Source organism: Mesorhizobium sp. LCM 4576 (genome assembly GCF_001854815.1).
GTDB lineage: Bacteria > Pseudomonadota > Alphaproteobacteria > Rhizobiales > Rhizobiaceae > Mesorhizobium > Mesorhizobium plurifarium.
The window spans coordinates 403,700-461,370 of sequence record NZ_MDDT01000024.1 but is presented as its reverse complement, the minus strand read 5'-3'; the positions used below and the strand labels follow the sequence as shown (position 1 = coordinate 461,370).

The following is a 57,671-nucleotide window of genomic DNA, read 5'->3' as shown; positions in this document are numbered from 1 at the left end:
GCGCTGCTGCTGGCCGCCGGAAAGCTGGTAGGGATAGCGGTCGGCCATCTGTGGCAGCTTGATCATGTCGAGCATCTCGGCGACGCGCCTGTCCGCGTCCGGCTTCGACATGCCGGCCACCTTGAGGCCGAAGGCGATGTTCTGCGCCACCGTCAGGTTCGGGAACAGCGCATAGGCCTGGAAAACCATGCCGACATTGCGCTGGTTCGGCTTCAGCCTGGTGATATCCTTGCCGGCTACGACGATCTTGCCTGCCGACGGCTCCTCGAAACCGGCCACCATGCGCAGCACCGTCGTCTTGCCGCAGCCCGACGGCCCGAGGAAGGAGACGAATTCGCCCGGTTCGACATCGAGATTGAAGTCCTGGACCACGGTTGTGGCGCCGAAGGATTTTCGAACGTGCTGGATTGAGAGGAATGGCTCAGCCATGGCTTTCTCTTTCGCTCAATTAGGGCGGTTCGCCGATTTCGGCGCGAAGCGGGACAGGACCTGGATCAGCGACATACAGCCCCAGGTAATGGCGAAGGCGATGATGGCAAGTGCCGCTGGCTCGTAAGCACGGTTGGCGCCCATGTTCTGCAGATACGGGCCGAAGGCCGGCCGGTTGAGCAGGYTGGCCACGGTGAACTCRCCGATGACGATGGCAAAGGTCAGGAAGGCGCCGGACAGAACCGCGATCAGCACGTTGGGCAGGATCACGCGTCCGATGATCGTCGTCCAGCCGGCGCCGAGGATCTGCGCCGCTTCGGTGAGCGTCCTGACGTCGATGGTGCGAAGGCCGGTATCGACGGCGCGGTACATGTAAGGCAGCGCCAGCGTCGCATAGCCGATGACGAGCAATGCGTTGGTGCCTAAGCCGCTGGCGAGGAACGGCAGCGGCGAGCTAGAGCCGTACATGCGGATATAGCCGAACACGATGACGATGGCGGGAATGACCAGCGGCAACAGCGTGACGAATTCGACRATCGGCCTGAGCTGGGGCAGGCGCAGCCGGATCCAGTAGGCGGTGGGCACCACCAGAAGCACGCCGAGGATGATGGTGAAGATCGCGGCCACCACCGAGAAGGTGAAGGATTCCTGGAAGCGTGCATCGCCGAGCACGACGCGGTATGCCTCGAAGGAATATTCGCCGCGCTTCATGCGCATTGAGAATTCCAGCGTCGCGATCAGCGGAATGAAGAAATAGGCGGCGCCGAGGACGAACGTCAGCCAGGCCCAGAACTTACCCGACTTCATTTGAGCCACCTCTCCGAGCGGGTCCGGAACCAGATGTAGAAGACATTGGCGAGCCCGGTGATGAAGATCATGCCGAAGGCGATCGCATAGCCGAGATTGGCGTTGTGCAGCACGTCGCCGCGGATCTGCGCATAGAGCACGATCGGCACGATGTTGAGCGACGAGCCGGTCAACGCATAAGCGGTGGCGATGGCGCCGAAGGCGTTGGCGAAAAGCAGGATGAAGGTRCCGAGGAAGCTCGGCCACAGGACAGGAATGACGACCATGCGCCAGTACTGCCACTGGGTGGCGCCGAGCGTCGCGGCGGCCTCGCCCCATTCCTTTTTCAGGCCGTCGATCGCCGGCACGATGATGACGACCATCAGCGGGATCTGGAAATAGAGATAGGTCAGCGTCAGRCCCCAGAAGGACAGCACGTTGAAGCCGTGCTGATAGAGGTCGAAGCCGATCGAGCRCAAAAGCACAGTGAGCAGGCCGAGGCGGCCGAGCGTCGCCAGGAAGGCGAAGGCCAGCGGAACGCCGGCAAACTGCGAGGCGACGCCCGAGAAGGTGAGCGCCGCCGAACGCGTCCAGTTGGGCAGGCCGCYGCGCACGATGGCGATGGCGATGGCGAGGCCGATGAAGGCRCCAAGYAGCGACGAGGCGACGGAAACCTTGATCGAGATCCAGTAGGCGGCAACGATGGTCGGCTGCGCGAGATCTGCGATGTTCTGCAGCGTGAAGCCGCCGTCGGCGTTCTGGAACGCGCCGATGATGAGATAGAGCGTCGGCAGGATCAGGAACATCAACGCGAAGATGATGAAAGGCGCGACGCCCAGCCATTGCGTGGGCAGACGCATCGCGCGCGCGCCGGGCGGAATGGTCTTACCGGCGGCGGACGGTCCTGAAAGGCTGATATCGGTCATGCCTGACTGCCTTCAATAAGGGAATCCGGGCGGCGCAAGGCCGCCCGGAAGAGCATCGACTTACTTGACGTTGGCGCCGACGACCGAGTCCCAGCCCTTGGTGATCTCTTCCTTGGCAGCGCCCTGCTCGTCGAGCGACGGGAACACGGCCTTGGCATAGGCGTCTGCCGGCGGCAGCTTGTCGAGCAGCTCCTGCGGAACCTTGCCGTTCTTGGCGAGGTCGTTGAAGCGGATCGGGTGGCAATAACCCTTCAGCCAGCCGATCTGGCCTTCGTCGGAATAGAGGTATTCCATCCACAGCTTCGCGGCGTTCGGATGYGGCGCGTAGGCGCTGATCGCCTGCACGTACACGCCGGCGACGACGCCGGTCTTCGGGATGACGATATCGGTCGGCGGGTTGCCGTTCAGCGTGTCGCGGCCCGACAGGTTGTTGTAGTCCCAGTTGATCAGGATCGGCGTCTGACCCTGCGCGAGCGTGGCCGGCTTGCCGATGACCGGAACGAAGTTGCCGCCGGCGTTGAGCTTCTTGAAGAAGTCGAGGCCGGCTTCGCCGGCGGCCTTGCCGGCAGCGGCGCCGGTGGACAGACCGGAAGCGTGGACGGCCTGGATCGCCTGGTTCGACGCGCGCGGATCACCGGCGAGCGCAACCGAGTTGGCGTATTCCGGCTTCAGAAGGTCGGCCCAGTCGGCCGGAACGTTCTTGACCAGATCCTTGTTCACCATGAACGACAGAACGCCGTAATAGTCGCCGTACCAGGCGCCGTCGGCATCCTTGGCGCTGTCCGGGATCGAATCCCAGGTCGAGACCTTGTAAGGCATCAACAGGCCGTCTTTCTTGGCCGAGGGGCCGAAAGCCAGGCCGACGTCGATGACGTCGGGGGCCTGCGGACCCTTGTTATCCTTGTTGGCCTTGATCGCCTCGACCTCGTCGCCCGAGCCGGCGTCGGGATTGAGTTCGTTGATGGTAATTCCTGGATACTTAGCCTTGAAAGCGTCGATCACTGCCCCATAGCCGCACCAGTCATGCGGAAGCGCGATGACAGTGAGCTGGCCTTCCGCCGTCGCGGCCTTGGCGAGATCGTCCAGCGAATCCGCGGACGAAATCATCGTCGACGCAAAGAGCGTCGCGGCCGAGAGGGAAAGCACTTTCCCCGTGAACTTGAACATGTGTTCTCTCCGTTGAACTGGCGCCGTTGGGCGCCTGCGATGYGGGTATCGTTTTCGTGTGACAGCCAGATGAAGGCTTTTTGAAACCGGAGCCCCGCGGCGAAAAAAGTTAACTCTTTTTAACGGACTGTAGCAATTAGCCCGCGCTTAATTTTCCGGCTAATGGTTAGCCGCCTTGTTTTTTGCCCCGCTCCTCCTCCAGCTGCTCGCCCTTTCTTCAACTCTTCGGCATTGAAAGCCGGCTCTCAGACGGAGCCGGCGATCGCGTTTTCGAGCAGCGCCAGCGCCGCTTTCTTGGTGAGCTTGACCGGATTGCCGCCGGCCGTCGGGTCGACCACCGCCATATCGGCGATCAGCGCCTTGCGCTTCTTGTCCATGTCGAGCCCCTTGATCAGGCCGGGCAGCGCGTGCGGCACCTTGAGCTCCTTGCGCAGCTTGATGACTGCCTTGGCGAAGCCGTCGAAGCCGCCCTTTATGCCGCAATAGGCGGCGAGCCTGGCGATACGGTCCTCGATCGCCTCTCGATTGAAGGCGAGCACATAGGGCATGAACACGGCATTGGTCATGCCGTGATGGGTGTCGTAGAGCGCGCCGATCGGATGCGACAGCGAATGGATGGCGCCCAGCCCCTTCTGGAAGGCGGCGGCGCCCATGGCGGCGGCGCTCATCATGTGGGCGCGGGCGACGAGATCCTTGCCGTTGGCGAAAGCCTTCGGCAGGTTCTCGAACACCAGCCGGATGCCTTCCACCGCGATGCCGTCGGCCATCGGGTGATAGCCGGGCGCGCAATAAGCCTCGAGGCAGTGCGCAAGCGCGTCCATGCCGGTGCCGGCGGTGATGAAGGCAGGCATGCCGACCGACAGCTCCGGATCGGCAATGACGATCGCCGGCAGAAGCTTCGGATGGAAGATGACCTTTTTGGTATGGGTCTCCTCATTGGTGATGACGCCGGCGCGACCGACCTCGGAGCCGGTGCCGGCCGTGGTCGGCACGGCGATGATCGGCGCGATCGCATCCGAATTGGCCCTGGTCCACCAGTCGCCTATATCCTCGAAATCCCACACCGGACGCGTCTGTCCGGACTGGAAGGCGATCAGCTTGCCGAGATCGAGGGCCGAGCCGCCGCCGAAGGCGATGACGCCGTCATGCTTGCCCTTCTTGAACACGGCGATGCCGGCGGTGAGGTTGGACTCGACCGGGTTCGGCTTCACCTCCGAAAACACGCCATAGGGGACCTTGGCGTCGTCGAGGATCTTCAGCGTCGAGGCGACGACCGGCAGTTTCGCCAGGCCGGGATCGGTGACGAAGAGCGGACGCTTGATGCCGGCGGCCGCCAGCGCATCCGGCAGTTCCTTGATGCGGCCGGCGCCGAAACGGACGGTGGTGGGGTAGTTCCATTTGGAGATGAGCTTGGACATTTTTTGTCTTTCGAAAGGTCAGATCGCTTCACGCAGGTGATAGGATTTCGGGCGGGTCAGATTGTCGTAGCCGATGGCCGARAGCGCCGCGCCCTTGCCGGTGTCCTTGACGCCGGTCCAGACCAGCGCCGGATCGAGATAGTCGCAACGGTTCATGAACACGGTGCCGGTCTCGACGCGGTCGCCGATGGCGATCGCATGCTCCGTGTCGCGCGTCCAGATCGAGGCCGTCAGCCCATAGGGGCTGTCGTTCATCAGCGCGATCGCCTCCTCGTCGTTGCGCACCTTCATGATGCCGACGATCGGCCCGAAGCTTTCCTCGCGCATCACGCTCATCTGGTGGTCGACCTCAGTCAGCACCTCCGGCGCCAGATAGGGCGAGCCCGGCTTGTCGTTCTCGACCTTCATGTTGATGTGCGCGATCGCGCCCTTGCGCAGCGCTTCTGCCTTCTGCTCGCGGATCAGGTCGGCGAAACGCGCCTGCGCCATCGGGCCCATGGTGGTCGCCTGCTCCAGCGGATTGCCGACGATATAATTCTTCGTCTCGGCGATGAAGCCCTCGACGAACTCGTCATAGACCTTCTCATGCACATAGACGCGCTCGATGCCGCAGCAGCACTGGCCGGAATTGTAGAAGGCGCCATCGACCAGGTTGGCGACCGCATGGTCCAGCTTGGCGTCGGGCAGCACATAGGCCGGGTCCTTGCCGCCGAGCTCGAGGCCGAGCGTCATGAAGGTGCCCGCCGCGGCCTTCTCGATGGCGCGGCCGCCAGCGACGGAGCCAGTGAAGTTGACATGGTCGATCTTGCCCGAGCCGAGCAGCTTCTCGGTCTGGGCATGGTTCATGATGAGGTTCTGGAACAGGCCCTTGGGCAGGCCGGCCTTGTCGAAAGCCTGCTGGAAGCGTTCGCCGACGAGCAGTGTCTGCGCCGCRTGCTTGAGGATGACGGCGCTTCCGGCCATCAGCGCCGGCACGATGGTGTTGACCGCGGTGAGATAGGGATAGTTCCACGGCGCGATCACCAGCACGACGCCGAGCGGCACCTTCTTCACATAGCGGCGGAAGCCGTCCTTCGGATTGGAGGCCATGACCGGCTTCAGCGCAGCTTCAGCGATCTCGACCATATAGCTGGTGCGTTCCTTGACGCCGCCGAACTCGCCGCCATAGCGCACCGGCCGGCCCATCTGCCAGGCGATCTCGGGCACGATCTCGTCGGTCATGGCGACCAGCGCTTCCAGCATCGCCAGCATATACTTGCCGCGCTCGACGACCGGCGTCTCGGCCCACTTCTCCTGCGCCGCCCTGGCGCGCTCGACCRCCGCACTGATCGCCTGGTCGCTCGCGACCGGCCGTTCGGCGTAGATCGAGCCGTCGATGGGGGATTTGAGTTTGACCGTTTCGGTCATGTGTTCCTCGCAGTTTTATAACACTCGCAATGATGTGGCTGGCGCTTCCTTCATGCGCCGGCCGGCAGGRCCTGCGCCGAGGCTCAAAGGCGCTGCCCGCCTTCTCCTTCGCTGAAGGCCGGGACAGCGCCGACGCTAACGCGGCACCTTAATACCGCTCGAAGCCCCGATGCAGTTCCCAATCCGTAATACGGCGGTCGTATTCGAACTGCTCCCAGCGGGCGGTGTGCACATAATGCTCGATCACCTCGTCGCCGAAGGCCTGCTTCAGCATCTTCGACTTGGCTAGCGTCTCGGTGGCGTCGCGCAGCGTCTTCGGGATCTCGGGCAGGCGCGAGGCCTGATAGGCGTCGCCGACGAAAGGCTTCTGCAATTCCAGCTTCTCGTCGATGCCGGCGAGGCCCGACGCGATCAGCGCCGCGAAGGCGAGATAGGGATTGAGGTCGGCGCCGCCGATGCGGCACTCCATGCGGATGCCTTTGGTGCCCTCGCCGCAGAGCCGGAAGCCGGCGGTGCGGTTGTCCTCACTCCACATGATCTTGGTCGGCGCGAAGGTGCCGGCCTGGAAGCGCTTGTAGGAATTGATGTAAGGCGCCAGGAACCAGGTGAACTCCTTGGCGTATTTGAGCTGGCCGGCCGCCCATTGCTGGCCGAGACTGGACAGCGTCCAATCGGCTTGTCTGTCGAAAAACAGCGGCGTCTTGCCATCGGCGCTCCACAGCGAATTGTGGATGTGGCTCGAATTGCCGGCGAGTCCATAATTGTATTTGGCCATGAAGGAGATGGCCTTGCCTTCGGAATCGGCGATCTCCTTGGCGCCGTTCTTCAGGATGACGTGGCGGTCGGCCATCTCGAGCGCCTCGGCATAGCGCACATTGATCTCTTCCTGGCCCGGTCCCCACTCGCCCTTGGAGTTTTCGATCGGAATGCCAGCGGCCTCCATCTCGTTGCGAAGCCGGCGCATGACGCCTTCTTCCTTGGTGGTGATGCCGATCTGGTAGTCGCCGATATAGGGCGAGGCGCTATCCAGCCCCTGCCAATGCTTTTTGCGGGCGGACTCGTAGGTTTCGCTGAACAGGTAGAATTCGAGCTCGGAGGCGAAATAGCCGATATAGCCGCGCTCCTGCAGCCGCTTGACCTGCTTCTTCAGGATCGCGCGTGGCGAGTGCGCGAGGTCGTCATGCGTGTGATGGTCGAGCACGTCGCAGATGACCAGCGCCGTCTTCTCCAGCCACGGAATGCGCCGCAGCGTCGACAGGTCCGGCTTCATGACGAAATCGCCATAGCCCTTCGACCAACTCRCCGCCCTGTAGCCCGGCACCGGCTCCATATCGATGTCGCAGGCCAGGAGATAGTTGCAGCCATGCGTCTCGCCATGCGCTGAATCAACGAAATACTGGGCCAGGAAACGCTTTCCCGCGAGCCGGCCCTGCATGTCGACGATGCAGGCCAGCACCGTGTCGATCTCGCCGTTCGAGACCGCTTTCTTCAACTGATCGAACGAGAAATTCCCGGCCATTCCTTTGGCGCTCCAGTGCTTGTCGATTTGAGGGGAGAAACGAGAACCATGGCCGGCGTACGCCGGCCATGGCCGTGAAGCGAAGGTTCAGTGGCCGGTCTCGCCGACCGCCTGTTCGGCCGCCTTGATCGCCGCCTGGCGCGCCGCGATGATGTCGCCCAGCGGCGGACCCTGGAAGCGGTTGCGCTCGAAAGCAAACCAGACGATCGCCGTCAGGATGAAGAAGCCGACGGTGATGTAGAGCGCCCAGTCGTTCGGCGGCTGGATGCCGATGACGAAGATCAGGATCATCGACACGATCGACAGGAAGGCGAACAGCATGAAGATGCCGCGCCCCATGTTCCACGGGCCCATCTTGTCCCACTTCGGCGTTCCCCAGGCCATCATGCCAAGCACGATCGGCACGGTGAAGGAGAGGAACAGGAAGATGACGGTGCAGGACACCACGATCGTATAGGCCGAGGTGCCGGCGACCGAGACCACCGACGAGCCCCATACGAAAAGCACCGACAGGATCGAGGCAGTCCAGATCGCCGCCACCGGCGTGCGGTAGGTCGGGCTGACCTTGGCAAGCGCCGCCGAGCCGGGCAGTCCGCCGTCGCGCGAGAAGGCGAAGATCATGCGCGAGGCGGAGGTGACGGTGGCGAGGCCGCACAGGAGCTGCGCCAGGAACACGACCAGGTAGACGAACTCCTTGAGGCCGGACGGGACGCGCTGGTCGAAAGCCCAGAAGAACACGTTCCAGCCCTGCTTGGCCGCGTCGTCCATGTTCGGGATCATCAGCACGAAGGCCGCCAGGAACAGGTAGCCGAACAGCGCCGACCAGATGACCGACATCACCATCGCGCGCGGCACGGAAGACGCCGCCTTGATGGTTTCCTCAGAAGTGTGCGCGGAAGCGTCATAGCCCGTGATCGTGTAGATCGGCAGCAGCAGGCCGAGTGCGAAGACCCAGGCGTTCGATACTTGCGGCCACACGCCGCCGCCGGCATCACCGGAGTAGTTGTGGAAGGTGAAGAGGCGGCTGAAGTCCCAGGTTTGGRCAAACAGCAGGCAAACCACCGCGATAAGGATCGAGCCGAAGAAGATCAGATAGCCGGAGAAATCGGTCAGCTTCGCCGTCAGCTTGATGCCGAGATGGTTGATCAGCGCCTGGGCGCCGGTGATGATCACCAGGAAGATCATCTGGTTGGTCAACGTGCCCTCGATGCCGAGCGCCGGACCGAAGGCGCCGACGAAGAAGGTCCAGGTGCCGACATTAATAGCGCCGAGCACGGTGATAAGACCGAGCAGGTTGAGCCAGGCCGTCACCCAGCCGGTGCCGCGATTGCCGAGGATCGAACCCCAGTGATAGARGCCGCCGGCCGTCGGATAGGCCGAGCTGATCTGCRACATGGCGACGGCGAAAGTGAGCGACACGAAGCAGCCAACCAGCCAGCCGATGCCGACGCCGATGCCGCCGGCGCCCGAGGTCGCCTGCGCCAGCGAGTTGATGCCGCCGGACAGGATGCAGATGATCGAGAAGGAAACCGCGAAATTCGAAAAGCGGCTGAGCCGCCGCTCCAGTTCCTGGGCATAGCCCATGCTGTGAAGGACCTGAATATCCTTCGCCTTATCGACTTCGGTATAGTCGTCTGCTGCCATTTGGAAGTCCCCTGTTGGTTCTTAGCTGGCCGATTGTACTGACTTACCCATTGCGCTTTGTCGGGAGCCCTTGGCCTCCTCGGGCTCCAGATTCGAAAATATGCCTGTGAGCAGATCCGCCCATTTCCGCTGCCCGGTCTCGCCGGCGATTTCGTCGTTGCGGATTTCGATCATCGCGCAGGGCAGCCCGCGCGACCGCGCATGCCGTTCCAGCGTGAAATAGACGCGGTCGGCCGGCGAATAGGGTTCGTTGACGCCRACGGTGACGCCGGCAAGCCGCCGCAGCGCCGCGACCAGGGGCGTTGCCAGGCGGCGGTCGTCATCATGGATGATGCCGATATGCCATGGCCGGCTCTTGCCCTTGTAGACCGGTGTGAAGGAGTGCACCGACACCAGCCGCGTTTCCTGACCCCGCGCCAGCCGCCGCTCGATGATCTGGGCGATCGTGTCGTGGAAGGGGCGCCAGGMAAGGTCGATGCGCGCGGCGCGCTGCTTGTCGGACAGGCCCGAATTTCCGGGAATGGCGGTGGTCTCGCTGACCGGCGGCACGAGGTCCGGCGCGTCGAGCGGYCGGTTGCAGTCGATGACGAGCCGCGACACGCGGGTCTCGATCAACGTCGCGTCGAGCGCCTCGGCCATGCGGAGGGCGACAGGAAGCGCGCCCGGATCCCACGCGATATGACGGGAAAGGTCCGCGGCCGGCAGGCCGAGCGTTCCGAATTCGGCGGGCAGGAAGTTGGAAGCGTGATCGCAGGTGAAGACGAAGGGGCTGGATCCGTCGGGATTGGTCACCCTGACGGTCTCAGACGGGGCAAGGCTAGCGGGCCGAGCTTTCTCCATATCGTCCCCTGCGGAACGCTGTATCTTATGTTACGTATTTTGTCTCATTGCGTCCCTGTGAATGATTTCATACAGTTTGACCGGCTTTGTCAAACGCGAATTCGGGAAACCGGCGGCGGCGGGTCAACGGGCGGGGGAAAACATGATTTCCAGCATTGCCGAACTGATCTCTGACCGCATCGGCGCTATGCCGGCCGGCGAGCGCCGCGCCGCCCAGACGCTGATTGCCAACTATCCTTTGACCGGGCTGAAGACGGTCGCCGAATTTTCGGCCGCGGCCGGCGTGTCCTCGCCGACGATCCTGCGCTTCGTCGCCAGGCTCGGCTTCCAGAACTACCCCGAATTCCAATCGGCGCTGCAGGATGAGCTGGCGGCGCAATTGCAGTCGCCCGCTTCGCGCACGCTCAATCCGGGCTCGGCCGGCGGCGCCGTCTCGCCGATGCTCGAGGCGACGCTCGACAACATGCGCGAGACGTTCCGCCACCTTACCGACAAACAGCTCGCCGACATCGCCGCGCGGCTTGCCGAGYGGCGCGGCAAGACCTTCCTCATCGGCGGCCGCTTCACCGATCCGCTGGCGCGCTACATGGCTGCCCATCTCGCCATCATCCAACCGGACGTCTATCACCTCGCCGGCCAGGAGAGCATTTGGCGCGACCGCCTGATCGACATGGGCAAGCGCGACGTGCTGGTGATCTTCGATATCCGCCGCTACCAGGAAAGTCTGGTCCGCTTCGCCGAGAAGGCGCATCACCGCGGCGTGCAGATCATTCTCTTCACCGACCAGTGGCTGTCGCCGATCGCCCGCTTTGCCCGCCATGTGATCGCCGGACGCACCGCCGTGCCGTCGGCCTGGGATTCGTCGGCCGCTCTGTTCGTGGTCGCCGAAACGCTGATCGGCGCCGTGACCAGGCAATTGGAAGCCGCCGGCGCCAAGCGCATCCGCGACCTGGAGAGCTTGCGCTAGCCGGGCGAAAGCCGGTGGCCGCCGGCCAAACGCGGCAAAACGCAAGGGTCCCAACCGCGCCCCGCGTTCACGTTACCTAGATTTAATGTGCACGTTTGCGTGATAATTGCCATAAACCGCTGATATCAGGGTGTGGAGTGGCCGGTTTTCGCCCCCACCCCGTGTCGTCGATGTGCTTGCTTCCTTCTGGAATCCGGCAGACGAGTCCTGCCGCTGGAGTGTCGATGTCGAGCTGGAAGCAGATTGTTGCAGCGCTTGTGATTCTGGTTGCCGCCGTGGCCGCCTGGGCGCGCTTTTATCCCGGCGCGCCACAGATACTGTCGCATTGGKGGCTGGACTGGGCCATCACCGCGACGCCTCCGGCTACGGAGAGCGCCGGCCCCGGTCAGTCCGGACGCAGCCGCGCAGGTCAGGTCGTCACCATCGTCGCTTCGCCCGCCGGCACCGCCACCATCAACGACAGGCTGCAAGCGATCGGCACCGGCCGCGCCAACGCGACGGTCACCGTCAACCCATATTCGTCCGGTCGCCTCACCGAGTTGCTGGTCCAGTCCGGCACGCATGTCGAAAAGGGCGATGTCATCGCCAAGCTCGATTCCGATGTGGAAGTGATCGCGCGCGACCGCGCGCAGGTGGCGATCGAGGATGCGCAGTCCAAGCTCGACCGGGTGAAATCGCTCAGGGCTTCCAACGCGGCCACGCCGGTGGCCGTCGCCGATGCCCAGGTGACGCTCGCCAATGCCAAGCTGGCGTTGCGCGACGCCGAGCTCGCGCTGGAGCGCCGCTCGATCGTGGCGCCGATCGAAGGCACCGTCGGCATCCTGCCGATCGCCGCCGGCAACTACGTCACCAGCCAATCGGCGATCGCCACGCTTGACGACCGGTCCTCGATCCTGGTCGACTTCTGGGTGCCGGAACGTTTCGCCGCCGCGGTCAAGGTCGGCGCCCAGCTGTCGGCCACGCCCTTGGCCAACCCTAACCAGGTCTATACCGGCACCGTCTCGGCCATCGACAACCACATCGACGAGAACAGCCGCACGCTGCTCGTCAAGGCAACGATCGCCAACCCCGCCGATTCGCTGCGCGCCGGCATGTCCTTCCGGATCGGCATGCGGTTCTCCGGCGATACCTATCCGGCCGTCAACCCCCTTGCCATCCAGTGGGGAACCGACGGCGCCTATGTCTGGGCCGTCGCCGACGGCAAGGCCAAGCGCGTTCCGGTGCGTATTATCCAGCGCAACACCGAGACGGTGCTGATCGATGCGCCGGTCGCGAGCGGCGACATGGTGGTGACCGAAGGCACGCAGAGCGTCAGCGAAGGCGGCGATGTCCGCATCGCCGGCCAGGGTAGCGCCACCGAGGCCGAAGGCTCATGATGAGCATCGGCGACGCCGCTCGGGGATCGGGCCTCACCGCGCTTTTCATCCGCAGGCCGGTCATGGCCTTCGTGCTCAACACGCTGATCGCTGTTGCCGGGCTTGCCGCCTTCTGGGGCGTCGAAATCCGCGAATTGCCGGATGTCGACCGCCCGGTCATCACAGYCAACACCACCTTCGAGGGCGCGGCCGCCGAAACCGTCGACCGCGAGCTGACCGACGCGATCGAAGGCGCCGTCGCGCGCGTCTCAGGCGTCAAGTCGATCTCGTCGACGTCCTCTTTCGGCCAGAGCCGCGTCACCATCGAGTTCAACGACGGTGTCGACCTCAACGTCGCGGCCTCCGACGTGCGCGATACCGTCAGYCGCATCACCAACCAGCTGCCCGAAACCGCCGACGCGCCGCGCATCGTCAAGGCCGACGCGAATTCGGATCCGGTGATGCGGCTCGCGGTCACCTCCGACACGATGTCGGTGCAGGACATGACGGTGCTGGTTCAGGACCGCATCGAGGACGAGCTTGCCGCGGTGCCCGGCGTCGCCGACGTCCAGGTGTCCGGCGACCGCGACAAGATCTTCCGCATCGACGTCGACCAGAACAAGCTGGCGAGCCAGGGCTTCACCGTTGCCGACCTAAGAACGGCGCTTGCCTCGGTCGCCTTCGATYCCCCGGCCGGTTCGATCACCACGACGAACCAGGACCTCATCGTGCGGACCACCGCCGACGTGACCACGCCGGAGGAGTTCGAGAACATCGTCATCGGCGGCGCGACCCGCATCCGCGACGTCGCCACGGTGACGCTCGGACCCGATATCGGCCAGACTTCGCTGCGCTCCGACGGCAAGACCGGTATCGGCCTTGGCATCATACGCCAGGCGGAATCGAACACGCTGGACATCTCGACCGGCGTCAGGGCCGCCGTCGCGAAGCTGCAGGAGACGCTGCCCGCGGGTATGTCGATCAAGGTCACCAGCGACGACGCCGTCTTCGTCAACGGCGCCGTGCATGAGGTCGAGATCGCGCTGGCGCTCTCGGTCTCGATCGTGCTGATCGTCATCTACGCCTTCCTGCTCGACTGGCGCGCGACGCTGATCCCCGGCCTGTCGATGCCCGTCGCCATGATCGGCACCATCGCGGCCATCTATCTCGCCGGTTTTTCCGTCAACATCCTGACGCTCCTGGCGCTGGTGCTGGCGACCGGTCTTGTCGTCGACGACGCCATCGTCGTGCTGGAAAACATCGTGCGCCGCCGCAACGAAGGCATGGGGYCGCGCGCCGCGGCGGTGCTCGGCACCCAGGAAGTGTTCTTCGCGGTCGTCGCCACGACGCTGACGCTGGTCGCCGTCTTTGTGCCGATCTCCTTCCTGCCGGGACAGACCGGCGGCCTGTTCCGCGAGTTCGGCTTCGTGCTGGCGATGTCGGTGCTGCTCTCCTGCGTGGTCGCGCTGACGCTTTGCCCAATGCTTGCCTCGCGCATGCTGACCAGCGCCTCGCTTCACCATGAAGGYGGCACAGGCATCGGCGCGCGCATCGGCGGGGCGCTGCATCGGCTGTACAAGCGTTGCCTGCATCTTTGCCTCGACGCACCCTGGATCGTGGTGCTGGTCGCGCTCATCTTCGCCGGCACCGCCTTCACCCTGTTCGGCACCATCCGCCAGGAGCTGACGCCGACGGAGGACCGCGCCGTGGTGCTGTTGCGCATCAACGCGCCGCAAGGCGTCAGCCTCGACTACACGACCGAGCAGATGCGCAAGATCGAGCGACTGATCCAGCCGCTGCGTGATTCCGGCGAGATCCGGTCGACCTTCGAGAACGCCGGCAACAACGGCTCCTACAATTCGGGCTTCATGGTGATGACGCTGGCGCCCTGGGACGAGCGCAGCCGCAGCCAGCAGGAGATCATGGCCGATATCAGCCGCTTGACGAAACAGGTGCCGAGCGTGCGCGTCTTTCCGGTGCAGCCGAACAGCCTTGGCATCCGCGGCGCCGGCAACGGCCTGCAATTCGCGCTGGTCGGCAACGACCGCAAGGCGCTGAGCGAGGCGGCGGTGAAGATCGTCGACGAGATGCGCCAGGATCCCCGCTTCCAGACGCCGCGGCTTTCCGTCGATCCGACGCAGCCGCAGCTCGCGGTGGCCATCGACCGCGAACGCGCCTCCGATCTCGGCATCGACATCACCGGGCTCGCCGACACGCTGCAGGCCATGCTCGACGGCAACGATGTCGTCGACGTCTACATCGCCGACCGCAGCTATGGCGTGAAGCTGGTCTCGACCACCAACCCGATCAACGATCCGACCGATCTGGAAAACATCTTCCTGAAGACGTCCGATGGCCGCTTCGTGCCGATGTCGACCATCGCCACGCTGACCGAGCGCGCCGTGCCGCCGTCGCTGACGCGCGAGCAGCAGCAGCCCTCGGTCGCGATCACCGCCAATCTCGGCAGTGGCTTCGCGCTCGGCGAGGCGCTGACCCGCGCCGAGCAGATCGCGGCGCCGCTGCTGCCGCCCGGCGCGCGCATCCTGCCGCTCGCCGAGGCCGCCACGCTCGGCGAGAGCAACAGCGCCATGATCGCCGTCTTCGGCTTCGCCCTGGTCATCATCCTCCTGGTGCTGGCGGCGCAGTTCGAGAGCTTCGTCAGCGCCGTCATCATCATGGCGACCGTGCCGCTGGGCTTKGCCTGCGCCATCTTCGCGCTGCTCCTGTCGGGCACCAGCCTCAATGCCTACAGCCAGATCGGCCTGGTTCTTCTGGTCGGCGTCATGGCCAAGAACGGCATCCTCATCGTCGAGTTCGCCAACCAACTGCGCGACCGCGGGGCAGGCGTGCGGGAGGCGATCGAGGAGGCGGCCACCATTCGCCTGCGCCCGGTGATGATGACCATGATCTGCACCGTGCTCGGCGGCGTGCCGCTGGTGCTGGCCGCCGGCGCTGGCGCCGAGGCGCGCGTGGCGCTGGGCTGGGTTATCGTCGGCGGCCTTGGGTTAGCCACCGTCTCGACCCTGTTCCTCACCCCGGTCGCTTATCTCCTGCTCGGCCGCTTCGTCACGCCCAAGGCGCATGAGGAAGCCCGGCTGAAGCGTGAGCTCGAGGAAGCAGCCTATGTCGACCTGGAGCCGGCCGAGTAGGCTATTTCAACAACCGGCCTTCGATCGACCAGCGCGCTGCCAGGAAGTTCAGCACGGCCGCGACCACGACACCGATGATCTTGGCGGGCCAGACGCCGACGGCCCCTGCCAGCACGGCGATCGAGAGGCTCGAGACGCCAAGCGAAATCAGCGCGCCCAGTGAGACGAAGCGCAGGAAGGAATGGTGGAGCCGGATACCGGGGTCCCGCTCGAACGACCACAAGCGGTTCGCCACGAAGGAGAAGAGCACCGCGACGAACCAGGCGCCGACATTGGCGGCCAAAGCCGGCACCGCGAGCTTGAGCAGCAGGAAGAATGCGGTGAGGTCGATGCCGGTGTTGACCAGCCCRACCAGCGCGAAACGGACGATCTTGTTGCCGGTCGAACGTTGCGGCTGGCTGGCGCTCATGCCCTGCCGTCCATCACGCGCGCTCYGGCCTTGTCGAGGCTGGCGCCGAAATCCTCGGAACTCAGAACCRCAAACTCGACCTCGCGCACGGCTTGCATCGGGTCTCGCGCCCGCAAAGTGTCATCGACATGGCCCGGATGGCACATGAACAAACCTTGTTCGGGCAAGGTTTCGACCGCGGCGCGCAGCGTCGAGGCGAATTTCCCCGGCTGCCGCCAGTCATAGATGCCGGAAAGCGGCGTCATGACACTGAAGCCTGCCCGTCGCATCGCGCTGTTGAAGCCGGCGGCCAGGGCGGCGATCGCCGCGATCTTGGCCGCCGCCGGGTCCAGGCCGGAAAACCCAGGCGCGCCGCGTAGCGCTGGTTTATGAGCGGCCGCGCCAAACCGGGCGAGCAGCCAATTCCGCACCACGGGAAGAAAATGCACATGCTGGTGTCCGTCGATATGGTCGGGCGGGTCAGCCAGCGCTGCGGTGAAGCGGTCGTACTGGGCGTCGAGCTCGGCATGAATGTCCCGCTCGTCGATGCGCCCGCGCCGAACCGGCAGCGCAAGGGCGGCGAGCCCGGGCAGCTTGCCTTCCGGCGCCAGGCTGGACGAACCGGTCGCCGCGATCTGATCGGTGAGGGTCAGATGCAATCCGATGGCCGCCCTTCTGCGAAAAGGCCTGATGCGCGCCGCCGCCTCTTCCCATTCGGGAAGGCCGGTCATGCAACTGGTTCCGGTCAGACGGCCGCGCGCGATGAGGTCGAGGATCGCGCCCGATACTCCCGGCGCAAGGCCGTAATCGTCGGCGATCAGGCGGATCGACCTGGTCATTTGTCGGAGGCAGYCTGCTGGACGGCATCGCCGTGCAGGACGTCGCGCACGATGTAGACGGGCCGGTCCTTGCTTTCGCTGAGCGTGACCCAGACATATTCGCCGATCAGGCCGAGCAGTGCCAGGTTGAGGCCGCCCAAARGCACGACGGCGACCATGATGCTGGGGTAGCCAGGCACGGCGATGCCGTAGAACAGCACCTCGAAGAGCACCTTCACGCCATAGGCGAGACCGGCCAACGCCGCCAGCAATCCGATGAGGCTGATGACGCGCAGCGGGATCACGGAAAACGAGGTGAACCCTTCAAGCGAGAACGCGATCAGGTTGAACCTTGTCCATTTCGACGTGCCGCCGGCGCGGTTTTCCGGCGAATAAAGCACCGCCTTCTGGCGAAAGCCCGCCCAGGCGAATAGGCCCTTGTTGAAACGCCGCTTGTCGCGCACGCTGGTCAAGGCACGTGCCACAGCGCCGCGCATGACACGGAAGTCTCCGGCATTTTCCGGGATATCGAAACGCTGGCTGCTGTTGATCAGCTTGTAGAACAGCCGCGCCAGCTGGCTGCGCCGCCAGCTCCCCTCGCGCCGGTCGTTCTGCGCGTAGACCACGTCGATCTCAGGATTCTCGACCAGCTCGCCGATCATCTTCAGGCTGATGTCCATGGAGTGYTGGAGGTCGGAATCCATGATCAGGACCATGTCGCCGCGGGAATGATCGAGGCCGGCGAGCACAGCCGCTTCCTTGCCGAAATTGCGGCTCAGCCGCACGATCTCCCAGGAGCCCGACAATGAAGCGGCGAATGTCTCGGCGCTGCCGTCGCGGCTGCCGTCGTCGACGAGTAGCTTGCGGACCGTCATGCCGAAGCGCTCCGCCACGGCCGCTTCCAGCCTGTCGAGCAGCCCGACAAACGCGATGGCGGATTCGGCCTCGTTGAAGAACGGCGCGATGATGTCGAGCATCTCAGCCATGCGCGACGGCTCCGGCGGCTGGTGCCTTCCGTCTGTCTTGCGTCCAGAACCTGCCGATGAGCACGCTGGCGACTATGCTGATGCTGATCGGCCGGAACCACAGGTGGAAAAGATCGTGCAGTCGCAGATCGACGCTGGTCAGTCYGGTGGCGAAGAGGAGCGTTGCCAAGAACCAGCACATGGCTCCGCCTCCCTTCTCCCGCCAAAGCAAGGCGATGGCGAGACCCGCAGGCACCGCCACCATGGCATAGGTGTTCTGCTCGACCCGCGGATTGAAGACGCACATGTAGAATGCCGCGGCGAGGAAGATGGCGAGTCCGTTGACGTTGGGTTCCAGCCTGCGGTCGTACCGCAGTACCAGCCAGAGTGTGGCCAAGCCGGCGACGACGCGCACGATCGTCGCCACGGATTCAGGGATCGGCATCCCAACCCGCGTGAAAGGCGCCGTGAAGTCGGCCGGGACGAAGGAGCCGGTTGGATCGACCGTCATCGAAGTCAGCAGCCGGAAGAAATCGTGATATTGCGCGTTGATGTAGTCAGTCGACGCAAAGCCATAGGGGATGGCGAGCACGACGAGCACAGCCAGTACCAACACCGGTATCAGCCTGGGACGCAGCGCTCCCGCGAGAAGCAGCATGATGATCGCGGTCGGTTTGGCGATGATCGCAAGCGATGCCCAGAAGAAGCTCTCAGCCCGGTGTCCCTCGAGAGTCGACAATGWGAGAAACCAGCACGCCCCGGTGAGCAGGATCGTCGCCTGGCCGTTGCGAAGCGCCGCCAGCGACACCGGCAAGGCAAGGAAGAGGCCGAAGGACAGYAGCCATGTCTGCTCCTCGCCTCCAAGCTTGCGCACCTGGCGCATCGCGGCAAAGGTCAGCAAGCCGAAGCCCAGCATGTGCCACAAGATATTGCCCAGATATGGCCCGAGCTTCAGCAGTGGAACGTAGAGGACGGCGAAGGCGGGAGCGTATAGATACCCCATGGCGACGTCGACCTGATACAGCGGCTGGCCGCTTAGAAACGCTTCGCTGCCATGTCTATAGATATGGACCACCGAACGCGTGGTGGGCGACCATAGCACCAGGCCAAGCACAATCAGAAACGACCCGATCCACAGCCAAAACCCCAAACGGTCGAAGACCGGCCTGGTTACCGTCATAGCGCACCCCGCATTCCGACCAGGACGGCTTTCCCATCGCCGCTTGGCTTCAAGCGCCGGCCAGATATCACATCGAAATGAAATAGAACATCCGAGCGTGACTGTTACCGACGCGGGGCAACGGAAGGCGAAACAGCGGCGTTTTTCCGCCGCTCTCTTGTCGATCACGGTTTTGTGTTCAAATCGGCGCCCGGCTGCCTACGGCCTGATGAACACCTTTCCGTTGGGCTTGGCGAGCTCGGCCGGCAGCCGCGCCATCGCCTCGTCCAGCGGCACGACCGCCGTGACGTCGGTCGACCAGCGTCCGTCGGAAAAGCGCTTCTGCGCCTCCAGCACCGCCGGGCCCAGCCTGTCGCGGAACTGGCGCATCCATTCGGCCAGCCAGAAGCCCTCGATGCGCTTGTGCTGGAAGATCAGTTGGCCGGGTTCGCGGATCACCGTCGGCTCGGCGTCGAGCCGGCCATAGACGATCCAGCGCCCGCGTTTCGRCATGGCGGCGAAGATGGTGGAAGCCAGCGGGCCGGTGACGGCGTCGAGGAAAATGCGCGGCTGCTCGGCCTTCATCGTCTCTCGCAACGCCGCCTCGAAATCCGCCGCCTTCTCGTTGAGCACATGGGCGGCGCCGAGTTCCTTCAGCAGTGGGATCTGCTCGTCGCGACGCAGCGTGACGATCGGCCGGAAGCCTGCTTCCTTCGCCAGCCCGATGATCAGCTTGCAGAGCTGGCTGGCGCCTGCGGTCATGATGAAGGCCTTTTCGCCTTCCTCTCTGACGATGTCGAACATGGCCAAGGCTGTCAGCGGATTGACGATCATCGCAGCAGCATCCTCGTCGCGTACCGTGTCGATGAGCGGGATGCAGGACGCGGCTTCGGCGACGGCATAATCCGCCCATGCGCCCCAGTTCGACACGCCGGTGGCGAAGGCGACGCGCTTGCCCGCAAGGCTTTTTGCATACGGGTCATCGCCCGTGGCGACGACAATGCCGACGCCCTCGAAACCGGCCGGCCGGCCCTTGACCCGCGGCTGGCCGTACTGGCCCTTGATGAAGGCGATGTCGGACGGGTTGATCGAGGCGAGGCTGACCTTGATCAGCGCTTGTGTCGGCCCAGGCGCCGGCACGGCGATGCTGCCGGGCTGGAGATAAGGCTCCATCGCTTCCAGCGCGGCCGCCGAAGGCGTCCTGGTGTAACCGTCGCCGACAAGCAGCAGACCCTGCATTTGCGATGGAAGCGCCATGGCCGTCAGACCTTTTCYTGCGTGTATTTCTTTAGTTCCGTGCGCGCCACCTGGCGCCGGTGCACGGCGTCCGGCCCGTCGGCCAGCCGCAATGTCCTCAAATGCGTCCAGGAGCGGGCGAGCGGCGTGTCCTGGCTGATGCCTTGCGCGCCGAACATCTGCACCGCCTCGTCTGTGACCTTCAGCGCGACGCGGGGAGCCACCACCTTGATCTGGCTGATCCAGGGCGCGGCCGCGCGAGCATCTCCCTGGTCGATCATCCACGCAGCCTTGAGGCACAAGAGCCGCGCCATCTCGRTCTCCATGCGGCATTCGGCGATGATGTCGAAATTCGCGYCGAGCTTTGCCAGCGGCTGGCCGAAGGCCTCGCGCCGCACCGAACGCTGACACAGCATCTCCAGCGCCATCTCCGCCTGGCCTATGGCGCGCATGCAATGATGGATGCGGCCCGGCCCGAGCCGCCCCTGCGCGATCTCGAACCCCCTGCCCTCGCCGAGGATCAGGTTTGCCGCCGGCACCCGGACGTTGTCGAATCTCAGATGCATATGCCCATGCGGCGCGTCGTCATCGCCATAGACCTGCATGGGCCGCAGCTTGGTGATGCCCTTGCTGTCGGAAGGCACCAGGATCATCGAATGCCGGCGATGCTGCGGCTCCCCGTCCGATCCCGTCCTGACCATGACGATATAGATGGCGCAGCGCGGATCGCCCGCTCCGGAAGCCCACCATTTCTCGCCGTTCAGCACATAGTCGTCGCCCTGCCGCTCGCAGCGCATCGAAATGTTGGTGGCGTCCGAAGACGCCACGTCCGGCTCGGTCATCAGATAGGCCGAACGGATTTTCCCCTCGAGCAGCGGCTCCAGCCAATCGCGCTTGTGCGCTTGCGAGCCGTAGCGCTCCAGCACCTCCATGTTTCCGGTGTCGGGCGCCGAGCAGTTGAAGGTTTCGGCGCCGAGATGCGCCTTGCCCATCTCCTCCGCCAGATAGGCGTATTCGACGGTGGAAAGGCCGTAGCCGCGCTCGGAATCGGTGAGCCAGAAGTTCCACAGGCCGCGCTCGCGCGCCGTCTTCTTCAAGCCCTCCAGGATTTCCGTCTGCCTGGCCGTATAGGCCCAGCGGTCGCCCCCCTTGCCGACTTCGGCGAGGAACGCTTCGCCGAGCGGYGCGATCTCGTCGCGCACCATCGCCGCCACACGCTCGTGGATAGRCTTCAGCCGCTCGGTCATTCCGAGATTCATGTCCGCCATCGCTTACGCCTTTCCGAAGATAAATCTTTACCCGTGGCAAGGATGACCGTACTTCGGCTAGCCTTGTCAACGCGAGTCCTTGGGGCGAGTCCCTKGGCAAGTCCCCGGCCGGGCAGGATGCGGAGAAACATGATGAGCTATCTGGACAAGCTGTTCTCGGTCGCCGGCAAGACCGCGCTGGTGACGGGTGCTGCGACCGGCATCGGCCGCATGGTGGCGACCGGGCTGGTGCGCGCCGGCGCTCATGTGATGATCGCCTCGCGCAAGGGCGAGGATTGCGTGAAAGTCGCCAACGAATTGAACGCGCTTGGCGGCTCGGGCCATGCCGAGGGCTTTGCCGGCGACGTGTCCAGCGAAGCGGGCATCGCCGCGCTCGTCGCCGAGGTCAAGGCGCGCGCGGAGCGCCTGCATATCCTGGTCAACAATGCCGGCATTTCCTGGGGCGCGCCGCTGCAGGATTTCCCTTACCACGCCTGGGCCAAGGTGTTCGGCGTCAACGTCACCGCCGTCTTCCACCTGACCAGAGAGCTTTTGCCGCTGCTCGACRCCGCCGCGAGCGACGAGGACCCGGCCCGCGTGATCAATCTCGGCTCGGTGATGGGCACCCAGCCGCTGGCCGACGACGCTTATTCCTATGCTGCTTCGAAAGCGGCGGTGCATCATTTGACGCGTACGCTGGCGATCGAGTTCGCCGCGCGCCGCATCACCGTCAACGCCTTTGCGCCCGGCCCTTTCCAGAGCCGCATGACGGCCTTTGCCACCGCGACCGAGGAGCAGGCGAAACATGTTGGTAACCATGTTCCGCTCGGCCGTATCGGCGTGGCGGATGACATTGCCGGCGCAACGCTTTATTTGTGCAGCCGTGCCGGAAGCTATGTCACCGGCGCCATCCTGCCGATCGACGGCGGCCAGTCGGTGCAGCATGGAATGACTTTGTTCAAGGAGTAGGCGCCCGGTTCGAGGAATCGTTATCCGGGCGGGGGTGCGGAGGACATCAGCGTGGAACCGATCAGTCTCGATACGCTTCTGGCAAGCGTCGRCAAGGAGGTCGGCGTCTCGCCCTGGCGAACGGTCACGCAGCGCATGATCGACCAGTTCGCCGATGCGACCGACGACCACCAGTTCATCCATTGCGATCCGGAGCGCGCCAAGCGCGAGACGCCGTTCGGCGGCACCATCGCGCATGGCTTCCTGTCGCTGTCGCTTTTGTCGGCAATGACCTTCGAGACCATGCCGCCGATCGAAAACACCAAGATGGGTGTCAATCATGGGTTTGATACGCTGCGTTTCCTGGCGCCGGTRAAGACCGGCTCGCGCATCCGCACTCGCTTCGTGCTGGCGGACGTCAAGGTGCGGCCGTCCGGCTGGGTGCAGACGGCGCATGACGTGACCATCGAGATCGAGGGTTCGAAGAAGCCGGCCCTGACGGCGCGCTGGCTGACCTTGACGCTGATCGAGCGCCAGCCCGAGAACGCATGAGCGGCGAGGCCGGTGCCATAGACCAGGCGGCGCTTGCGCCCTATCTCGAGGCGCATATTCCGGGCTTTGYCGGCTTGTCCGCGATTGAAAAATTCAAGTCCGGCCAGTCCAATCCGACCTATCTTCTGACTGCCGCCAGCGGCCGTTATGTGCTGCGCGCCAAGCCTCCAGGACAATTGCTGAAATCCGCGCATCAGGTCGACCGGGAATTCCGGGTCATGCGGGCGCTTGCCGGCACGGCGGTGCCGGTGCCGCGCATGCTGCATCTGTCAGGCGAAGACTCCCCGATCGGCCGCATGTTCTACGTCATGGAATATGTCGATGGCCGCATCTTCTGGGATCCGTCGCTGCCGGATCTTTCCGGCAATGAAGAGCGCGCCGCGATCTACGACGCGATGAATGCGACGCTTGCCGCCATGCACGACGTCGATGTCGACGCCGTCGGCCTTGGCGATTTCGGCAAGCCCGGCAGCTATTTCGAACGCCAACTTAYGCGTTGGGCCGGCCAGTACCGGGCCTCCGAAACCGAAACCATAGCCGATATCGACAGGCTGATCGCGTGGCTCGAAACGCATATGCCGGCCGATGACGGCCGCGTTTCGCTTGTCCATGGCGACTACCGGCTGGACAACATGATGTTCGCGCCGGGCGCGCCAAAAGTCATCGCGGTGCTCGACTGGGAATTGTCGACGCTCGGCCACCCCTTCGCCGACCTCGCCTATCAATGCATGCAGTGGCGCCTGCCGCATGCGTCGGGTTTTCGCGGCCTCGGCGGTGTCGATCGCGCGGCCGCCGGCCTGCCTTCCGAGGAGGCCTATGTCACCGATTACTGCCGCAGGCGCGGCATCGAGGCGATCGGCAACTGGACCTTCTTCCTGGCGTTCTCCTTCTTCCGGCTGGCGGCGATCTGCCAGGGCGTTTACCGCCGCGCCCTGGACGGCAACGCCTCCAATCCGGAAAAGGCGAGGACCTACGGCCAAGCGGTGAAGCTGCTTGCCGCGCTTGCGGTCGAACTGATCGACGAGAACAGCTGAAAGCGGGAGAGCTGGGCGATGGGCCGTTTCGATGGGATGACGGTGCTGATCACCGGCGCGACCGGTGGCCTCGGCAGCGGCGCGGCAAAGGCCTTCGCCGCCGAGGGCGCGCGGCTGGTGCTCTCCGATCTGGATGAGGCTGCGCTCGGTGGCTTCGCCGCAACACTCGACGCCGAGACGGCTCACCTTGCCGGCAATATCGCCGACGAAAACCTCTCCGAGGGTCTGGTGAAGCTTGCCGTGCAAAAGTTCGGCCGGCTCGACATCGCCGTCAACAATGCCGGCATCGTGCACAGCTTCGTGCGCCTGCCGCAGGTGGCATCGGACGAGGCGCGCCGCGTGGTCGAGGTCGACCTGCTCGGGGTCTTCTATGCCATGAAGCACCAGATTCCTCAGTTGGAGCGGCAATTCAAGGAAAGCGGCAAGGGCGGTGTCATCGTCAACATCGCCTCGGTCGCCGGCCTCTCCGGCGCGCCGAAGCTGTCGGTCTATGCAGCTGCCAAGCACGGCGTCGTCGGGCTGACGCGCTCGGCCGCCGTGGAATATGCCAGCAAGGGAATACGCATCAACGCGGTCTGCCCGGCCCACACCCGCACGGCAATGGTCGATGGCTTCGTGCGTGTCACGGGGGCGCCCGAAGCCGAAGCGCTTGCCGAGCTCACGCGCGGGGTGCCGATGAAGCGTGTCGGCGAGGTCGACGAGATCATCACCGGCATCCTTTTCCGTGCCGACCCTGACAACTCGTTCATGACCGGCCACACGCTGGCGCTCGATGGCGGCATTGGCGCCATTTGAGCGTGCCGGGGGGGACGGCTACAGCAATTCCAGGAAAAGTGTGATCGGTTTCCCGTTCGGAATTGCGTGAAAACAAAGAGATAGAGCGTCCGCAATCGTGTTAACCGAAGAGTTTGAGCGAACGTTGCGGAACCGGAACGCTCTCTTGTCCGTTCCCGTACAGCGTATATAATTTCGTCAGGCAACCAACCACAAAGGCAGCGGACATTGACGCTGAGCGTTCAGAAACGCCGCGAAAAACAGAAGGCGGAGCTTCGCTCGGAACTCGTCGCGGCGGCTCACAAGCTGGTGCAGGAAGAGGGCTATGAGGGCCTCACCATCCGTAAGCTCGCCAAGCGGGTCGGCTATGCGCCGATGTCGGTTTATTCCTATTTCGCCGACAAGCAGGACATCCTCTTCGCGCTCGCCGAGGACGCCTTCGAGACGCTCGCCCGCCGCATCGAGGAGCACTCCGCCGACGATCCGATCGAAGCGCTGCAGGCCGTGATGACCGAGTACGCGGCTTTCGGGCTCGGCAATCCCAACGAATACCGCACCGTCTTCATGACCGAGAAGACCAGGCTGCCCGAGGGGCGCAGCTATGAGGACATGGAAGAGGGCAACCCGGCCATGAAGGTGCTGATCAAACGCGTCGAGGCCTGCGTCGCCGCCGGCAGGCTCAAGGGCGATCCGCGCGCCATCGCGACCATGCTGTGGACCGTCGGCCATGGCACGATTTCGCTTCTGATCACCTTTCCGTTCTATCCTTTCGGCGACCCCGAGGCTTACGTGAAGCGCATGTGCAACTTCATGATGGCCTCGCTGTCGGAGCAGGACATCCCGCCGCTCACCGAAACCCCGATCGACTGCTGATCCTCACAGCTGTTTTTTGCGCCGCCAGCGGCTTGATTCGCCGTGGCGCGTTCTTACGTTCAAGAAAAGTTGTCGTACACGTACAGATTCCGTCTTGAATTCCGGTTCCAGTCCCCGTATGTGTACGTTGTATCGTACATGTACGAAAAAAGATGACTGGAGACGGAAAATGAAGAAGACCATCCTCGCCCTCGCCGCCGTGCTGGCTTTCTCGGGCACCGCTTTTGCCGGTGCGAACCAGCCGGCCAAGCATGCCCCGGCCGCCTGCGTTCAGACCAACACCAATGTGGTTCTCGATTGCAYCGCGACCGGTTCGGTCGAAAAGGCAGACACCGCCAAGACCCAGACCAAGAGCCCGCGCCTCGGCATCGACGTCAGCCCGTGGTTCGTGCCCGGCCTGTAAGAGTAGACCACCAGCAGAAGCGACGACAACGGGCGGCACTTGGCCGCCCTTTTCGTTTCGCCTGAAGTCCGATTGCCTTCTGCGACGGCGCTACTTCTTGCGCGGCTTCATTCCAGCCACGGCCTTGGCCTTGCCGGGCTTTGCCGGCCCTCCGGGGATGGAAGTGCTGGTAATCGATACCGGATCGCTGGCCGGAAACGTGTCCTCGAGGCCTTCCTCGAGTTCTTCTTCGTCGACCTCGCGATGCCTTTCGTGCTCCAGCGAACGGACTGCCGCTGTCTTCTTGGCTGACTTCGGCGCGGATTTGGACGGCATCGRCAATCTCCCTCGCGAGCTGCGGAAACGGCCAGGGCCGACGATGGTTCCTGCCGCGCTGCTTCCCGACAGCGCAGTGTGGAGATCARTTCGCCGCGTCGCCTGCCGCTTCCGACAGCAAAGTAAAGACATAGTCCGAGAAGGAACGCCAGCATTCCACACGGAACGCGTCGGCCGCTGTGCGCAGCAGCACGATCTCGGATTTGCCGAGGATGGTGCGCGAGGCGGCACCCACCGGGAAAGCCTCGAGCGACAGGTCCTGCGGACAGCCCGAATTGACCGTCGCCGCGCCGCCAGCTCCAGTGACCGAAATCCCGACATTGCGGTGCGAGATGCCGACCGCCGAATGCAGCGCCGTCACCTTGGCGCAATCGGCGAGCGGATCCTTGCCGGTCTCGTCGATGACGAGCCATTCGTCCGGCCMGAGCCACAGCGCCGTACGCCCGTCCTTGGTCGCCGAGGTCTTCGGCTTTGTCGGCAGCGCAAGGCCGAGCGCCTTGGAAAGCGCGGCAAGCGAAGCCTGCGGCGCGCGCAGCGAGATGCGTTCGGCCGGCGGCAGCATCTCCACCTTCACGCCCGGCGCCGACAGCGTGCGGCCGGCAAGTGCTGGACGCCGCTCGACCGAAGCGGAAGCGGCGGCGGCTTTTGTCTTGGCGGCGGCCTTAGCCATTGAGGCGTTCTCCCTTCTCGTCGACGAACACCATGCCGGTGACTTCCACCTCGATCGTGCCGTTCGGCATCGGCACATAGAGCGTCTGGCCCATGCGGTCGCGGCCGCCGGCGACCAGCGCCAGCGCGATCGAACGGCCGCAATTCTCCGACCAGTAGCTGGAGGTGACGTGACCGATCATCTTCATCGGGATCGGCTGCTTCGGATCGGCGACGATCTGCGCGCCCTCTTCCAGCACGACCTTCGGGTCCTTGGTTTTCAGGCCGACAAGCTGCTTGCGGCCTTTGGCCACCAAGTCCGGCCGGGTCAGTCCCCGGATACCGACGAAGTCGGTCTTCTTCTTGCCGACCGCCCAGTCGAGCCCGGCATCGTTCGGCGTCACCGTGCCGTCGGTGTCCTGGCCGACGATGATATAGCCCTTTTCGGCGCGCAGCACGTGCATCGTCTCGGTGCCGTAGGCAGTCGCGCCATGCTTCTGGCCTTCGGCCCACAGCGCTTCCCACACCGCCTCGCCATAGTCGGCCGGCACGTTGACTTCGAAACCGCGCTCCCCGGTGAAGGACATGCGGAACAGCCTCGTCGGCACGCCGCAAATCTTGCCCTCGCGCACCGACATGTGCGGCATGGCCTCGTCCGACATGTCGATGCCTTCGACCAGCGGCGCGATGATATCCCGCGACTTCGGCCCCTGCACCGCGATCACCGCCCATTGTTCGGTGATCGAGGTCAGCCAGACATTGAGATGCGGGAACTCGGTCTGGAGGTAATCCTCCATGTGGTTCATGACGCGCGGCGCGCCGCCCGTCGTCGTCGTCACGTGGAAGCGGTCCGGCGCCAGCCGGCCGACGACGCCATCGTCATAGATGAAGCCGTCCTCGCGCAGCATGATGCCGTAGCGGCAACGCCCCGACTCCAGCTTCTCCCAAGGGTTGGTGTAGAGCAGTTCCATGAATTTCGCCGCGTCCGGCCCGACCACCTCGATCTTGCCGAGCGTCGAGGCGTBGAACAGGCCGCCGACCTTGCGCACCGTCACGCATTCGCGGTTGACGGCGGCATGCATGTCCTCGCCCGCCTTGGGGAAATACCAGGCGCGCTTCCAGTGGCCGACATCCTCGAACACCGCACCTTGGCGTGCCGCCCAGCCATGCGTCGCCGTGCGCCGGGTCGGATCGAACAGCGCGCCGCGCGCATGACCGACGATCGAGCCAAAGGTCACCGGCGTATAGGGCGCGCGGAACGTGGTGAGGCCGACCTGGGGGATCGGCTTGCCCAGCTCCTCGGCGGCGATCGCCAGGCCATGCATGTTGGACGTCTTGCCCTGGTCGGTCGCCATGCCGTTGGTGGTGAAGCGCTTGACGTGCTCGATCGAGTGCATGCCTTCATGCACCGCCTGGCGGATATCCTTGGCGGTGACGTCGTTCTGGAAATCGACGAAGGCCTTGACTGTCGTGCCCGGCCCGGCGCCGGGCCCAGCACCCAGCATGCCGCGCGACCAGCTCTCGCCGGCGTCGACCTTCGGCTTGGCGCCCTTGCCAACCTTGCCGCCGGCCTCCTTCGCCGCCTTTGCGCCGGCCGCATAAGCCTCGTCGACCGTCGCATCGAGCCCGTCGGTGCCGTTGCAGGCGCCGACCGAGACGCAATCCTGCGCATAGGCGCCGGGCACGAAGCGCCTGGTCTCGTCGTTGAAGGCGACCTTGCCGCGCGACTGCGAGAACAGATGCACCGACGGCGTCCAGCCGGCCGACATCAGGATCGCGTCTACGGGAATAGTGCGCCCGCCGCCGCCATTCTTCGGCTGCACGGTCATCGACGACACGCGCAATTTGCCGCCGGCGCTCACCACCGCGCGGCCGAAATTGATCTCGATGCCGAGCGCCCTCGCCTCGTCGATCACGGCCCCCGAAGGGTTGTCGCGCAGATCGACGATGGCGGCGATATTGACGCCGGCCTTCTTGAGGTCGATCGCGGCGGCATAGGCGGAATCATTGGCCGTATAGACGCCGACATTCCTGCCGACGGCCACGCCGTAGTGGTTGAGGTAGGTGCGCGCCGCCGAAGCCAGCATCACGCCTGGACGGTCGTTGTTGGCGAAGACCATGTGGCGCTCGATGGCGCCGGTTGCGATGACGACACGGACGGCGCGGACCTGCCACAAGCGTTCGCGCGCCAGCTCCCGGCCAGGGTTCTTGAGATGGTCGCTGACCCGCTCGACCAGGCCGACGAAATTCTGTGCGTAGTAGCCAAAAGCGGTCGTGCGGGAGAGCACGCGGACATTGTCCATCGCCTTGAGCCTGGCGATCGCCGCTTGAGCCCATGCGTAGCCGTCCTGTCCGTCGATCCTGGCGCCGCTCTCGAAGCGCAGGCTGCCGCCGAATTCGGCCTGCTCGTCGGCGATGATTACCCGCACGCCTGTTTCGGCGGCGGCAAGGGCGGCGGCGATGCCGGCGGCGCCGCCGCCGAGCACCAGCACCTCGCAATGCGCGTAGCGGGAGGCATAGTGGTCCGGGTCCGGCTTCTCGGGCGAAACGCCGAGGCCGGCGGCGGCGCGGATCTTTGGCTCGTAAAGATCCTTCCAGGCCCATTTCGGCCACATGAAGGTCTTGTAGTAGAAGCCGGCCGAGAACATCGGCGAGGCGATATCGTTGATGGCGCCGACGTCGAAAGCGAGCGACGGCCAGCGGTTCTGCGAATTGGCCGTCAGCCCGTCATAGAGCTCCTGCACGGTGGCGCGAACATTGGGCGTCTTGCGCGCATCGTCGCGCACGATCTGCACCAGCGCGTTGGGCTCCTCCGCCCCGGCCGACAGGAAGCCGCGCGGCCGGTGGTACTTGAAGGAACGGCCGRCGAGATGCACGCCGTTGGCAARCAGCGCCGAKGCAAGCGTATCGCCCGCGATGCCGGTGTAGGGCTTGTCGTCGAAGCTGAACGCAGCGGTCTTCGCCTGGCTGAGGCGACCGGCGCCGGAGATAYGGAACGCGGCGTTCATTTCGAGGCTCCAGGCAGCTTCGCGGGCTTCGGCTCGCCGGCCTTGTAGGTCATGACGAACTTGTCGGTGACGGTGTCGCGCACCGCATTGAAGAAGCGCGCGCAGCCATGGATGTGGCGCCAGCGCTCATAGATGACGCCCTTGGGGTTCGCGCGGATGAAGAAGAATTTCTCGAAATCGTCGTCGCTCTCGGCGGCAATGTTGGTCGGGCGCGCGATATGCGCCTCGCCGGCATTGCGGAATTCGAGTTCCGGGCGCTCTTCCTCGCAATAGGGGCAGCGGATGAGAAGCATCTGGGTGATCCTAAAACTTGCCGTGACCGGCGCACGCGCCGGCCGGGTGAAAGCAAATCGGCTGAGCCGTCATCAATGCGCCACCGCCGCCGCGGCGGCCTCGTCGATGAGACGCCCCGTGYGGAAGCGCTCCAGCGTGAAGGGCGCGTTGATCGGGTGCGGCTCGTCCTTCGCGATCGTGTGCGCGAAGACATTGCCCGAGCCTGGCGTCGCCTTGAAACCGCCCGTGCCCCAGCCGCAATTGACGTAGAGTCCCTTGACCGGCGTCTTCGCCAAGATCGGCGAGCGGTCGGGGGTCACGTCKACGATGCCGCCCCAGGAGCGCAGCATCTTCATGCGCGTGAAGATCGGGAACATCTCGCAAATGGCGTCGAGCGTGTGCTGCAATATGTGCAGGCCGCCGGTCTGCGAATAGGAGACATACTGGTCGGTGCCGGCGCCGATGACCAGCTCGCCCTTGTCCGACTGCGAGATATAGGCGTGCACGGTGTTCGACATCACCACGCAAGGCACCACCGGCTTGATCGGCTCCGACACCAGCGCCTGCAGCGGATAGCTTTCGAGCGGCATGCGAACACCGGCCATGTTCATGATGACCGACGAGTGGCCGGCCGCGACCACGCCGACCTTCTTGGCGCCGATGAAGCCGCGCGTCGTCTCGACGCCGCTGACCGCGCCATTGGCCGCCCGCTTGATGCCGGTGACCTCGCAATTCTGGATGATGTGCACGCCCCGCGCCGAGGCGCCGCGCGCATAGCCCCAGGCCACCGCGTCATGGCGTGCCGTGCCGCCGCGCCGCTGCAAGGCCGCGCCCATCACCGGATAACGCGCATCCTTGGAGATGTTGAGCGGCGGGCAGAATTCTTTCGCCTCTTCCGGCGTCAGCCATTCATTGTCGATGCCGTTGAGGCGGTTGGCATGGATATGGCGCTTGAAGACCTGCACGTCGTGCACATTGTGCGCCAGCATCATGACGCCGCGCGCCGAATACATGACGTTGTAGTTGAGCTCCTGGGAAAGCCCATCCCACAGCTTCAGCGCATGGTCGTAGATGCCGGCGCTTTCGTCATAGAGGTAGTTGGAGCGGATGATGGTGGTGTTGCGGCCGGTGTTGCCGCCGCCGAGCCAGCCCTTCTCCAGCACCGCGATGTTGGTGATGCCGTGCTCGCTCGCCAGGTAGTAGGCCGTCRCCAGGCCGTGACCGCCGGCGCCGACGATGATGACGTCGTATTCCTTCTTCGGCTCGGGCGAAGTCCACTGCTCTTCCCAGCCCTTGTGGCCGCGCATCGCCTCGCGGGCGATGGCGAATACCGAGTATTTCTTCACGTTAAGCCTCGCGCCAAAATCGCGGATGTCGTTCGGGCCTCTCCCGTCACGCGAGGTCTATCACTAGCGAAACCGCGATGTCATCCTTGCGCTGTTTGCGACGGCGCTTGCCGCTTTGCGCCAGCGTCATGCAATGTCCGCGCGACGGTGGCAAGGCAGCTTTCGGGTGGCTGCATCCATGCACATTTGCGACCCAAGCATCCAACCGCCGGCAGCCCGGCACAAAGGAAGGATGCAAGAACATGCTCACCCTGACAAACAAGGTCGCCATCGTTACCGGCGCAAGTTCCGGCATCGGCCGCGCCACTGCCAGGCTGTTCGCCGAGCAAGGCGCAAGCCTGGTCGTCGCCGCCCGGCGTCAGGCCGAGCTCGACGCGCTCGTCGGCGAGATCGAGGATGCCGGCGGCGCAGCGGCCGCGCTTGCCGGCGACGTAAGGAACGAAACCTATGYGAAGGCCTTGGTGGAACTCGCCATTGCGCGTTTTGGCGGCCTCGACATCGCCTTCAACAATGCCGGCGCCGTCGGCGCGATGGGGCCGGTGCCCGACATGGCGCCGGCGACCTGGCATGAGACAATGGACACCAACCTGACCAGCGCCTATCTCGCCGCCAGGCACCAGATCCCGGCAATGCTGGAGCGCGGCGGCGGTTCGCTGATCTTCACCTCGAGCTTTGTCGGCTACACCGCCGGCATGCCGGGCATGGCGGCCTATGCCGCGGCCAAAGCCGGCCTGATCGGGCTGACGCAGGTGCTGGCCGCCGAATACGGCCCAAGAGGTTTGCGCGTCAACGCGTTGCTGCCCGGCGGCACCGACACGCCCGGCGCGACCACGACCACGCCCGAGGCGCGCGCCTTCGTCGAAGGCATCCATGCCTTGAAGCGCATGGCGCAGCCGCAAGAGATCGCCTGCTCGGCGCTTTATCTGGCCTCCGACGCATCGAGCTTCACCACCGGCACGGCCTTGTTTGCCGATGGYGGCGTCTCGATCAACCGGACGTGATCCGGCCAGCAAGCTGGAAACGTGCTCATCCGCTGAAATGTCGCGGCGCGGCCTTGCATTTCGGCGCGAATTGACGATTTCGTTTCCCGTCAGAATGGACGGGGAACGATGCTGCTGATCAGAACCTATGTAGCCCAGAGCGCCATCGAAGGCGTCGGCGTCTTCGCCGCCGAGYCGATCCGCCGAGGCGCTTCGATCTGGCGGCTCGACCCGGATTTCGACCGGCTGATCCCGATGGACAAATACGAGGCCGCGCCGCCGCATCTGCGCGAGTTGCTCGACCGCTACGCCTATCCGAGCCCGGACAAGCCCGGCTTCATGGTCTATGAGGTCGACAATGGCCGTTTCATGAACCATTCGGAACGACCGAATACGGATTTCTCTCAATATGGCGGCRCCACCGCCATTCGCGACATCGCCGCCGGCGAGGAAATCACCTGCGATTATGGCGAGTTTTTCGAGGACTTTGCGCGCCTCCATCTGACGACCGCATAGGGCGAACAAACGTTGGCGTGCAGCGCTCGGGTTTTTGATCGCTGTTTCGCGCAATCAGAGGTGGACATCCCAGCCTGATTCTGCTATCAGCCGCCACAATTCGCGGTGCAGCTCGCCGCGGAGGCATCCCGGCTATGGCCGATTGCCTAACGATTTCAAACCCGAAGACAGGATTGCCCGTGCAGGTACTCGTCCGCGACAACRACGTTGATCAGGCGCTTCGCGCGCTGAAGAAGAAGATGCAGCGCGAAGGTATTTTCCGCGAAATGAAGATGCGCGGTCACTACGAGAAGCCGTCCGAGAAGCGTGCCCGCGAGAAGGCCGAGGCCGTGCGCCGCGCCCGCAAGCTGGCCCGTAAGCGCGCCCAGCGCGAAGGYCTGCTGCCGATGACCCCGCGCCCGGCTCCGGCTGGTGCTGCCGGCGCATCGCRCTCGCCGCGCTCATAACGCCAATTTTTCGTCCTTTTCGAAGGATACCGAGGGTGGCGCGATGCGAAATCGCCGCCACCTTTTTGTTTATAGATTCGAGCCGGTTCGGAGAGGGAACGGACTGACGGCGCCGCGGCAGTGAGGACAAAGATGAACGCTATTACCGTAGAGCGCGGAACCGCTTTTCGCGGCTTCGCCCTGACGGCGGCCCTGTTTTCGGGTCTGGTGCTTGCAGCATGCCAGACAAGCCCGACAGGTGAGTTCAACTCGATCGACAAGGCGCAGGGGTCGAGCGAGAACATCTCCTCGCTTTCGGCCGTCATCCAGCGCAATCCGCAGGATCCCGAGGGCTATAATGTGCGCGGCTCGGCCTATGGCCGCGGCGGCCAGTACCAGGCGGCGCTCAAGGACTTCAACMAGGCCATCCAGCTCAATCCGAACTTCTACCAGGCCTATTCGAACCGCGCGCTGATCCAGCGCTTCCTCGGCAATCAGCAAGCGGCTCTGGCCGACTACAACCGCGCGATCCAGATCAATGCCAACTACGACGCCGCCTATATCGGCCGCGGCAATCTCTACCGCAAGGCGGGCCGCACCCAGGATGCCTTCAACGACTTCCAGAAGGCGATCCAGCTCGACACCACCGACGCCCGCGCCTACCACAATCGCGGCCTGATCTATCAGAGCCAGGGCCAGCACAAATTCGCCATCGAGGATTTCTCGACCGCGATCTCGCTGGCGCCGGACGCCGCCGAGCCCTACAACGGCCGCGGCCTCTCCTACCTGGCGACGGGCGACGAGGACAACGCCTTCTCCGACTTCAACATGGCCATCAAGCTCGACGGCAAGAATGCCGAGGCCTGGGCCAACCAGGCGCTGATCTACGAGCGGCGCGGCGACAAGGGACGGGCGGCCAAGTCCTATCGCGAGGCGGTCCACCTCGATCCCAACTACCAGCCGGCCAAGGACGGCCTTTCGCGCACCGGTGGCAACGCCAGCTGATCGGAAGCTGACGCCGCCGGAAGGGGTGTATCGCACGACGCCCGGTCACCGCCGGCGGCCGCCGTGTTGCGCCGCGGCGACGCCGATAGCGATCCGTTAATCGCCCAGGGCAACGCGTTAACCTTCGCCATGTTCGCGCCAAGTTTTCGGCGGAACGCTCGACACACCTCGATCGTTAAGCCGGGGCCAAATTTTCGCGAAAGGACCTTTCCAATGATCAAATCCCTTGCCTGTGCCGCTGCCGCGCTTGCCGCCACGGTCCTCGCTTCTCCGGTCAGCGCCGGCACGCTGCGCCTTGGCACGCTCGATTGCACCATCGATGGCGGCATCGGCTACGTCATCACCTCCAACAAGGGTGTGTCGTGCACCTTCCGTCCCTATCATCACGGTCCGGCGGAACAGTACACCGGCATGATCTCCAAGCTCGGCGTCGACCTTGGCCAGACGCATCAGGGCCAGCTCGTCTGGGCAGTGCTTGCCGGCACGCGTCATCATGAGGCGGGCGACCTCGCCGGCAGCTACTACGGCGTCAACGCCGAGGCTTCCGTGGTGACCGGCGGCGGCGCCAATCTCCTGGTCGGCGGYCTCGACGGCGCCTTCATGCTGGAGCCGCTCAGCGTCCAGGCGCAGACCGGCGTCAACCTGGCCGTCGCGGTGGCCTCGCTGGATCTCGTCCACTCCTACAAATAGCGGCCGCAGAACCACGGCACTCCGCGGGGCCGCGCCTTCTACGAAGGCGCGGCCTTCGCATATTATGCAGCCATCGATCGCGGTCGGAAGCACGAGCGCCGCCAGAATATCGATTGCGTGTGGCGGCTTTGCTTATCTTGTGTTATCAAGCTGAGGTGTTGGTGGCAATCGCCGGCAGAGGGGCAGCCGCCCAACAGATGCAAAGACATCGTTGACTGCAATTCTTGTTGCAGGTCCGGGAGGCTGTGATGGATTTCATCGAGCGGTTATTCGGATTTTCGCCTGACGGCGGCTCAGGATCTTTCGAACTTCTTTTGATCCTTGCACCGTTCCTGGTCGCTGCGGTCTGGTTCTATATGCGTCGGCAACGACGCTGACGGCCCGAGACAGGCCGTGAGCCCGGTCCCCAAAATATTGGAATTCCTGAGGGCGATCGTCGACGCCTTCAAGGAGTGGCCAGACAATCTGCGCCGGATAGCCGGGCAGATTTGCGCGCGCGTCAGGTTGATTTGCGAAAGAGCCAAGCTCCCTAGCCGGCTCGACCGGAGCGGGCCGCAACGCTGCGTCAAGATCAGCGACCCCGCTTACAAGCGGCCGGACCCTTTGATCTACGCTCAGTACTATCTGATGGGCCAGGGCCTGGCTGTCACCTGGGACAATCCGGATATCGAGATCAAGCGCGGTGGCGCCACCGTCCCGCCGCATATGCTGGAGCCGGACACCGAATATGAGGTGGTCGCGCGCATCTGGAACAACTCGACCGAGGCGCCGGTCGTCGATCTGCCGGTGAAGTTCTCCTATCTGAGTTTCGGCATCGGGACCACCTCGACCTGGATAGACGAGGCAAAGACCGATCTCGGAGTCAAAGGCGGCGCAAATCATCCGGCCTTCGCTTCGGTCAAATGGCGCACGCCGGCCGACCCCGGCCATTACTGCATTCAGGTGCTGCTCGATTGGCTGGACGACGTGAACCCCAACAACAACCTCGGGCAGGACAACACCACCGTCGGCGTCGCCCATTCCCCGGCAAAGTTCGAATTCCGTCTGCGCAACGGCGAACGGGAGAGGGCCGAGTTTCGGCTTGAAGCCGACGCCTATGCATTGCCTGAATTGCCGATCTGCGGCGAGCGGCCCCGTCCGAGGYCATCCCGCCGGCCGCTGCGCACCTTTCCCGGCACCATCGCGGCAGTGCCTGCCGGCCATACCCGTCAGGCACATCCCATTCCCTCCGGCTGGCTTGTCACCTTCGACCCGGCGCAAGCCGCCCTCGGTCCCGGAGAAGAAATTTCCGTCGCCGTCAATATCGAGCCACCGGCCGGCTTCACCGGCCGCAAGGCGATCAACGTCCACGCCTTCTCGGCGCGCGGACTTRCCGGCGGCGTGACGCTTTATGTCGAACGGTAGGAACCGCCATGGCTTACCGGCACTACACGAAATGCATTTCGGTCGGAAATCATATCGGTAAGCAATATGCGCAGGTGATCATTGCCGCTGCCGTGGTTGCGCTGCCGCTGATCCTGGTCGGCGTCGTTGCCGGGCCGGYGGTCCTGCTGGTCGCCCTCGCGGCCATCCTCGCATACTGCCGCTGGTGGCTTTACGATCGGCTGGTCTGCCTTGGCGGCGACGAATGTGCGGTTGGCTGGCTGCTCAAGATCGATCCRCCACAGGAGAAGTCCGGTCTCGATCGCTTCGATACCGACTACAGTCTCAATCTGGTCCCGGGAAACGTCTTCGAATTCACGCCGCAGRCCGAGGCCGAGAAGATCCAGCCGTTCGGACGCCTGCTCGCCAACACCCCTACCATCAAGAATGCGGGCCTCGATTGGCAGGGACTGGAGGCACGTCAGTGGGCCAATGACGACCCTACCGCGGTGCTTCACTGCGAATTCGAAGGCGCCGGCGTCTACGATCTGATGATCGCCTGCCTTGCCGCGATCCCCGTGGCCACCGCAGCCGCGGTGGCTTGYGCCATTCCCTTCTTCGGATGGATCRCATGCGCGATCCTGACGGTCATCGCGGCCGCAATCGTCATAGTCGGCGGCATCGTCGGCATTCTCGACACGGCCAATCCAACCGATGTCGACGAGAATCTCGGCGACCTTCACGTMAATGATCCGACGCGGCGCGGCGCCGACATCCTGTTCGTCAAGGGGACGTGGGTCTATGATTCCGCCCATGAAGGCTGGAATGAGATCCACCCGATCAAGCACTGTCAGAAGATCGGCACATGGAACGGCAGCTGGAACGAATCTTCGGTTCCGGACGGCAGCTCCGACCGCTGGTGCGAGGCCGTGGATTCAGCTGGCTCGCCGTTGACCGTCGCAGCCCAACAGGATCCGGAAAACCAGTGGACCATCCATCCCGTCATCGACGGTTGCCGTCGTCTATCCGAACCCGAGCCGGACCCTGTTCACTGATTTCCCGGACATATCCCGCGTGCCTTCACCTTCCGGTGGTGCGGCAAGCTGACTGGCCGACCGCGACAGGCCAGGCCCTTCTGCCGCAATCCTTCCGTGAGCGTGAAAAAGCCTCTTGAGCCCAACCGCGCTTGAGGTTTTACAAGCTCCGCCGAACTGGATCCAAAGCATGATCCCGAAGATGGAAACCGGTTTTCGGAGGAGATCATGCTCGACCCGATAGAGCCTCGTTCGCAACGCGGATGAGGTGCGCAAAGCAGGCAGGAGATCGGCGTGACGGCAGYAAGCGGCAACAAAGTGACCGGCAAAAGGGTGGATTGGCGGGCGCTGTGGGCAAGCGGCGACCTGGCGCGCTTCTGCTTCGTCAGCCTCGGCATCCTGCTGCATGCCACCAACGAGACGATGGTGGCGACGGTGATGCCGGCCATGGTCGGCGATCTCGCGGGCGTGCAACTGGTCGGCTGGTCGTTGGCGATCTACGAGCTTGGCGCGATCGTCGCCGGTGCCGCGGCCGGACGGCTGGTCAGCTATGTCGCCCTGCGCTCCAACATGATGGTCGCCGCGCTGCTCTACGCGATCGGCGCGCTGATCTGCGCCACGGCGCCTTCCATGCCGTTGTTCCTCATCGGACGCCTGGTCGAAGGGCTTGGCGGCGGCGCGCTCGTATCGCTGGCCTTCGTCTCGGTCGAGCGCCTGTTTCCACGTAACATCTGGCCGCAGCTCTTCGGCATCATGTCCGCGATCTGGGGCGTCGCCGCCTTCAGCGGCCCGATGCTCGGCGCCCTCATGACCGAGTTCCTGTCGTGGCGCTGGGCCTTCGGCATCTTCACCTTCGGCGGCGCGGCGATGGCGCTGGCAAGCTTCATTGTGCTCGACACGCCTGAGGCAAGGAAGCCACAGGCGGGCAGCGGCAAGGCGCCACCCTTCCCCTATCCGGCGCTCGCCTGCCTCGCCCTCAGCGTCGTGCTGATCGCCGGCGCCGGTATCGACATCGCCCTGTTGCGCTCGTCCCTGCTCCTCCTGCTCGGCCTGATCGGCCTGGCGCTGTTCTTCCGCATCGATGCGCTCAGGCCGCAATCCCGGCTCTTTCCGTCGCCTCTGTTTTCATGGCGCTCGCCGCTTGGCAGCGGCATGACCATGGTTGCGGCATTCTCTGTGGCGACCTGCACCTTCACCATTTACGGGCCGCTGCTTCTCACCACGCTGCACGGCATTCCGATCCTGACCACCGGCTACATCATCGCTGCCGAATCGATCGCCTGGTCGATCCTGTCGATCCTCATCGCCAATGCGCCGCTGGAGCGCGAGAGGCTGATCATCGTCGTCGGCGCGCTGATGATCGCCTCCGGCCTCGCCGGCTTCGCCTACACCATCCCGGCAGGCTCGATCCCGCTGATCCTGCTCTGCGCCCTGCTGCAGGGCGGCGGCTTCGGCGTTTGCTGGCCCTTTCTCACGCGCGTCATCGTCGCTTCGGCGCGCGACGGCGAGCAGACGATCGCCTCGGCCGCCGTGCCGACCATGCAGCGCATCGGCTACGCGGTGGGCGCAGCGCTTGCCGGCATCGTCGCCAATGCCAGCGGCTTCTCGGAGGGCCTGAACCGTGAAGCGGCTGCCGGCGTCGCCGGCTGGCTGTTCCTCGCCTTCGTGCCTCTGGCTGTCCTGGGATGCATCGCCGCGCTGAGCATCGCGCTGCCGACGCTGCGGCCTCAGCAAGCGCCCGGCTAGAGCAATTCCAGGAAAAGTGTGAGCGGTTCTCCGTCCGGAATTGCGTCGAAACAAAGGGTCTAGACTAAACGACGACGGTCTGTCGCAGCCGCTCTGCGATCAGCGCGGCGAGCCGCACCGCCACCTCGTCCTTGCCCATTTCCGGCCATTCCTCGACGCCGGTTCTGGAGACGATGCGCACCTTGTTGCGGTCGCCGCCCATCACGCCGGACGGGCCGATGCCGCTTTCATGCGAAACGTCGTTGGCGACGATGAAGTCGGCGCCCTTTTTCTTGAGCTTGGCCTCGGCATTGGCGATGAGGTCCTGCGTCTCGGYGGCGAAGCCGACGACGAGGCCAGGCCGCTGCGCATGATGGCCGATGCCTGCCAGGATGTCGGGATTTTCGACCATCTGCAGCGAAGGCGGCCTCTCGCCCGCCACCTTCTTGATCTTCTCACCGGCGGCGTTCGCCGTGCGCCAGTCGGCGACGGCGGCGACGAACACGGCGGCATCCGCCGGCAACAGGCTCTCGACCGCCTGCTTCATCTGAGCGGCCGTTTCGACATGGGTGGTCGCGACACCGGCCGGATCGGCGATGGTGACCGGACCGGAAACCAGCCGCACATCGGCGCCGAGCTTGGCAAGAGCGGCCGCGATCGCATGGCCCTGCTTGCCCGACGAGCGGTTGGCGATGTAGCGCACCGGATCGATCGGCTCATGCGTCGRCCCGGAGGTGACGATGATCCTGCGGCCGGCAAGCGGCTTCGGCTTCTCGTCGAGCATGGCCTCGATCGCGGYGGCGATCTCCAGCGGCTCGGCCATGCGGCCCTCGCCCGCTTCGTTGCTCTCGGCCATCTCGCCCTTGGCGGGACCGACAAAGGCGATGCCGTCCTTCTGCAAGATCGCCCGGTTGCGGCGCGTTGCCGGATGCGCCCACATTTTCGGGTTCATGGCCGGCGCCATCAGCACCTTCTTGTCGGTGGCCAGAAGCACCGTCGAGGCAAGATCGTTGGCATGGCCGTTGGCGAGCTTGGCCATCAGGTCGGCTGTGGCCGGCGCGACGACCAGCAGATCGGCCTCGCGCGACAGCCTGATGTGGCCGACATCGTGCTCGTCATTGCGGTCGAACAGCTCGGTGAAGACATGGTCGGCTGAAAGCGCGCCGACCGACAGCGTGGTGACGAATTGCTGCGCGGCCGACGTCATCACCACCCGTACCGACGCGCTGCGCTCGCGCAGCCGCCGGATCAGGTCGAGCGCCTTGTAGGCGGYGATGCCGCCGCCGATGACGAGCAGGATGCGCTTGCCGGAGAGAGAACCTCGCGAAACTGATTTGGCGGATGCGGYGACGACCGGCGCTGCCTGCTCCTTCGAACCCGTCAGCGCACGCAGCTTTTCCTCGATCTGGCCGATGCGCTCGGCCTGCCCTGCCCGACCTTCGACCGCGGCGCGTATCATCGCCCGCGCCTGCTCCTCCATCGAACGGCCATTCTCGGCCGCCAGCTGCCGGAGCAGGTCCTTGACCTCGTCATCCAGATTGCGGATCGTGATGCTGGCCATGTGATTGCACTCGCTTCAAGTAACGCTTGCAATGATAGCAATGCAATCAATCGGCGACAAGCCGCATGGCGGTCAAAGCAACTTCCACGCGATATAGATCAGCGTCAGCGCGATCACCCAGAGCGCTACGCGGCCGGAACGGGTGTGGCGCGCTTCCGCCCTGCCTATGGCGCGCGCGGTCGCCTCGTCGAAGCGCAGGCCGTTCTCCGCCATCAGGTCGATCTCGCGTGACAGCCGCTCGGTGCGGGCCACGAGATCCGGCGCCTGCCTTGCCAGCGACACAAGGGCCCTGCCCGCGTCGCGCGCATCGGCGAGCATGCCGCGCGGGCCAAGATTGCCGGCGATCCAGTCGCTGACCACGGGCTCGGACGTCTTCCACATGTTGAAGGCTGGATCGAGCGTGCGCGCGACGCCTTCCACCACCACCATGGTCTTTTGCAGAAGCACCAGCTCGGTCCGCGTCGCCATATCGAACAGCTCGGTGACTTCGAACAACAGCGTCAGCAACTTCGCCATCGAGATGGTCTCGGCCGACTGGCCGTGGATCGGCTCGCCAATGGCGCGGATCGCCTGCGCGAAGGCAGAGACATTGTGCTGGCGCGGCACATAGCCTGCCTCGAAATGCACCTCRGCGACGCGCTGATAATCGCGCACGATGAAGCCGTAAAGGATCTCGGCGAGGAAGCGCCGTTCCTTCTTGCCGAGCCGGCCGGCAATGCCGAGATCGACGGCGACGATGGTGCCGTCCGCCTCGACGAACAGGTTCCCCGGATGCATGTCGGCATGGAAGAAGCCGTCGCGCAGCGTGTGCCGCAGGAACGACTGGATGAGATTGGCGGCGATCGCCTTGAGGTCATGCCCGGCGGCGGCGAGGCCAGCGATGTCGTTCATCTTGACGCCGTCGATCCACTCCATGGTGAGCACGTCGCGGCCGGTCCGCTCCCAGTCGACCACKGGCACGCGAAAACCCGTATCGTCCTTGGTGTTCTCGCCGAGCTCGGAAAGCGCCGCCGCCTCGAGCCTCAGATCCATCTCGATTCTGGTGGTCTGCGCCAGCGTCTGGGTCACCTCGACCGGGCGCAGGCGGCGTGACGAGGGGATATATTTCTCCTGCAGGTGGGCAGCGAGGAAATAGCTTTCGAGATCCTGGAAGAAGCGGCGCCGCACGCCGGGCCGGATAACCTTCACCGCCACCCGCGAAGCGACACCCTCGCGCACGACTTCGGCGCTGTGCACCTGCGCGATCGAGGCCGCCGCAACCGGTTCGCCGAAGCTGGCATAGAGGTCGTCGATCCTGCGCCCGAGCGAGGCTTCGATCGCATGGATCGCCTCCGCCTTCGGGAACGTATGCATCTTGTCCTGCAAGAGCGCGAGGTCGAGCGCCATGTCGTTGCCGACGACGTCGGGCCGCGTTGCCAGGAACTGGCCGAGCTTGACGTAGGAGGGGCCAAGCCGCACCACTGCCCGCGCCAGCCTGTCGCCGCGCTGGTAGCTCAGCGCCCGGCGGCGGGTGAAAAGCCGCGCCACCCGCCAGCCGAATTTCGGCATGCCGGAGAGCTCTTCGCCTGGCAACGCCGCGACGACGCCCTCGCGGACCAGCACCCAGCCGGCCCGGGCGAGTCTGAAGGCGGCAGCGACGCTGCTCATAGCCCAACCTGCGTCAAGGAGAGCTGCTTCAAAGGGGCCTGCTTCTGCTGCAAAGGGCCGCGCCTCAAAGCTTCCAGCCGGAATGAAGGGCGGCGATGCCGCCAGAATAGTTGCGGAAGGTGAYGCGGTCGAAGCCGGCGCGGGCGATCATCGCCGCGAAATTCTGCTGGTTGGGGAACTTACGGATGGATTCGACCAGATAGGAATAGGGCTCGCCGTCGCCGGTCACCGCCTTGCCGATCCTGGGGATCGCGTTGAACGACCAGGCTTCATAGGCCTTGTCGAGCAGCGGCATCTCGACCTCGGAGAACTCCAGGCACAGAAACCGTCCGCCGCGCTTCAGCACGCGATAGGCTTCGGCAAGCGCGACTTCGATGCGCGGCACGTTACGGATGCCGAACGCGATCGTATAAGCGTCGAAAGTGTCGTCCTCGAACGGCAATTCCTCCGCATTGRCTTCGACAAAGTCCGTGTTTGCGGCCAGRCCCTGCTTCTCGGCCCGGTCGCGGCCGACCGCCAGCATGGAGCCGTTGATGTCGAGCACCGTGGCATGGGCCTGGCGCTGGCTGGCCTCGACGATGCGGAAGGCGATATCGCCGGTGCCGCCGGCCACGTCGAGCACCTTCCAGCCCGGCCGCTTCGGCGGGTTCAGCCAGGCGACCATCGCGTCCTTCCACAGTCGATGCAACCCGGCCGACATCAGATCGTTCATCAGGTCGTATCGATTGGCCACCTTATGGAAGACGTCGTTGACCAGGGGCTGCTTCTCGCCTGCCCCGACCTTCCTGAAACCATAGGAGGTTTCCATGCCGCCCGCGGCCGTGGTTCTCTCAACTGACATTATTTTGATCCGTCATAAAACCGGCGGGACCATAGCCGATCGATGGTGCCGACGCTATTGTCCAAGGCGCGGTTTTCGGCCRCGCTTTCAAAACCCGGTCGGGCAAGGTCTTGCGTGATTTTCCGGCCAGCACCTGTGCGAGAGCAGCATACCGGACGGGATGACCGCATGATTTTGAAGGCCGAACTGCACTGCCACATCGAAGGCGCGGCGGCGCCCGAGCTCGTCGTCGCCCAGGCCCGCAAATACGGCAAGGATCCTTCGCCCTACATCCAGGACGGCTCCTTCGTCTGGCACGATTTCACCTCCTTTCTCGCCGCTTACGATTTTGCATCCGACCTGTTCCGCAGCGAAGAGGACTATGCGCGCCTCGCCGACCATTATCTGACCAGCCTCGCCCGCGACGGCGCCATCTATTCCGAGATCTTCACCTCGCCGGATCATGCCAAGAAGGCCGGGCTGTCGCCAAAAGCCTATACGGATGCGCTGGGCGAAGGCATCGTGCGCGCCAGGGCCAAGACCGGCATCGAGGGGCGCATGATCGTTACCGGCGTGCGCCATGTCGGCGTCGAGGCGATCGAGCAGGCGGCGCGCTTCGCGGCACGCTGCGGCCATCCGCTGGTGACCGGTTTCGGCGTCGCCGGCGACGAGCGCGTCGGYGATTTCGAGGACTATGTGCGCGCCGTCGAGATCGCGCGCGAAGCCGGCCTCGGCATCACCATCCATGCCGGCGAGCTGATGGGCTGGGAAAGTGTCAAGGCGGCGCTCGACCACATCCGCCCCGCCCGCATCGGCCATGGCGTTCGCGCCATCGGGAACCCCGACCTCGTCCGCCGCATCGCCGACCAGGGCGTGGTGCTGGAATGCTGCCCAGGCTCCAACATCGCCTTGAAGGTCTTCGACAGCTTCGCCGACCATCCCTTCCCGGCGTTGCGCGCCGCCGGCTGCAAGGTGACGCTCAACTCCGACGACCCGCCCTATTTCTGGACTTCGCTGAAGCGCGAATACGATATCGCCGCCGAGCATTTCCGCATGGACGACAAGGCGCTCACCGCCGTCACCAGGACGGCCGTCGAGGCGRCCTTCGTGGATAGGAAGACCAAGGCTATGCTGCTCGCCCGCGTGAATGGCGGCCGACGCTGATTTCGTCTTCCGGATTCGCTTCTTCCTCTGGATTCAGGGCAAAAGCTGTGGTGGATGGCCGCCGGGCGGTTCCTTGGCCGGCACATTGTCGCTAGGGTCGTCTCAAGCAAGTCTAAGGAGATCTCGATGCAGGGCGTCACCGTCGTCGACCACCCCCTTGTCCAGCACAAGCTGACCATCATGCGCAAGAAGGAGACCTCGACGGCCGGCTTCCGGCGGCTGCTGCGCGAGATTTCGCTTCTGCTCGGCTATGAGGTGACCCGCAATCTCGAGCTGACCACGACCATGATCGAGACGCCGATCGAGGAGATGGAGGCACCGACGCTGGAAGGCAAGAAGCTGGTCTTCGCCTCGGTGCTGCGCGCCGGCAACGGCCTGCTCGAGGGCCTGCTCGACCTGGTGYCGGCCGCCCGCGTCGCCCATATCGGCCTCTACCGCGACCATGAGACGCTGGAARCCGTCGAATATTTCTTCAAGGCGCCGAGCGATCTTGCCGACCGGCTGGTGATCGTCGTCGATCCGATGCTGGCGACCGCGAATTCGGCGATCGCCGCGATCGACAAGCTGAAGGGGCGCGGTGCCACCAACATCCGCTTCCTGTGCCTGCTCGCCGCACCCGAAGGGATCGAGCGCTTCACCAGGGCGCATCCCGACGTGCCGATCTTCACCGCCTCGATCGACCGCCAGTTGAACGACAAGGGCTATATCATGCCCGGCCTCGGCGACGCCGGCGACCGGATGTACGGGACAAAGTGAGCGCGTTTCTTAACTGGCCGTTTACGCAAGCTTGCGGTTCCGGCACGAGTTAAAATCATAAAAACCATGGCGGACTTAAGGATGCTGCTTTCGGGAGCAATTCCAGGAAAAGTGTGAAGCGGTTTTCCGTTCGGAATTGCTTCAAAACAAAGGGATAGAGCGGTTCAACGTTTCCTTGAAACGGTGAAACGATCTAGGGGCATCCATGCTGCGCAAGCTTCTCATCCTCGGCATCTTTGCCGGAACCTCGGCTTCGATTCCGATCGTCTATCAGGCTAACCCGCATCTGGTGGACGGCCTCTTGAAATCGACCGTCGCCCCGCAGCCGACAGCCCCGGAGGCCCAGCCGCAGGTCAATCTCGCTTCCGTCCCGGACAAGCCGGYGGCGCCGATGCCGCTCGGCCRCCAGGTGCTGGTCAACGCCGATGCGCGCGGCCACTTCACCTCGCAGTTCAAGCTGAACGGCCGTCAGATCGACGGCATGATCGACACCGGCGCGACATTGGTCGCCATCAACACCTCGACGGCGCGCAGGATCGGCATCTCGCTCAACCCGTCCGACTTCAATCACCAGGTGAACACCGCCAACGGCGCGATCAAAGCCGCCGTGGTGACGGTCTCGCGCCTGCAGATCGGCAAGATCTCCATCGACAACGTTCAGGCGATGGTGCTCGACGACAGGGCGCTGCAAACCAACCTGATCGGCATGAGCTTCCTGCAGCGGCTGCAGAAATACCAGGTTCAGGACGGCTCGCTGCTGCTCGTCCAATAGCCTGATCAGCGAGGCAGTATCCGCCTGAGCACGGTCTTTTCGGCGGGCGGCTTGGAACCCCCGATCGCATAAGCAGCACGCACCGCGGCCGCCGCCGCTTCGGCCTCCGCTTCGGTGCGCGCATGCACCAGCGCCAATGCCTCGCCCGAGCGCAGTTCGGCGCCGACCGGCAACAGCCGGGTCAAACCGACGGCGTGATCGATCTTGTCGTCCGGATGCGAACGCCCGCCACCAAGCGTGACGACGGCAAGCCCGATGTCGCGCGTGGCGATGCCGGTCACGAATCCGTCCTGTTCCGCTTTCACGGCCAGTTCGACCGGCGCCGTCGGCAGGTATTTTTCCGGCTTCTCGACGAAATCGCCGGGACCGCCAAGCACGGCCACCATCCGCGCGAAGACGGCGGCCGCTCGGCCGCCGGCGAGCGCTTCGGTCGCACGCCTGAGGCCATCTTGCTGCGACGAAACCAGCCCCGCCGACTGCAGCATCTCGGCTGCCAGCGCCAGCGTCACATCCTCCAGCCGGCGATCGCGATAGCGCCCAGTGAGGAAATCGACAGCGTTCTTCACCTCGACCGCGTTGCCGGCGGCCGAGGCCAGCGGCTCGTTCATGCCCGTCACCAGCGCCGATGCGCTCAGGCCGGCGCCGTTGGCCACCTCGACCAGGCTGTTCGCCAGGGCAACCGCATCGCGCGACTTCTCCATGAAGGCGCCGTTGCCGACCTTGACGTCGAGCACCAGCGAGCCCAGGCCCGCGGCGAGCTTCTTCGACAGGATCGAAGCGGTGATCAGCGGGATCGATTCGACCGTGCCCGTCACGTCGCGGATCGCGTAGAGCCGGCGATCGGCAGGCGCCAGATCGGCAGTCTGGCCGATGATGGCGCAGCCAGCCTCGAGCACCGTCTTGCGGAAGAGCGCCACGTCCGGCTGGCTGGTGTAGCCGGGGATGGCATCCATCTTGTCGAGCGTGCCGCCGGTGTGGCCGAGGCCGCGGCCCGAGATCATCGGCACATAAGCGCCGCAGGCGGCGACGATCGGCGCCAGCATCAGCGAGACATTATCGCCGACGCCGCCCGTCGAATGCTTGTCGGTGACCGGGCCCGGCAGGTCGGACCAATCGAGCACGTCGCCGGAATCGCGCATGGYGATCGTCAGCGCAACCGCTTCCTCGCGGCTCATGCCGTTGAGGAACACGGCCATGGCGAAAGCGCCGACCTGGCCTTCGGAGATGGTGYCGGCCGTCAGCCCGGCGACGAAGGCCGCGATCTCATCGGCCGAGAGCTTGTGGCCATCGCGTTTGCGGCGGATGATCTCCTGCGGCAGCATCAGTCGGGCAGACCGTCCTGGAAGACGCGCCGCAGGATCGTCGCCAGCCGCGCGCCGCCGACCGGCGCCATGTCCTTGGTTTCCTGGTGCGAGAGCTCCGCCCCGGTCATGCCGGCCGCCAGGTTGGTGATGACCGAGCAGGCGGCGACCTTGAGCCCGAGGAAGCGGGCGAGGATGACCTCCGGCACGGTCGACATGCCGACCGCCGTCGCCCCCATGACGCGCGCCATGCGGATCTCGGCCGGCGTCTCGAAGCATGGTCCGGAAAACCACATATAGACGCCTTGATGCAGCGCCGTGCCGGTTGCCTTCGCAGCCTTCTCGATCGCTCCGCGCAAGCCCGCATCATAGGCCTCGGTGAGGCCGACGAAGCGGCGGTCGCTCGGCTCGCCGATCAGCGGATTGGAGCCGGAGAAATTGATGTGGTCGGTGATCAGCATCACCGAGCCCGGTCCCATTTCAGGATCAATCGAGCCGGCGGCGTTGGTGAGGATCAGATGCGAGATGCCGATGCCGGCAAGCACCTCCAGCGCCGGGCGCATCGCCGCGGCGTTGCCGTGCTCGTAATAATGCGCACGGCCGGACAGCATCAGCACCGGTGTGCCGGCGAAATGCCCGGCAACCACCTCGCCGGCATGGCCCGAAACACCGCTGCGCGGGAAGCCCGGCAACTCGGCATAGGAGATGCGCCTGGCATCCTTGACCTGGTCGACCAGCCCGCCGAGACCCGAGCCCAGCACGAGYGCCGCCGTCGGCGCCAGCCCGTCCAGCTTCTCGACCAGATGATCCAGCGCTTCCATCATTTCAAGATATCGCCCCTGAAGCCGTAGGGCAGCATGTCGCCCATGGTGACCGTCTCGGCCACGCCGGTGTCGTCGCACAGATAAAGCTTCGTCTCCGGCCGGCAGAATTCCGCCAGCCGCTGCCGGCAGCCACCGCAGGGCGAGCATTTGGCCATGCGTTCGGCGATCACCGCGATCTCGACGATCTTGCCGCCGCCGCCCATGATATAGTGGCCGAGCGCCGTCGTCTCGGCGCACCAGCCTTCCGGATAGGACGCCACCTCGATATTGGCGCCGGTGAAGACGCGCCCGTCCTCGGTGCGCAGCGCGRCACCCACCGGGAACTTTGAATAAGGCGCATAGGCCTTGGCCATCGCCGTCTTCGCCGCCTCGAACAGATCATGCGACATCCGGTTCTTCTCTCCCACGATCTTGTTCAAATGCCGGTCGCCGCCGGACTAAAATTCCGGCTCAGCGTTCCTTCACATAGGGCACGCCGCCGGCGCGCGGCGGGATGGCCTTGCCGATGAAGCCGGCAAGCAGGATGACGGTGAGCACATAGGGCAGCGCCTGCATGAACTGCACCGGCACCTTGCCGATGATCGGCAGCGGCGAGCCCTGCAGGCGGATCGCTGCGGCATCGAGGAAGCCGAACAAAAGGCAGGCGAACATGGCGTTGACCGGCTTCCACTTGGCGAAGATCAGCGCTGCCAGCGCGATATAGCCCTTGCCCGCCGTCATGTCCTTCACGAAGCCGCCATTCTGCACCATGGAGAGATAGGCGCCGGCGACCCCCGTGAGGATGCCGGTGCAGATCAGCGCGCGATAGCGCAGCCAGGCGACCGAGATGCCGGCGGTGTCGACGGCGGCCGGATTTTCGCCGACCGCCCGCATCCTGAGGCCAAAACGGGTGCGAAACAGCACCCACCAGGTGAACGGCACCATGGCGAAGGCGAAATAGACCAKGATCGAATGGCCGGAGATCAGCTCGGCATAGATCGGGCCGATGATCGGCACATCCTTGATCGCGTCGGCGCCGGGCCAGGTGATCGCAGCGAAGCGTTCGCCCGGCTGCAACGCCGGCGTGCGTCCGCCTTGGCTGAACCAGGCCTGGCCGAGGATGATGGTCGATCCCGCGGCGACGAAGTTGATCGCCACGCCGGAGACGATCTGGTTGCCGCGATGCGTGATCGAGGCGAAGCCGTGCACCAGGGCGAAGGCGACCGAGATCAGCACCGCGGTGCCGAGGCCGATCAGCGCCGAATGGAAGACGGCGGCGGCCGAAGCGCCGGCAAAGGCGCCGACCAGCATCTTGCCTTCCAGCCCGATGTCGAAGATGCCGGCCCGCTCCGAATAGAGCCCCGCCAGGCAGGCGAGCAGCAGCGGCACCGAAAGGCGGATGGTTGAATCCAGCACCTGGACGATGGCGTTGAACGTGTCCATCTCAGGCCCCCTTCCCGTTCACCGCCTGCATGCCGACCGATTTCGGACTGACCGAGGCGAACAGCGCCTGGATATAGGGCCTGAACATATGCTCCAGCGCACCGGCAAACAGGATGACCAGGCCCTGGATGATGACGATCATGTCGCGGCTGATCGCCGGCATCTCGAAGGCAAGCTCGGCGCCCCCCTGGTAGAGCATGCCGAACAGGATCGCCGCCAGCACGATGYCGACCGGATGCAGCCGGCCCATCAGCGCGACCGCGATGCCGACATAGCCGGCGCCCGAGACGAAATCGATCGCGACATTGTGCTGGTCGCCCATCACCGGATTGAGCGCCATCATGCCGGCCAGCGCGCCGGAGATCATCATCGCGGTGATGATGATACGGGTTTCCGAAATGCCGGCGTAGCGCGCCGCCTTCGGGCTGTGACCATAGGTGCGCATCTCGTAGCCGAGCCTGGTGCGCCAGATCAAAAGCCAGACCAGGAAGRCCATGACCAGCGCCAGGAGGAAGCAGATGTTGAGTGGCGCGGAACGGATCTTGGCGCCGAACAATTCGATGATCCAATTGAGCTTCGGCAGTTCGGCGCCGGCGAGGAAATTGCGCGTCTGCGGCGCCTGCGAGCCGGCCGGCTTCAGCGGACCGACCAGCAGATAGACCATCACTGAGGCAGCGATGAAGTTGAACATGATGGTGGTGATGACGATATGCGAGCCGCGCTTGGCCTGCAGATAGGCCGGGATCAGGCCCCAAAGCGCGCCGAACGCCGCCGCGGCCACGATCGCGATCGGAAAGATCACCCACCAGGGCATCACGCTGTCGAGGCTCAGGCAGACGAGCGCGATGCCGAGGCCGCCTATATAGGCCTGGCCCTCGGTGCCGATGTTGAACAGGCTGCAATGCGCCGCCACCGCCACCGACAGCCCGGTGAAAATGAAGGTCGTGGCGTAGAACAGGGTGAAGGCGATGCCAGTGCCCTTGCCGAAGGCGCCTTCGACCAGGATGACGGCGGCGCGAAACGGGTTTTCCCCGACCAGCATGACGACGAAGCCGGCGACGATGAAGGCGACCGACAGGTTGATCAACGGAATCAACCCATAATCGGCCCAGGCCGGCAGTTTGGCGTAGGGCGTGCTCATTCGGCGGCCTCCTGGTGCTCGACGCCTGCCATCAGCAGGCCAAGCTCGCCTTCGGTCGCCTCCGGCCCGCGCTCGCCGACGACACGGCCGGCGAACATCACCAGGATGCGGTCGGAGAGCGAGCGGATCTCGTCGAGCTCGACCGAGACCACCAGCACCGCCTTGCCCTGGTCGCGCATGGCGATCAGCCGCTTGTGGATGAATTCGATGGCGCCGACATCGACGCCGCGCGTCGGCTGGCCGACGATCAGCACACCGGGATCCTGCTCCATCTCCCTGGCCAGCACGATCTTCTGCTGGTTGCYGCCGGAGAAATTGGCCGTCTTCAGCCGCGGATTGCCGGGACGGATGTCGTATTTCTCGATCTTGTCCTTCGCGTCGGCCATGATGGCGTCGACGTCGAGGAACGGTCCCTTCAGATAGCGCTCGTCGTCGTGATAGCCGAGAATCGAATTCTCGTTCTCCTCGAAGGCGAGCACCAGCCCGACATGGTGGCGGTCCTCGGGCACATGGGCGAGCCCGCGGTCGCGCAATTCGCCGGGATCGGCCTTGCCGGTGAGATCGATCGGCTTGCCTTCCAGCGTCACTTCGCCGGAGACCGCATGCCGGATGCCGGAGATCGCCTCCAGCAGTTCGGACTGGCCATTGCCGGCGACGCCGGCGATGCCGACGATCTCGCCGCCGCGCACGTCGAAGGAGACATTGTCGACCATGGTGACGCCGCGCGAATCCTTCACCGTCAGGTTCTTGACCGAGAGTTTTACCGCGCCGGCCTCCGACTGGCCCTTCTCGACCCGAAGCAGCACGCGCCTGCCGACCATCAGTTCGGCCAGTTCGCCGACCGTGGTTTCCTTCGTCACCCGGGTCGCCACCATCGTGCCCTGGCGCATCACCGAAACCGTGTCGGTGATCGCCATGATCTCGCGCAGCTTGTGCGTGATGAGCACGATCGTTTTTCCTTGATCCTTCAATTGCTTGAGGATGCGGAAGAGGTGGTCGGCCTCGGCCGGCGTCAAGACGCCCGTCGGCTCGTCGAGGATCAGGATCTCGGCGCCGCGGTAGAGCGCCTTGAGGATTTCGACGCGCTGCTGCAGGCCGACCGGCAGCTCCTCGATGACGGCGTCGGGATCGACCTCGAGGCCGTATTCGCGCTCCAGCCGGTCGAGCTCCGAGCGCGCCTTGGCGATGCTGCTCTTCAGCAGCGCATCGTTTTCGGCGCCGAGGATGACATTTTCCAGCACCGTGAAATTGTCGACCAGCATGAAATGCTGGTGCACCATGCCGATGCCGAGCGCGATGGCATCGTTGGAGGTGCTGATCGACACCGGCTTCCCGCCGACGCGGATTTCGCCGCTGTCGGCCTGGTAGAAGCCGTACAGAATCGACATCAGCGTCGACTTGCCGGCGCCGTTCTCGCCGACGATGCCGTGGATGGTGCCGCGCGCGACTTCCAGGTTGATGTCGCGGTTGGCGCGCACGGCGCCAAAACTCTTGTTGATGCCTATGAGCTCGATTGCGGCTTGCGCCATGCAGCCTGTCCCACTCGTTATTTTTTTATCGCTTGGTCAAAATGCCTAGCATGATGCCCCGCTTATGYCAATCGGCCGTTCACTCTCGACAAATCCCCGCGCCCTTGTCAATTTCGAACCTGAGCAGGTTCCGCAAAAGTGTCCCACGGTTTTGCGATCAGAGCCTGAAAAACTAACAGAGCTAAGCAGATATTCGTGGGGCAGCCCACGAATGTCTGCTTAGGTGGGAGCTTGATATTCGCAGCGGTGGGTTTTGCATGGCTATGCCTGACGATCGGCTGACGACGCTGGAAATCCGCGCCGCCGAGCAGGAAAAGACCATCGAGGAACTGTCCGGCCAGATCGCCGAGCAGTGGAAGGTTATCGAGCGCATGGAGCGCAAGCTCGCCGCCCTGACGGACCGGTTCCTGGAGCTGGAGGAGCAGACCGCTCCCGATGTTCCGGTGACCAAGCCGCCGCATTGGTGAAGCGCCATGGGGAAAGACGGCCATGCCTAGTGAAAGCGACCGTGTCGCCAGGGCCGGCGACTATGTCTTTGGCCTGATGAACGACAGGGAACGCGCCCGCGCCGAGCGCGACCTCGAGATCGATCCCGCCTTTCGCGACACGGTGCTGCGGCTGGCCGAACGCTTGCGCGCCTTCGATCCCGTAGGACTCGAGGCGCGCGACAATCGCTGGGAGCAGGTCACGCAACGCCTTGCCGAATTGCCGCAGATGCAGACGCGGCTGGGTGGCGTTGCCGGCCCTGGGACGGAAGCACCGCCGCCGATGATCCACCGGCTCGAACGCAAGCCCTACGGCATCGGCCTGCATTCGCTTGGCGGCAGGCTGGGCTTCGTCATCGCGCTTGCCCTGGTGGCCGCCTTTGCGCTCGGCTATCTCGCCGGAACGCTATAGTTTTCTCGACATCAGAAGCATCGGCTCGCCGTCCTGCTTGAAGGTCTCTATCCCCGTCCACCCGAGCGCTTCGTAGAAGCCGCGCGCCTGCCAGGTGTACAGGTAGAGCGTGCCGATGCCGGCCGACGCGGCATGGGCCTCGACGGTCTTGACCAGCGCCGTGCCGATTCCGCTGCCGCGGTAGGCTTCCTCGACGACCAGCCCGGCCAGCCATGGCGTCAGGTCGTGCGGCGAACTGATCTCGTCGCGAACGAGCAGGCAGCTCCCGATCGGCCGGCTACGCTCGCGGGCAACGAAAGCCGCCTCGAGGCCGTCGCCGGCGATCAGGCCGCGCAGCCCGGCCACGTCCTCCTCGAGTGTCCGGCCCGTGCCCTCGAAGAAGGCCTCGAGCCGAAGCCGCGCGATCGCTTCGACGTCGCCGTCTGCCATGGCTTCGATTGTCGGTCGCATCATGCCCGTCTCCAAAACGAAACCGCCGGGCGTTGGCCCGGCGGTCCAAAACCTGGTTCAGCTGCCGATCAATACGGGCAATTGTTGTCGGCGGTGTAGTCGTGCACCTGGACCTTGCCGGAGATGATGTCGGCCTTGGCCTTTTCGACGGCCGCCTTCATCTCATCGGTCACCAGCGCCTTGTTGTTGTCGTCCATGGCATAGTCGACACCGCCTTCCTTGAGGCCGAGATTCTCGAGGCCGCCCTTGAAGGTGCCGTTCTTGCCGTCCATGAAGGTGTTGTAGACGGCGACGTCGACGCGCTTCATCATCGAGGTCAGCACCTTGCCCGGCTGCAGGCCATTCTGGTTGGAGTCTACGCCGATGCCGAGCTTGCCTGCATCCGCAGCCGCCTGCAGCACGCCGACGCCGGTGCCGCCGGCCGCCGCGTAGACCACGTCGGCGCCCTGGTCGATCTGCGTCTTGGCGATCTCGCCGCCCTTGGCCGGGTCGTTCCAGGCGGCCGGYGTGTCGCCGGTCATGTTCTGGATGACGTCGGTAGCACCTGCCGACTTGGCGCCGCCGACATAGCCGCATTCGAACTTGCGGATCAGCGGGATGTCCATGCCGCCGATGAAGCCGACCTTCTTCGACTTCGACGCCATCGCCGCCAGGATGCCGACGAGATAGGAGCCTTCATTCTCCTTGAACACCAGCGAGCGGACATTGGGCAGGTCGACGGCATCGTCGATGATGGCGAAATTCAGGTCTGGATAATCTTTCGCGACCGCTTTCAGCGCGTCCTCCCAGGCAAAGCCGGCCATGACGATCGGGTTGCGGCCGTCCTCGGCGAAGCGGCGCAGCGCCTGCTCGCGCTGCGAGGCGTTGGAGACTTCGAACTCGACATAGGCGACGCCGGTTTCCTTCTTGAACTTCTCGGCGCCGTTATAGGCGGCCTCGTTGAAGGATTTGTCGAACTTGCCGCCCAGATCGTAGAGGATGGCCGGCTGCACATCTGCGGCGAAAGCCGGAAGAACCATTGCGGTTGCGGCCAGAAGGCCGAGAACGATACGTTTCATGTGATCCACACCCTGTCGGTTATTTTTCCGTTTTGYACCGCCTGCCAGCCCGGTTCTCCGGCAGGCTGGCGACGCCAGGCAGGAAGTGTTCTCCCCTCCCGCTCGCGGTCAATCTGGCACGGCGCGAAACAAAATTCACGTGGAATTTTGACCTGTTGGAAAAAGCGGTTACCGGCGGTTGGGCTCGGCGACTTCACCGTAGCCGTCCGTCCGCAACAGCTTCAAAACAAGGGCCTTCAGGGAGTTGGTGCGAATTCTGCGCCGCGGCGCTTGCGCCGGTAGCCGATGGCGTAGAGCAGGAAGGCAAGCACCGCGAACACCGCAAAACCGGGTTGCGCGAGCACCCAGGCGGCGGCGCCGTCCCAGACCAGCGGGCCTGCCTTGGCGCGCACGAAAGTCTCGAATGCCGCGCGGGTGTCAGGCGAGACCGCGAGCCAGCTTGCGTTGAGCGGCGTCATCACCAGCGAGGAGGCTGCGACCGAGCGTGTGGTGTCGATCACCGCCATGATGACGGAAATCGACAGCGCAACCATGGCTGCCAGCCGAAAGATGAAACGCAACATCGACGCTCTCCCCGGGAACGCTCCGTCTACCCCGCAACCGACATAGAGCGTGCGTGGTTCCCGCGCAATCGCGGCCCCATGAAATTGACACCGTGAAATTAGCGGGCCGGCGCCGTTCTGCGCCGGTTCACCCGCCAGACGGCGAAAATACCGCCGGCGACCGCGCCCACGATCAGGCCGCCCAGGCCGATAAAAGCCGCGAAAAATCCACAGGCGCCCTCGAAGCAGCTCATATGCGTCAGGTCGGCGATCAGCGAACCGGCGAAGAACCCGCCGAATGCGCCGATCACGCCGCCAAGGATGATGCCGAGCAGCGCGGCAAGGATCGAGACGAAGACCGGCGGACGCTCAGTCTCCGGATTGGCATAGACGGTCTCGGAGCCGGCGCCATTCCGCAGGAGGTAGATACAGAGCAGGCCAATGGCGATCTCGGCCACGGTGAAGCCCAGCGCCTCTACCGAGAAGACGAAGGCGTAGGACACATAGGCCTGGCGCAGGACGAGCCAGATGATGATGGCGACCTGCCAGATCGTGTAATGGCGAGGAAAGCGGGCCGAGCGGTTGAAGGCAAGCCCAAGCAGGTACAAACCCCACAGGATGGTGATCACGCCGCCAGCCAAGCCGCCATAGACGAGCAGGAATGCATTTTCCGGCAGGCTGAAATCGCCGATCAGCCGCCAGTTCGCGATCAGGCCGTAGGCCGACAGGCCCATGACGATGACGAGCCAGGCCACCGGGACGAAGGAAAGCCCGCTATCCGGCCGCCCCGCGGGTTGCTGGTCGATCGACGCCATGCCAGGACGATGCCCCTCGCCCGAACAATTCCTGGAAAGGCACGTGGCTGCTTTCCGTCAGGAACTGCAAAAACTGAACCGGCAACTCCAGGGAAGCTCGCAACCGTTCCAACCGGGATTGCATGAAAACAAAGAGTTCGGGCAGTCGACAGYCGCGCGGAGCCGAAGTCAAGCACAGCCAGTTGGGAGCGGCCGGCCTGTGCACATCATTCGAACGCTTCGGCCCTCCTGAACACACGGCTCTGCCCTTTTCACGGCAAAAGCCGCGGCAATGCCATTATGGCTTGGCATTCGCTTTCGGATCGACTAGATGAGCCCCGCGCCTGTTTGCCTAGACGGCTACCGGTGCCGGGAAGGTTGTCCGCCGGTTGAAGGCAACTATATGTCCGTTGTGGACTTCCCATGGGAGCATCTCCCCAACCCGCGCGGCGAAACCGGCCGGCGCGAGATGTCAACGACGGAGAGGTGGCCGAGTGGTTGAAGGCGCACGCCTGGAAAGTGTGTTTACGGGAAACCGTAACGCGGGTTCGAATCCCGCTCTCTCCGCCATAAACTTTCATGATATTTCAGCCCGCGCGCGCAGCGCCTCAGGAACGGTCGCGCGGATTTCCAAATGAAGGATCGCGCCGGCGCGTGTAGCCATTCACGCGCGGCAACCCGTCATCCATGACGATGAAGGGCAAGCGCATTTCCCAATAGGCCTGGGCTTGYGGCGCAAACCTCTCGGGCGCGTCCATGAAACCGGCCGAAACATAGAATTCGTCCGGAAGGCCCTGATCGGCATAGCCGATGGACGTGCCGCATTTTTCGCAGAACGATCGCACCACGCCTCTGGTTTTGGAGAATGTCTTGGGGCTCGCACCCATCCATCTCACCTCGTTTGGCCGATATCCGATCCAGATCGTCAGCGGACTGYCGATCGCCCGCCGGCAATCGTCATCGTGATCGAAGCAGATCCAGAAAGGCTCCCCGGTAAACTCTGCTGAAACCTTGCCGCAGAAACAGCGGCCTTGCTCGATACGAATCATCGGGTGGTTAACCTCCGGGACCTGTTGTCGAAAAACTCTACGTTGCGCGGCCACCATCCCTCTGTTCACACCGGCCAGCGCTCAATGGCCGCTTCCATGCTCGACCAGGTGATATCTGAAACGATCGCGCACGAATTCGTTGAAGAATTGCCCTTTTGAGAACGCCGCCTTGAAAGCCGTGTAGATCTCGGGTCCGACGTCCTCATAGTCATAGCGCTTGCCAGTTGGGACGAACCATACCGAAAGGACCCGCTTCGACCGATCGTAATGGATATTCCGGATCGCGGTGGAAGGCATGTGCCGCCTCCTGGTTTCCCCCTTAATCCTTCGTGCGCCTCTGGGTTCCATCATGCCTGGACCGGCCTTGCAGAAGCGGTCTCATTGCCTATGTGATCCGCATGTCATCAGCCAGGAACCGGACCGGCGGGGGCGCTTTCCAAGGCGATCTCTTCGGCGCGCCTGCCAGCGCGCCGCCCGCACCCGAAGGCTTCTCCTATCAGCCGGACCTGATTACCCGCGACGAAGAGCATGCGCTGATCAGTCAAATCCAGGACCTGCCCTTCAAGCCGTTCGATTTTCACGGCCATCTTGCCAACAGGCAGGTCGTCGGCTT

Annotated in this window: 59 protein-coding genes and 1 tRNA gene (2 of these 60 running past the window's edge); 25 read left to right on the top strand and 35 right to left on the bottom strand. The window is 64.4% G+C overall.

Annotation, left to right across the window (positions count from 1 at the left end; translation table 11 throughout):
• The 9 genes from LCM4576_RS15235 to LCM4576_RS15195 all read right to left on the bottom strand — a co-directional run.
• Positions 1-429, bottom strand: the start of a protein-coding gene (locus tag LCM4576_RS15235) for an ABC transporter ATP-binding protein (RefSeq protein ID WP_040990142.1). It extends 636 nt beyond the left edge of the window; the window shows 429 of its 1,065 coding nt (coding positions 1-429); it begins with the start codon at positions 427-429; its stop codon lies off the left edge, out of view.
• A gap of 15 nt (positions 430-444) precedes the next feature.
• Positions 445-1,236, bottom strand: coding sequence for an ABC transporter permease (locus LCM4576_RS15230; protein ID WP_071032873.1), 792 nt, complete (start codon positions 1,234-1,236; stop codon positions 445-447).
• Positions 1,233-2,141 carry an ABC transporter permease subunit gene (locus LCM4576_RS15225; RefSeq protein WP_071032871.1) on the bottom strand — a complete coding sequence of 303 codons (909 nt, stop codon included), beginning with the start codon at positions 2,139-2,141 and terminating at the stop codon, positions 1,233-1,235. Before LCM4576_RS15225 ends, LCM4576_RS15230 begins: the two co-directional genes overlap by 4 nt.
• A 60-nt stretch (positions 2,142-2,201) precedes the next feature.
• The gene (locus LCM4576_RS15220) at positions 2,202-3,308 is read right to left on the bottom strand and encodes an ABC transporter substrate-binding protein (RefSeq protein WP_040990149.1); all 1,107 of its coding nucleotides are present in this window, start codon (positions 3,306-3,308) and stop codon (positions 2,202-2,204) included.
• A gap of 245 nt (positions 3,309-3,553) precedes the next feature.
• Positions 3,554-4,726, bottom strand: a complete 1,173-nt coding sequence (locus tag LCM4576_RS15215; protein WP_041012620.1) for an iron-containing alcohol dehydrogenase — start codon at positions 4,724-4,726, stop codon at positions 3,554-3,556.
• An 18-nt stretch (positions 4,727-4,744) separates the two neighbouring features.
• Positions 4,745-6,133, bottom strand: coding sequence for an aldehyde dehydrogenase family protein (locus LCM4576_RS15210; RefSeq protein ID WP_071032869.1), 1,389 nt, complete (start codon positions 6,131-6,133; stop codon positions 4,745-4,747).
• A gap of 148 nt (positions 6,134-6,281) precedes the next feature.
• Complete coding sequence (locus tag LCM4576_RS15205) at positions 6,282-7,652, bottom strand: glutamine synthetase family protein (RefSeq protein WP_071032867.1); 1,371 nt, start codon at positions 7,650-7,652, stop codon at positions 6,282-6,284.
• An 87-nt stretch (positions 7,653-7,739) separates the two neighbouring features.
• Positions 7,740-9,296, bottom strand: a complete 1,557-nt coding sequence (locus tag LCM4576_RS15200; protein WP_071032866.1) for an amino acid permease — start codon at positions 9,294-9,296, stop codon at positions 7,740-7,742.
• 21 nt (positions 9,297-9,317) lie between these two features.
• Positions 9,318-10,136: an N-formylglutamate amidohydrolase gene (locus LCM4576_RS15195; protein WP_071032864.1), complete on the bottom strand. Its 819-nt coding sequence runs from the start codon at positions 10,134-10,136 to the stop codon at positions 9,318-9,320.
• A gap of 142 nt (positions 10,137-10,278) precedes the next feature.
• On the opposite strand from LCM4576_RS15195, the gene LCM4576_RS15190 reads away from it, so the two are divergent.
• From LCM4576_RS15190 to LCM4576_RS15180, 3 genes are all read left to right on the top strand, one after another.
• A complete protein-coding gene (locus LCM4576_RS15190) occupies positions 10,279-11,103 on the top strand; it encodes a MurR/RpiR family transcriptional regulator (RefSeq protein WP_071033155.1) in 825 nt (274 codons plus the stop codon).
• 224 nt (positions 11,104-11,327) lie between these two features.
• A complete protein-coding gene (locus tag LCM4576_RS15185) occupies positions 11,328-12,479 on the top strand; it encodes an efflux RND transporter periplasmic adaptor subunit (RefSeq protein ID WP_071032863.1) in 1,152 nt (383 codons plus the stop codon).
• Positions 12,476-15,607 (top strand): efflux RND transporter permease subunit, encoded by a 3,132-nt coding sequence (locus tag LCM4576_RS15180; RefSeq protein WP_071032861.1) that lies wholly within the window; start codon positions 12,476-12,478, stop codon positions 15,605-15,607. Before LCM4576_RS15185 ends, LCM4576_RS15180 begins: the two co-directional genes overlap by 4 nt.
• 1 nt (position 15,608) lies before the next feature.
• On the opposite strand, the gene LCM4576_RS15175 is transcribed toward LCM4576_RS15180, so the two are convergent.
• The 6 genes from LCM4576_RS15175 to LCM4576_RS15150 are packed head-to-tail and all read right to left on the bottom strand — an operon-like array spanning position 15,609 to position 21,441.
• Positions 15,609-16,016 (bottom strand): GtrA family protein, encoded by a 408-nt coding sequence (locus LCM4576_RS15175; protein WP_071032860.1) that lies wholly within the window; start codon positions 16,014-16,016, stop codon positions 15,609-15,611.
• Positions 16,013-16,834: a ChbG/HpnK family deacetylase gene (locus LCM4576_RS15170; RefSeq protein WP_071032858.1), complete on the bottom strand. Its 822-nt coding sequence runs from the start codon at positions 16,832-16,834 to the stop codon at positions 16,013-16,015. The genes LCM4576_RS15175 and LCM4576_RS15170 overlap by 4 nt, the downstream gene beginning before the upstream one ends.
• A complete protein-coding gene (locus LCM4576_RS15165; RefSeq protein ID WP_071032856.1) occupies positions 16,831-17,799 on the bottom strand; it encodes a glycosyltransferase family 2 protein in 969 nt (322 codons plus the stop codon). The genes LCM4576_RS15170 and LCM4576_RS15165 overlap by 4 nt, the downstream gene beginning before the upstream one ends.
• Positions 17,792-19,126, bottom strand: a complete 1,335-nt coding sequence (locus LCM4576_RS15160; RefSeq protein WP_244510808.1) for a glycosyltransferase family 87 protein — start codon at positions 19,124-19,126, stop codon at positions 17,792-17,794. Before LCM4576_RS15160 ends, LCM4576_RS15165 begins: the two co-directional genes overlap by 8 nt.
• Positions 19,127-19,156: 30 nt before the next feature.
• The gene (locus tag LCM4576_RS15155) at positions 19,157-20,194 is read right to left on the bottom strand and encodes a zinc-binding dehydrogenase (protein WP_071032853.1); all 1,038 of its coding nucleotides are present in this window, start codon (positions 20,192-20,194) and stop codon (positions 19,157-19,159) included.
• 5 nt (positions 20,195-20,199) lie between these two features.
• The gene (locus LCM4576_RS15150; protein WP_071032851.1) at positions 20,200-21,441 is read right to left on the bottom strand and encodes an acyl-CoA dehydrogenase family protein; all 1,242 of its coding nucleotides are present in this window, start codon (positions 21,439-21,441) and stop codon (positions 20,200-20,202) included.
• A gap of 132 nt (positions 21,442-21,573) precedes the next feature.
• On the opposite strand from LCM4576_RS15150, the gene LCM4576_RS15145 reads away from it, so the two are divergent.
• The 6 genes from LCM4576_RS15145 (at position 21,574) to LCM4576_RS15120 (ending at position 26,004) form a co-directional block, all read left to right on the top strand.
• Positions 21,574-22,389: an SDR family oxidoreductase gene (locus LCM4576_RS15145; RefSeq protein WP_071032850.1), complete on the top strand. Its 816-nt coding sequence runs from the start codon at positions 21,574-21,576 to the stop codon at positions 22,387-22,389.
• A 51-nt stretch (positions 22,390-22,440) separates the two neighbouring features.
• Positions 22,441-22,920: a MaoC family dehydratase gene (locus tag LCM4576_RS15140; protein ID WP_071032848.1), complete on the top strand. Its 480-nt coding sequence runs from the start codon at positions 22,441-22,443 to the stop codon at positions 22,918-22,920.
• On the top strand, positions 22,917-23,954 hold the full coding sequence (locus LCM4576_RS15135) for a phosphotransferase (RefSeq protein ID WP_071032847.1): 1,038 nt from the start codon (positions 22,917-22,919) through the stop codon (positions 23,952-23,954). The genes LCM4576_RS15140 and LCM4576_RS15135 overlap by 4 nt, the downstream gene beginning before the upstream one ends.
• A gap of 18 nt (positions 23,955-23,972) precedes the next feature.
• Positions 23,973-24,749 (top strand): SDR family NAD(P)-dependent oxidoreductase, encoded by a 777-nt coding sequence (locus LCM4576_RS15130; RefSeq protein ID WP_071032845.1) that lies wholly within the window; start codon positions 23,973-23,975, stop codon positions 24,747-24,749.
• A 207-nt stretch (positions 24,750-24,956) separates the two neighbouring features.
• Positions 24,957-25,601 carry a TetR/AcrR family transcriptional regulator gene (locus LCM4576_RS15125; RefSeq protein ID WP_040990168.1) on the top strand — a complete coding sequence of 215 codons (645 nt, stop codon included), beginning with the start codon at positions 24,957-24,959 and terminating at the stop codon, positions 25,599-25,601.
• 169 nt (positions 25,602-25,770) lie between these two features.
• Complete coding sequence (locus LCM4576_RS15120; protein WP_071032844.1) at positions 25,771-26,004, top strand: DUF680 domain-containing protein; 234 nt, start codon at positions 25,771-25,773, stop codon at positions 26,002-26,004.
• Positions 26,005-26,094: 90 nt separating this feature from the next.
• On the opposite strand, the gene LCM4576_RS15115 is transcribed toward LCM4576_RS15120, so the two are convergent.
• From LCM4576_RS15115 to LCM4576_RS15095, 5 genes are all read right to left on the bottom strand, one after another.
• Positions 26,095-26,319: a hypothetical protein gene (locus LCM4576_RS15115; RefSeq protein ID WP_071032842.1), complete on the bottom strand. Its 225-nt coding sequence runs from the start codon at positions 26,317-26,319 to the stop codon at positions 26,095-26,097.
• Between the two features lie 85 nt (positions 26,320-26,404).
• On the bottom strand, positions 26,405-26,989 hold the full coding sequence (locus LCM4576_RS15110) for a sarcosine oxidase subunit gamma (RefSeq protein ID WP_071032840.1): 585 nt from the start codon (positions 26,987-26,989) through the stop codon (positions 26,405-26,407).
• Positions 26,982-29,975, bottom strand: coding sequence for a sarcosine oxidase subunit alpha (locus tag LCM4576_RS15105; protein WP_071032838.1), 2,994 nt, complete (start codon positions 29,973-29,975; stop codon positions 26,982-26,984). The genes LCM4576_RS15110 and LCM4576_RS15105 overlap by 8 nt, the downstream gene beginning before the upstream one ends.
• Positions 29,972-30,268: a sarcosine oxidase subunit delta gene (locus LCM4576_RS15100; protein WP_040997306.1), complete on the bottom strand. Its 297-nt coding sequence runs from the start codon at positions 30,266-30,268 to the stop codon at positions 29,972-29,974. Before LCM4576_RS15100 ends, LCM4576_RS15105 begins: the two co-directional genes overlap by 4 nt.
• 72 nt (positions 30,269-30,340) lie before the next feature.
• Entirely contained in the window at positions 30,341-31,594 is a 1,254-nt protein-coding gene (locus LCM4576_RS15095; RefSeq protein WP_071032837.1) for a sarcosine oxidase subunit beta, read from the bottom strand.
• A gap of 242 nt (positions 31,595-31,836) precedes the next feature.
• Between LCM4576_RS15095 and LCM4576_RS15090 the strand changes: the two genes are divergently transcribed.
• The 9 genes from LCM4576_RS15090 (at position 31,837) to LCM4576_RS15055 (ending at position 39,352) form a co-directional block, all read left to right on the top strand.
• A complete protein-coding gene (locus LCM4576_RS15090; protein ID WP_071033154.1) occupies positions 31,837-32,595 on the top strand; it encodes an SDR family oxidoreductase in 759 nt (252 codons plus the stop codon).
• A 108-nt stretch (positions 32,596-32,703) separates the two neighbouring features.
• On the top strand, positions 32,704-33,090 hold the full coding sequence (locus tag LCM4576_RS15085; RefSeq protein ID WP_071032835.1) for an SET domain-containing protein: 387 nt from the start codon (positions 32,704-32,706) through the stop codon (positions 33,088-33,090).
• A gap of 179 nt (positions 33,091-33,269) precedes the next feature.
• Entirely contained in the window at positions 33,270-33,536 is a 267-nt protein-coding gene (gene rpsU / locus LCM4576_RS15080; protein WP_071033153.1) for a 30S ribosomal protein S21, read from the top strand.
• A 132-nt stretch (positions 33,537-33,668) separates the two neighbouring features.
• The gene (locus LCM4576_RS15075; RefSeq protein WP_071032833.1) at positions 33,669-34,520 is read left to right on the top strand and encodes a tetratricopeptide repeat protein; all 852 of its coding nucleotides are present in this window, start codon (positions 33,669-33,671) and stop codon (positions 34,518-34,520) included.
• Between the two features lie 213 nt (positions 34,521-34,733).
• Positions 34,734-35,210 carry a DUF992 domain-containing protein gene (locus LCM4576_RS15070; protein WP_071032831.1) on the top strand — a complete coding sequence of 159 codons (477 nt, stop codon included), beginning with the start codon at positions 34,734-34,736 and terminating at the stop codon, positions 35,208-35,210.
• A gap of 248 nt (positions 35,211-35,458) precedes the next feature.
• Positions 35,459-35,587: a hypothetical protein gene (locus tag LCM4576_RS37530; protein ID WP_274534965.1), complete on the top strand. Its 129-nt coding sequence runs from the start codon at positions 35,459-35,461 to the stop codon at positions 35,585-35,587.
• Positions 35,588-35,603: 16 nt separating this feature from the next.
• Positions 35,604-36,614 (top strand): hypothetical protein, encoded by a 1,011-nt coding sequence (locus tag LCM4576_RS15065; protein ID WP_131803252.1) that lies wholly within the window; start codon positions 35,604-35,606, stop codon positions 36,612-36,614.
• 8 nt (positions 36,615-36,622) lie between these two features.
• Entirely contained in the window at positions 36,623-37,627 is a 1,005-nt protein-coding gene (locus LCM4576_RS15060; protein ID WP_071032827.1) for a hypothetical protein, read from the top strand.
• Between the two features lie 273 nt (positions 37,628-37,900).
• Positions 37,901-39,352 (top strand): MFS transporter, encoded by a 1,452-nt coding sequence (locus LCM4576_RS15055; protein ID WP_083361405.1) that lies wholly within the window; start codon positions 37,901-37,903, stop codon positions 39,350-39,352.
• 64 nt (positions 39,353-39,416) lie between these two features.
• Here the strand turns inward: LCM4576_RS15055 and coaBC are convergent, their stop codons facing one another.
• From coaBC to ubiE, 3 genes are all read right to left on the bottom strand, one after another.
• Positions 39,417-40,892, bottom strand: a complete 1,476-nt coding sequence (gene coaBC, locus LCM4576_RS15050; RefSeq protein ID WP_071032824.1) for a bifunctional phosphopantothenoylcysteine decarboxylase/phosphopantothenate--cysteine ligase CoaBC — start codon at positions 40,890-40,892, stop codon at positions 39,417-39,419.
• Between the two features lie 72 nt (positions 40,893-40,964).
• Complete coding sequence (gene ubiB, locus LCM4576_RS15045; protein WP_041004851.1) at positions 40,965-42,539, bottom strand: 2-polyprenylphenol 6-hydroxylase; 1,575 nt, start codon at positions 42,537-42,539, stop codon at positions 40,965-40,967.
• 64 nt (positions 42,540-42,603) lie between these two features.
• Positions 42,604-43,380, bottom strand: coding sequence for a bifunctional demethylmenaquinone methyltransferase/2-methoxy-6-polyprenyl-1,4-benzoquinol methylase UbiE (ubiE, locus tag LCM4576_RS15040; RefSeq protein ID WP_071032822.1), 777 nt, complete (start codon positions 43,378-43,380; stop codon positions 42,604-42,606).
• Between the two features lie 168 nt (positions 43,381-43,548).
• On the opposite strand from ubiE, the gene LCM4576_RS15035 reads away from it, so the two are divergent.
• The 3 genes from LCM4576_RS15035 (at position 43,549) to LCM4576_RS15025 (ending at position 46,051) form a co-directional block, all read left to right on the top strand.
• On the top strand, positions 43,549-44,523 hold the full coding sequence (locus LCM4576_RS15035; protein WP_071032820.1) for an adenosine deaminase: 975 nt from the start codon (positions 43,549-43,551) through the stop codon (positions 44,521-44,523).
• 126 nt (positions 44,524-44,649) lie between these two features.
• The gene (gene upp / locus LCM4576_RS15030) at positions 44,650-45,279 is read left to right on the top strand and encodes a uracil phosphoribosyltransferase (protein ID WP_071032818.1); all 630 of its coding nucleotides are present in this window, start codon (positions 44,650-44,652) and stop codon (positions 45,277-45,279) included.
• A 205-nt stretch (positions 45,280-45,484) separates the two neighbouring features.
• Positions 45,485-46,051: a TIGR02281 family clan AA aspartic protease gene (locus tag LCM4576_RS15025; RefSeq protein WP_071032814.1), complete on the top strand. Its 567-nt coding sequence runs from the start codon at positions 45,485-45,487 to the stop codon at positions 46,049-46,051.
• Positions 46,052-46,056: 5 nt separating this feature from the next.
• Here LCM4576_RS15025 and deoA read toward each other — a convergent pair whose 3' ends face one another.
• From deoA to LCM4576_RS14995, 6 genes are all read right to left on the bottom strand, one after another.
• Complete coding sequence (deoA, locus tag LCM4576_RS15020; RefSeq protein WP_071032812.1) at positions 46,057-47,373, bottom strand: thymidine phosphorylase; 1,317 nt, start codon at positions 47,371-47,373, stop codon at positions 46,057-46,059.
• Entirely contained in the window at positions 47,373-48,176 is an 804-nt protein-coding gene (locus LCM4576_RS15015) for a purine-nucleoside phosphorylase (protein ID WP_041004856.1), read from the bottom strand. The genes deoA and LCM4576_RS15015 overlap by 1 nt, the downstream gene beginning before the upstream one ends.
• Positions 48,173-48,565 (bottom strand): cytidine deaminase, encoded by a 393-nt coding sequence (cdd, locus tag LCM4576_RS15010; protein WP_071033152.1) that lies wholly within the window; start codon positions 48,563-48,565, stop codon positions 48,173-48,175. Before cdd ends, LCM4576_RS15015 begins: the two co-directional genes overlap by 4 nt.
• A gap of 61 nt (positions 48,566-48,626) precedes the next feature.
• Entirely contained in the window at positions 48,627-49,598 is a 972-nt protein-coding gene (locus tag LCM4576_RS15005) for an ABC transporter permease (protein WP_071032811.1), read from the bottom strand.
• A 1-nt stretch (position 49,599) separates the two neighbouring features.
• Entirely contained in the window at positions 49,600-50,739 is a 1,140-nt protein-coding gene (locus tag LCM4576_RS15000) for an ABC transporter permease (RefSeq protein ID WP_071032809.1), read from the bottom strand.
• Positions 50,736-52,268, bottom strand: a complete 1,533-nt coding sequence (locus tag LCM4576_RS14995; RefSeq protein WP_071032807.1) for an ABC transporter ATP-binding protein — start codon at positions 52,266-52,268, stop codon at positions 50,736-50,738. The genes LCM4576_RS15000 and LCM4576_RS14995 overlap by 4 nt, the downstream gene beginning before the upstream one ends.
• 257 nt (positions 52,269-52,525) lie before the next feature.
• On the opposite strand from LCM4576_RS14995, the gene LCM4576_RS14990 reads away from it, so the two are divergent.
• Both LCM4576_RS14990 and LCM4576_RS14985 read left to right on the top strand, forming a co-directional pair.
• Complete coding sequence (locus LCM4576_RS14990) at positions 52,526-52,735, top strand: SlyX family protein (RefSeq protein ID WP_040990189.1); 210 nt, start codon at positions 52,526-52,528, stop codon at positions 52,733-52,735.
• A gap of 22 nt (positions 52,736-52,757) precedes the next feature.
• Positions 52,758-53,165: a hypothetical protein gene (locus LCM4576_RS14985; protein WP_041004859.1), complete on the top strand. Its 408-nt coding sequence runs from the start codon at positions 52,758-52,760 to the stop codon at positions 53,163-53,165.
• Here the strand turns inward: LCM4576_RS14985 and LCM4576_RS14980 are convergent.
• From LCM4576_RS14980 to LCM4576_RS14965, 4 genes are all read right to left on the bottom strand, one after another.
• Positions 53,160-53,618: a GNAT family N-acetyltransferase gene (locus tag LCM4576_RS14980; protein ID WP_244508229.1), complete on the bottom strand. Its 459-nt coding sequence runs from the start codon at positions 53,616-53,618 to the stop codon at positions 53,160-53,162. The genes LCM4576_RS14985 and LCM4576_RS14980 overlap by 6 nt on opposite strands.
• Before the next feature lie 65 nt (positions 53,619-53,683).
• Positions 53,684-54,673, bottom strand: a complete 990-nt coding sequence (locus LCM4576_RS14975) for a BMP family protein (RefSeq protein ID WP_040990191.1) — start codon at positions 54,671-54,673, stop codon at positions 53,684-53,686.
• A gap of 236 nt (positions 54,674-54,909) precedes the next feature.
• On the bottom strand, positions 54,910-55,236 hold the full coding sequence (locus LCM4576_RS14970; protein ID WP_071032806.1) for a hypothetical protein: 327 nt from the start codon (positions 55,234-55,236) through the stop codon (positions 54,910-54,912).
• Between the two features lie 98 nt (positions 55,237-55,334).
• Positions 55,335-56,030 (bottom strand): DUF2569 family protein, encoded by a 696-nt coding sequence (locus LCM4576_RS14965; protein ID WP_071032805.1) that lies wholly within the window; start codon positions 56,028-56,030, stop codon positions 55,335-55,337.
• Between the two features lie 459 nt (positions 56,031-56,489).
• Here LCM4576_RS14965 and LCM4576_RS14960 point away from each other — a divergent pair.
• Positions 56,490-56,579: transfer RNA gene (locus LCM4576_RS14960), tRNA-Ser, on the top strand.
• A gap of 38 nt (positions 56,580-56,617) precedes the next feature.
• On the opposite strand, the gene LCM4576_RS14955 is transcribed toward LCM4576_RS14960, so the two are convergent.
• Entirely contained in the window at positions 56,618-57,115 is a 498-nt protein-coding gene (locus LCM4576_RS14955; protein WP_244510807.1) for a GFA family protein, read from the bottom strand.
• Between the two features lie 24 nt (positions 57,116-57,139).
• Positions 57,140-57,355, bottom strand: coding sequence for a KTSC domain-containing protein (locus LCM4576_RS14950; protein WP_040990195.1), 216 nt, complete (start codon positions 57,353-57,355; stop codon positions 57,140-57,142).
• 101 nt (positions 57,356-57,456) lie between these two features.
• Between LCM4576_RS14950 and LCM4576_RS14945 the strand changes: the two genes are divergently transcribed.
• On the top strand, positions 57,457-57,671 hold the 5' end (the start) of the coding sequence (locus LCM4576_RS14945; protein ID WP_071032801.1) for an alpha-ketoglutarate-dependent dioxygenase AlkB. It continues 397 nt past the right edge of the window; only the first 215 of its 612 coding nucleotides appear in the window; the start codon lies at positions 57,457-57,459; the stop codon falls past the right edge of the window.

What these genes read in the sequence shown, in the direction of transcription:
- LCM4576_RS15100 (WP_040997306.1), bottom strand. Translation starts at nt 30,268, where the DNA reads ATGCTTCTCATCCGCTGCCCCTATTGCGAGGAAGAGCGCCCGGAACTC.
- LCM4576_RS15130 (WP_071032845.1), top strand. Translation starts at nt 23,973, where the DNA reads ATGGGCCGTTTCGATGGGATGACGGTGCTGATCACCGGCGCGACCGGT.
- LCM4576_RS14980 (WP_244508229.1), bottom strand. Translation starts at nt 53,618, where the DNA reads ATGATGCGACCGACAATCGAAGCCATGGCAGACGGCGACGTCGAAGCG.
- LCM4576_RS14985 (WP_041004859.1), top strand. Translation starts at nt 52,758, where the DNA reads ATGCCTAGTGAAAGCGACCGTGTCGCCAGGGCCGGCGACTATGTCTTT.
- LCM4576_RS14970 (WP_071032806.1), bottom strand. Translation starts at nt 55,236, where the DNA reads ATGTTGCGTTTCATCTTTCGGCTGGCAGCCATGGTTGCGCTGTCGATT.
- LCM4576_RS14965 (WP_071032805.1), bottom strand. Translation starts at nt 56,030, where the DNA reads ATGGCGTCGATCGACCAGCAACCCGCGGGGCGGCCGGATAGCGGGCTT.
- LCM4576_RS37530 (WP_274534965.1), top strand. Translation starts at nt 35,459, where the DNA reads ATGGATTTCATCGAGCGGTTATTCGGATTTTCGCCTGACGGCGGCTCA.
- LCM4576_RS14990 (WP_040990189.1), top strand. Translation starts at nt 52,526, where the DNA reads ATGGCTATGCCTGACGATCGGCTGACGACGCTGGAAATCCGCGCCGCC.
- LCM4576_RS15215 (WP_041012620.1), bottom strand. Translation starts at nt 4,726, where the DNA reads ATGTCCAAGCTCATCTCCAAATGGAACTACCCCACCACCGTCCGTTTC.
- LCM4576_RS14950 (WP_040990195.1), bottom strand. Translation starts at nt 57,355, where the DNA reads ATGCCTTCCACCGCGATCCGGAATATCCATTACGATCGGTCGAAGCGG.
- LCM4576_RS15115 (WP_071032842.1), bottom strand. Translation starts at nt 26,319, where the DNA reads ATGCCGTCCAAATCCGCGCCGAAGTCAGCCAAGAAGACAGCGGCAGTC.